This window comes from Streptomyces humicola, from assembly GCF_024436035.1.
Lineage (GTDB): Bacteria > Actinomycetota > Actinomycetes > Streptomycetales > Streptomycetaceae > Streptantibioticus_B > Streptantibioticus_B humicola.
This window is the reverse complement of sequence record NZ_JANFNG010000013.1, coordinates 55,707-112,642: the sequence shown is the minus strand read 5'-3', so window position 1 is coordinate 112,642 and position 56,936 is coordinate 55,707. Positions and strand designations below refer to the sequence as shown.

The 56,936-nt window shown below is 70.0% G+C and carries 53 protein-coding genes and 1 pseudogene (2 of these 54 cut by a window edge); 21 read left to right on the top strand and 33 right to left on the bottom strand.

What is annotated here, in order from left to right; genetic code table 11:
* Positions 1-177: the start of a hypothetical protein gene (locus NGB36_RS18155; RefSeq protein WP_255921364.1), read on the bottom strand. It extends 327 nt beyond the left edge of the window; 177 of the gene's 504 nt are visible here — the first part of the coding sequence; its start codon is at positions 175-177; its stop codon lies beyond the left edge, outside the window.
* 2 nt (positions 178-179) lie between these two features.
* Positions 180-1,466, bottom strand: a complete 1,287-nt coding sequence (locus NGB36_RS18150) for a molybdopterin-dependent oxidoreductase (protein ID WP_255921363.1) — start codon at positions 1,464-1,466, stop codon at positions 180-182.
* A gap of 361 nt (positions 1,467-1,827) precedes the next feature.
* Here NGB36_RS18150 and NGB36_RS18145 point away from each other — a divergent pair, with 361 nt between their 5' ends.
* Positions 1,828-2,271, top strand: a complete 444-nt coding sequence (locus tag NGB36_RS18145; protein WP_255921362.1) for a GtrA family protein — start codon at positions 1,828-1,830, stop codon at positions 2,269-2,271.
* Between the two features lie 381 nt (positions 2,272-2,652).
* Positions 2,653-5,463: a glycoside hydrolase family 3 C-terminal domain-containing protein gene (locus tag NGB36_RS18140; RefSeq protein WP_255921361.1), complete on the top strand. Its 2,811-nt coding sequence runs from the start codon at positions 2,653-2,655 to the stop codon at positions 5,461-5,463.
* Positions 5,464-6,001: 538 nt separating this feature from the next.
* Here NGB36_RS18140 and NGB36_RS18135 read toward each other — a convergent pair.
* Complete coding sequence (locus NGB36_RS18135; RefSeq protein ID WP_255921360.1) at positions 6,002-7,555, bottom strand: DUF8769 domain-containing protein; 1,554 nt, start codon at positions 7,553-7,555, stop codon at positions 6,002-6,004.
* Between the two features lie 357 nt (positions 7,556-7,912).
* On the opposite strand from NGB36_RS18135, the gene NGB36_RS18130 reads away from it, so the two are divergent.
* The gene (locus tag NGB36_RS18130; protein ID WP_255921359.1) at positions 7,913-8,482 is read left to right on the top strand and encodes a DinB family protein; all 570 of its coding nucleotides are present in this window, start codon (positions 7,913-7,915) and stop codon (positions 8,480-8,482) included.
* Between the two features lie 306 nt (positions 8,483-8,788).
* Here the strand turns inward: NGB36_RS18130 and NGB36_RS18125 are convergent, their stop codons facing one another.
* Entirely contained in the window at positions 8,789-9,565 is a 777-nt protein-coding gene (locus NGB36_RS18125) for an SDR family NAD(P)-dependent oxidoreductase (protein ID WP_255921358.1), read from the bottom strand.
* Positions 9,566-9,793: 228 nt separating this feature from the next.
* On the opposite strand from NGB36_RS18125, the gene NGB36_RS18120 reads away from it, so the two are divergent.
* Positions 9,794-10,480, top strand: coding sequence for a TetR/AcrR family transcriptional regulator (locus tag NGB36_RS18120; protein WP_255921357.1), 687 nt, complete (start codon positions 9,794-9,796; stop codon positions 10,478-10,480).
* Here the strand turns inward: NGB36_RS18120 and NGB36_RS18115 are convergent.
* Positions 10,419-10,670, bottom strand: a pseudogene (locus NGB36_RS18115) (hypothetical protein); the annotation flags it as partial. The gene NGB36_RS18120 and the pseudogene NGB36_RS18115 overlap by 62 nt on opposite strands.
* A gap of 381 nt (positions 10,671-11,051) precedes the next feature.
* Here NGB36_RS18115 and NGB36_RS18110 point away from each other — a divergent pair.
* From NGB36_RS18110 to NGB36_RS18090, 5 genes are all read left to right on the top strand, one after another.
* A complete protein-coding gene (locus NGB36_RS18110) occupies positions 11,052-11,195 on the top strand; it encodes a hypothetical protein (protein ID WP_255921406.1) in 144 nt (47 codons plus the stop codon).
* Between the two features lie 4 nt (positions 11,196-11,199).
* Complete coding sequence (helR, locus tag NGB36_RS18105; protein ID WP_255921356.1) at positions 11,200-13,347, top strand: RNA polymerase recycling motor ATPase HelR; 2,148 nt, start codon at positions 11,200-11,202, stop codon at positions 13,345-13,347.
* Positions 13,348-13,827: 480 nt separating this feature from the next.
* Positions 13,828-14,385 carry a Dyp-type peroxidase domain-containing protein gene (locus NGB36_RS18100; RefSeq protein ID WP_255921355.1) on the top strand — a complete coding sequence of 186 codons (558 nt, stop codon included), beginning with the start codon at positions 13,828-13,830 and terminating at the stop codon, positions 14,383-14,385.
* Entirely contained in the window at positions 14,366-15,181 is an 816-nt protein-coding gene (locus NGB36_RS18095) for a family 1 encapsulin nanocompartment shell protein (protein ID WP_255921354.1), read from the top strand. The genes NGB36_RS18100 and NGB36_RS18095 overlap by 20 nt, the downstream gene beginning before the upstream one ends.
* A gap of 27 nt (positions 15,182-15,208) precedes the next feature.
* The gene (locus NGB36_RS18090; protein WP_255921353.1) at positions 15,209-15,502 is read left to right on the top strand and encodes a hypothetical protein; all 294 of its coding nucleotides are present in this window, start codon (positions 15,209-15,211) and stop codon (positions 15,500-15,502) included.
* Positions 15,503-15,562: 60 nt separating this feature from the next.
* Here the strand turns inward: NGB36_RS18090 and NGB36_RS18085 are convergent, their stop codons facing one another.
* Positions 15,563-16,285, bottom strand: coding sequence for a DUF1275 family protein (locus NGB36_RS18085; protein ID WP_255921352.1), 723 nt, complete (start codon positions 16,283-16,285; stop codon positions 15,563-15,565).
* Between the two features lie 599 nt (positions 16,286-16,884).
* Between NGB36_RS18085 and NGB36_RS18080 the strand changes: the two genes are divergently transcribed.
* Entirely contained in the window at positions 16,885-18,699 is a 1,815-nt protein-coding gene (locus NGB36_RS18080; protein WP_255921351.1) for an APC family permease, read from the top strand.
* A 74-nt stretch (positions 18,700-18,773) separates the two neighbouring features.
* On the opposite strand, the gene NGB36_RS18075 is transcribed toward NGB36_RS18080, so the two are convergent.
* The 3 genes from NGB36_RS18075 to NGB36_RS18065 are packed head-to-tail and all read right to left on the bottom strand — an operon-like array spanning position 18,774 to position 21,094.
* Entirely contained in the window at positions 18,774-19,943 is a 1,170-nt protein-coding gene (locus NGB36_RS18075) for an MBL fold metallo-hydrolase (protein WP_255921350.1), read from the bottom strand.
* A 14-nt stretch (positions 19,944-19,957) separates the two neighbouring features.
* On the bottom strand, positions 19,958-20,404 hold the full coding sequence (locus NGB36_RS18070) for a PPOX class F420-dependent oxidoreductase (protein WP_255921349.1): 447 nt from the start codon (positions 20,402-20,404) through the stop codon (positions 19,958-19,960).
* 39 nt (positions 20,405-20,443) lie between these two features.
* Positions 20,444-21,094, bottom strand: a complete 651-nt coding sequence (locus NGB36_RS18065; protein WP_255921348.1) for an alpha-ketoglutarate-dependent dioxygenase AlkB family protein — start codon at positions 21,092-21,094, stop codon at positions 20,444-20,446.
* Between the two features lie 197 nt (positions 21,095-21,291).
* Here NGB36_RS18065 and NGB36_RS18060 point away from each other — a divergent pair, with 197 nt between their 5' ends.
* Together NGB36_RS18060 and NGB36_RS18055 are read left to right on the top strand one after the other, a co-directional pair.
* Positions 21,292-22,134 carry a 2,3,4,5-tetrahydropyridine-2,6-dicarboxylate N-succinyltransferase gene (locus NGB36_RS18060; protein WP_255921347.1) on the top strand — a complete coding sequence of 281 codons (843 nt, stop codon included), beginning with the start codon at positions 21,292-21,294 and terminating at the stop codon, positions 22,132-22,134.
* A 155-nt stretch (positions 22,135-22,289) separates the two neighbouring features.
* On the top strand, positions 22,290-23,501 hold the full coding sequence (locus tag NGB36_RS18055; RefSeq protein WP_255921346.1) for an acyl-CoA dehydrogenase family protein: 1,212 nt from the start codon (positions 22,290-22,292) through the stop codon (positions 23,499-23,501).
* Between the two features lie 12 nt (positions 23,502-23,513).
* On the opposite strand, the gene NGB36_RS18050 is transcribed toward NGB36_RS18055, so the two are convergent.
* Together NGB36_RS18050 and NGB36_RS18045 are read right to left on the bottom strand one after the other, a co-directional pair.
* Positions 23,514-24,296, bottom strand: a complete 783-nt coding sequence (locus NGB36_RS18050; RefSeq protein WP_255921345.1) for a polysaccharide deacetylase family protein — start codon at positions 24,294-24,296, stop codon at positions 23,514-23,516.
* Between the two features lie 62 nt (positions 24,297-24,358).
* Positions 24,359-25,762: a glycosyltransferase family protein gene (locus tag NGB36_RS18045; protein ID WP_255921344.1), complete on the bottom strand. Its 1,404-nt coding sequence runs from the start codon at positions 25,760-25,762 to the stop codon at positions 24,359-24,361.
* A gap of 289 nt (positions 25,763-26,051) precedes the next feature.
* Between NGB36_RS18045 and NGB36_RS18040 the strand changes: the two genes are divergently transcribed.
* A complete protein-coding gene (locus tag NGB36_RS18040) occupies positions 26,052-26,444 on the top strand; it encodes a BlaI/MecI/CopY family transcriptional regulator (RefSeq protein WP_255921343.1) in 393 nt (130 codons plus the stop codon).
* A gap of 196 nt (positions 26,445-26,640) precedes the next feature.
* Positions 26,641-27,561, top strand: coding sequence for an undecaprenyl-diphosphate phosphatase (locus NGB36_RS18035; protein ID WP_255921342.1), 921 nt, complete (start codon positions 26,641-26,643; stop codon positions 27,559-27,561).
* Positions 27,562-27,594: 33 nt separating this feature from the next.
* On the opposite strand, the gene NGB36_RS18030 is transcribed toward NGB36_RS18035, so the two are convergent.
* Complete coding sequence (locus tag NGB36_RS18030) at positions 27,595-27,777, bottom strand: tail-anchor membrane protein (protein WP_255921341.1); 183 nt, start codon at positions 27,775-27,777, stop codon at positions 27,595-27,597.
* Between the two features lie 129 nt (positions 27,778-27,906).
* Positions 27,907-28,332, bottom strand: a complete 426-nt coding sequence (locus NGB36_RS18025; RefSeq protein WP_255921340.1) for an OsmC family protein — start codon at positions 28,330-28,332, stop codon at positions 27,907-27,909.
* 196 nt (positions 28,333-28,528) lie between these two features.
* Between NGB36_RS18025 and NGB36_RS18020 the strand changes: the two genes are divergently transcribed.
* Positions 28,529-29,326 carry a trypsin-like serine peptidase gene (locus tag NGB36_RS18020; RefSeq protein ID WP_255921339.1) on the top strand — a complete coding sequence of 266 codons (798 nt, stop codon included), beginning with the start codon at positions 28,529-28,531 and terminating at the stop codon, positions 29,324-29,326.
* A 53-nt stretch (positions 29,327-29,379) separates the two neighbouring features.
* On the opposite strand, the gene NGB36_RS18015 is transcribed toward NGB36_RS18020, so the two are convergent.
* The 3 genes from NGB36_RS18015 to NGB36_RS18005 form a co-directional block, all read right to left on the bottom strand.
* Positions 29,380-30,195 carry an SAM-dependent methyltransferase gene (locus NGB36_RS18015; protein WP_255921338.1) on the bottom strand — a complete coding sequence of 272 codons (816 nt, stop codon included), beginning with the start codon at positions 30,193-30,195 and terminating at the stop codon, positions 29,380-29,382.
* Between the two features lie 78 nt (positions 30,196-30,273).
* A complete protein-coding gene (locus NGB36_RS18010) occupies positions 30,274-30,528 on the bottom strand; it encodes a DUF397 domain-containing protein (protein WP_255921337.1) in 255 nt (84 codons plus the stop codon).
* A 3-nt stretch (positions 30,529-30,531) separates the two neighbouring features.
* Positions 30,532-31,398 carry a Sco1979 family transcriptional regulator gene (locus NGB36_RS18005; RefSeq protein WP_255921336.1) on the bottom strand — a complete coding sequence of 289 codons (867 nt, stop codon included), beginning with the start codon at positions 31,396-31,398 and terminating at the stop codon, positions 30,532-30,534.
* 140 nt (positions 31,399-31,538) lie between these two features.
* On the opposite strand from NGB36_RS18005, the gene NGB36_RS18000 reads away from it, so the two are divergent.
* Entirely contained in the window at positions 31,539-31,976 is a 438-nt protein-coding gene (locus NGB36_RS18000; protein ID WP_308288871.1) for an ATP-binding protein, read from the top strand.
* 48 nt (positions 31,977-32,024) lie between these two features.
* On the opposite strand, the gene NGB36_RS17995 is transcribed toward NGB36_RS18000, so the two are convergent.
* Positions 32,025-32,792, bottom strand: a complete 768-nt coding sequence (locus NGB36_RS17995; RefSeq protein WP_255921399.1) for an SGNH/GDSL hydrolase family protein — start codon at positions 32,790-32,792, stop codon at positions 32,025-32,027.
* A 185-nt stretch (positions 32,793-32,977) separates the two neighbouring features.
* On the opposite strand from NGB36_RS17995, the gene NGB36_RS17990 reads away from it, so the two are divergent.
* Both NGB36_RS17990 and NGB36_RS17985 read left to right on the top strand, forming a co-directional pair.
* The gene (locus NGB36_RS17990) at positions 32,978-33,805 is read left to right on the top strand and encodes a tyrosine-protein phosphatase (RefSeq protein ID WP_255921334.1); all 828 of its coding nucleotides are present in this window, start codon (positions 32,978-32,980) and stop codon (positions 33,803-33,805) included.
* Between the two features lie 9 nt (positions 33,806-33,814).
* Positions 33,815-35,851, top strand: coding sequence for a M3 family metallopeptidase (locus tag NGB36_RS17985; protein ID WP_255921333.1), 2,037 nt, complete (start codon positions 33,815-33,817; stop codon positions 35,849-35,851).
* Between the two features lie 9 nt (positions 35,852-35,860).
* Here the strand turns inward: NGB36_RS17985 and NGB36_RS17980 are convergent, their stop codons facing one another.
* From NGB36_RS17980 to NGB36_RS17910, 15 genes are all read right to left on the bottom strand, one after another.
* Positions 35,861-37,267, bottom strand: a complete 1,407-nt coding sequence (locus tag NGB36_RS17980; protein WP_255921332.1) for an aspartate aminotransferase family protein — start codon at positions 37,265-37,267, stop codon at positions 35,861-35,863.
* On the bottom strand, positions 37,254-39,188 hold the full coding sequence (dxs, locus tag NGB36_RS17975; protein WP_255921331.1) for a 1-deoxy-D-xylulose-5-phosphate synthase: 1,935 nt from the start codon (positions 39,186-39,188) through the stop codon (positions 37,254-37,256). The genes NGB36_RS17980 and dxs overlap by 14 nt, the downstream gene beginning before the upstream one ends.
* Positions 39,189-39,270: 82 nt before the next feature.
* Entirely contained in the window at positions 39,271-40,299 is a 1,029-nt protein-coding gene (gene hpnH / locus NGB36_RS17970) for an adenosyl-hopene transferase HpnH (RefSeq protein WP_255921330.1), read from the bottom strand.
* 5 nt (positions 40,300-40,304) lie between these two features.
* The gene (locus tag NGB36_RS17965; RefSeq protein WP_255921329.1) at positions 40,305-40,946 is read right to left on the bottom strand and encodes a phosphorylase family protein; all 642 of its coding nucleotides are present in this window, start codon (positions 40,944-40,946) and stop codon (positions 40,305-40,307) included.
* A 91-nt stretch (positions 40,947-41,037) separates the two neighbouring features.
* On the bottom strand, positions 41,038-43,059 hold the full coding sequence (gene shc, locus NGB36_RS17960; RefSeq protein WP_255921328.1) for a squalene--hopene cyclase: 2,022 nt from the start codon (positions 43,057-43,059) through the stop codon (positions 41,038-41,040).
* Between the two features lie 155 nt (positions 43,060-43,214).
* Positions 43,215-44,315, bottom strand: coding sequence for a polyprenyl synthetase family protein (locus tag NGB36_RS17955; RefSeq protein WP_255921327.1), 1,101 nt, complete (start codon positions 44,313-44,315; stop codon positions 43,215-43,217).
* Entirely contained in the window at positions 44,312-45,832 is a 1,521-nt protein-coding gene (gene hpnE, locus NGB36_RS17950; protein WP_255921326.1) for a hydroxysqualene dehydroxylase HpnE, read from the bottom strand. Before hpnE ends, NGB36_RS17955 begins: the two co-directional genes overlap by 4 nt.
* 97 nt (positions 45,833-45,929) lie before the next feature.
* The gene (hpnD, locus tag NGB36_RS17945; protein ID WP_255921325.1) at positions 45,930-46,880 is read right to left on the bottom strand and encodes a presqualene diphosphate synthase HpnD; all 951 of its coding nucleotides are present in this window, start codon (positions 46,878-46,880) and stop codon (positions 45,930-45,932) included.
* The gene (gene hpnC / locus NGB36_RS17940; protein WP_255921324.1) at positions 46,877-47,782 is read right to left on the bottom strand and encodes a squalene synthase HpnC; all 906 of its coding nucleotides are present in this window, start codon (positions 47,780-47,782) and stop codon (positions 46,877-46,879) included. Before hpnC ends, hpnD begins: the two co-directional genes overlap by 4 nt.
* Before the next feature lie 408 nt (positions 47,783-48,190).
* The gene (locus tag NGB36_RS17935; RefSeq protein WP_255921323.1) at positions 48,191-49,003 is read right to left on the bottom strand and encodes an ABC transporter ATP-binding protein; all 813 of its coding nucleotides are present in this window, start codon (positions 49,001-49,003) and stop codon (positions 48,191-48,193) included.
* Positions 48,996-49,925, bottom strand: coding sequence for an ABC transporter permease (locus NGB36_RS17930; protein WP_255921322.1), 930 nt, complete (start codon positions 49,923-49,925; stop codon positions 48,996-48,998). The genes NGB36_RS17935 and NGB36_RS17930 overlap by 8 nt, the downstream gene beginning before the upstream one ends.
* A 77-nt stretch (positions 49,926-50,002) precedes the next feature.
* Positions 50,003-50,875, bottom strand: coding sequence for a glycosyltransferase family 2 protein (locus NGB36_RS17925; RefSeq protein WP_255921398.1), 873 nt, complete (start codon positions 50,873-50,875; stop codon positions 50,003-50,005).
* Between the two features lie 74 nt (positions 50,876-50,949).
* Entirely contained in the window at positions 50,950-51,735 is a 786-nt protein-coding gene (locus tag NGB36_RS17920) for a CDP-alcohol phosphatidyltransferase family protein (RefSeq protein ID WP_255921321.1), read from the bottom strand.
* Positions 51,713-52,774, bottom strand: a complete 1,062-nt coding sequence (locus NGB36_RS17915) for an iron-containing alcohol dehydrogenase family protein (RefSeq protein ID WP_255921320.1) — start codon at positions 52,772-52,774, stop codon at positions 51,713-51,715. Before NGB36_RS17915 ends, NGB36_RS17920 begins: the two co-directional genes overlap by 23 nt.
* A complete protein-coding gene (locus tag NGB36_RS17910; RefSeq protein WP_255921319.1) occupies positions 52,762-53,511 on the bottom strand; it encodes a phosphocholine cytidylyltransferase family protein in 750 nt (249 codons plus the stop codon). Before NGB36_RS17910 ends, NGB36_RS17915 begins: the two co-directional genes overlap by 13 nt.
* A gap of 449 nt (positions 53,512-53,960) precedes the next feature.
* Between NGB36_RS17910 and NGB36_RS17905 the strand changes: the two genes are divergently transcribed.
* The gene (locus NGB36_RS17905) at positions 53,961-54,911 is read left to right on the top strand and encodes a cation diffusion facilitator family transporter (RefSeq protein ID WP_255921318.1); all 951 of its coding nucleotides are present in this window, start codon (positions 53,961-53,963) and stop codon (positions 54,909-54,911) included.
* A gap of 102 nt (positions 54,912-55,013) precedes the next feature.
* Positions 55,014-55,628: an isopentenyl-diphosphate Delta-isomerase gene (gene idi / locus NGB36_RS17900; RefSeq protein ID WP_255921317.1), complete on the top strand. Its 615-nt coding sequence runs from the start codon at positions 55,014-55,016 to the stop codon at positions 55,626-55,628.
* Between the two features lie 29 nt (positions 55,629-55,657).
* Here the strand turns inward: idi and NGB36_RS17895 are convergent, their stop codons facing one another.
* A complete protein-coding gene (locus tag NGB36_RS17895) occupies positions 55,658-56,089 on the bottom strand; it encodes an ATP-binding protein (protein ID WP_255921316.1) in 432 nt (143 codons plus the stop codon).
* A 558-nt stretch (positions 56,090-56,647) separates the two neighbouring features.
* Here NGB36_RS17895 and NGB36_RS17890 point away from each other — a divergent pair.
* Positions 56,648-56,936, top strand: the 5' end (the start) of a protein-coding gene (locus NGB36_RS17890) for an enoyl-CoA hydratase/isomerase family protein (protein ID WP_255921315.1). It continues 500 nt past the right edge of the window; the window shows 289 of its 789 coding nt (coding positions 1-289); it begins with the start codon at positions 56,648-56,650; its stop codon lies beyond the right edge, outside the window.

Sequence of the window (56,936 nt, the reverse complement as noted above, 5' to 3'; positions counted from 1 at the left end):
GTACAGGGGCAGCAGGATCAAGTCGTGCAGGATCGCCGCGCCGACGAACCAGATCGCCACGTCGAGCGGGCGGAGGGCGAACAGGCGCACCAGGGCGTAGCCGGTGAGGGCGAACGAGCAGATCAGGACGAGAAGGTGCAGCGGACCGGAGCCGTACCAGCGGACGAAGCGTGCCATGGTCACGTCCTGAAGGTGAGCCGGTGCACCCACTTGGTGTTGTTCACGCCGGGGTTGGCCGGGACGATGATGCGGGCCGGGTAGCCGTGGTCGAGCGAGAGGTCCGCGCCGTTGACGCGCAGAGCTAGCAGCGATCGGGGGTCGTGGATCTGGTTGCCCCGCAGCACGACCGAGCTGTAGGGGCCGGGTGGTTGGACCGATTCCACCAGGACGCTTCCGGCGTCGGGCAGTCCGGCCATGGCGCCGAGGTCGGCCAGCCGCAGGCCGCTCCAATGCTGGTCAGGGGTGGACCATCCCTCCACGCAAGCGATCGGCAGTACGGCGGCGTGCTGGCGCATCGCGAGGAGCTGCTCGCGGGTGAGGACCAGCGTCGGCCCGTTGCCATGGACCTCCAGCCGCCAGTTCGGCCCGACATGCGCCGGCAGCACGCCGACGGACGCCGCCGTCTTGTTGATCTGGAACCCGTTCGGGCCGCTGCCCGGGTCGCGGTTGTGCGGCGCGAGAAGGGCCGTGCTCCGCAGCCAACCGCCGATGCTCTGTCCCGCGGTGACCACGAGGAGGAGCACGGAGCCCGCCCCCACCACGCCCACCGCGCCACGACGGGTCATCGTCGGCGGCGCGGGTGCAATCGGCACCAAGCCGTCGGGATCGGCCGGCTCGGGCCGGGTATGGGCGAGGTCGGTGCGCAGTTCGGTGGCCAGGCTGCGGGAACGAAGGGCACGCGTCATCCGGCCGAGCCTGAGGCATACGTGGACGACGAAGGCGGCGATGAACACCCAGGCGCCGTAGAAATGCAGGGTGTAGAAGGAGCCCGGGAACACGTAGTACAGCTGGACGTTGAGGATGCCGGTCACGAACTCGAAGATGACCCCGCCGACCAGCATCAGCAGGGACAGCCGCTCCAGCCCGTGGGCGACGGTGCGGACCGGCAGCCACTCGAACAGCTTCGGGATCACCGACCACAACTTGGCCAGCAGCACGGGCACGAGGACCACGCCGAGCGTCACGTGCACACCCTGGGTCAGCCGGTACAGCCAGTACGGATGGGTGGGCCAGTCGAAGAGGTAGAAGCCCAGCAGGCCTTTGTCCGGCGTCTGGTCGTTGAGCGGACCCAGATCGGGGTTGTATGCGGCGTACGAGAGCATCCCGGTGACGAAGAGCACCGGGATGCCGACCAGCAGCAGCAGGCCGAACACCGACGTCAACCAGGGCCCGCGGATCGGACTGCGCCAGAACCCGGGACGGAACGGCCCCGGAGGCGGAGGCGTCCGGCCGATCCGCTGCGCCATGGCCCGGATGCGAGCGGCGGCCCTGGCGGCCCGAGCCGCCATACCGGCGCGAATGCGCTCCAGACGCCGTCGCGCATGCCCGTCGTCCACTCCCGGGGGCTCGGACCCGCTGGGTGAACCCGAGCCCGGCGGCGGTCCGCCACTGTGCATCAGCCGTCTCCTCCGTCCCCGCGCCGCGCCTCGAAGGGGCGGCCGCCATGGCATGCTCAGTGCCGGGCAAGTGGACACCTACACGCTGGCACAGCTCTGGTCGGCTGTCCGCGTCCGGCATGCATGCGGGTGTCTGTCGCCAGCCGAACGGCCGAACCGGTGTTCCGCGCGGCTCGACGGGTCCCCCGCGGCGTGGCCTCATGATGGTGGGGTGCGACGTTTCCGCGCACGGCACAACGCCTCCGCCCGGCCCGGCCGCTCCGCGCTGACGAGCGAGGTCGGCTGGTTCGTCGTGATCGGCGTCGCCTCCACGGTGGGCCAGGCCCTGCTGTACTGGGTAATGAGGCACTGGTCGCCACCCGTGCTGGCCAATCTTGCCTCCCTCCTCGTCGTCACCGTCCTCAACACGGAGGCCAACCGCCGGCTGACCTTTCGCGGGTCTCCGGTCCGGGCCGTCCAGGCCCATCTGGCGGCGGGTGGTCTGTTCGTCCTGGCGTACGTGATCACCTCGGGTGCGGTCCTGCTCTTCCGTCACTACCGGCCCACGGCCTCACCGGCGGCCGAGACGCTGGTGCTGGCTCCCGCTTTCGCCCTCGTGACCGTGGTGCGCTTCATCGTCCTGCGGCTGGTCGTCTTCCGACGCCGCAACCGCTGAGGCCCTCGCGCCGCGTGCCCAGCATGCTGCTCGCGGCTCCCGAGAGGTGCCGCTTCATGATCCGCCTTCAACTCTTGTAGCTTGCGTGGCCGTCGGCTCAACTCGTGCCGGTTCCCCAACTCATCCAGAAGTACGAGTGAATGGCCGTAAGTAACCAATGCCCGATGTATTGACGTGCATCTGTCACGTAGTTAGTTTCAAGCAGCACGCGAGCAAGACCGGCTCCTGCATTCGGTTCATCAATGAACCGCCGTACCGGGGGGCGCCTGTGTCCATCACTGCTTGATCAAAGAAGCCCGCGCTGCTGCTCGACGGCCGCTCATCGCTCACCCCCGGTCCACCTCACCCATCCCCCCGTGCCCGAACCCGTCAGGAGGCATCGTGCGCCCATCCCCGATCCGGTCGTTGCCCAGACGAATACGGATCGCTACGGTCGCTCTGGCCACCGCATCCGTCTCGCTGCTCTCGACCTTCTCCGGCGCCCCGCCCGCGGCGGCAGCCTCCACTGGCTCGGCCGCGTGTCCCTGGGTCGGCTCCAGTGCCCCGATCCCGCAGCGGGTCAGCCAGGTGCTCGCGAAGATGTCGGTATCGCAGGAGGTGACTCTGCTCACCGGCGCGTCGGGGTCGAGCTACGTCGGCTTCACTCCAGCCATCGGCTCGCTGTGCATTCCCGCGCTCAATCTGGAGGACGGCCCGGCGGGCGTCGGCGACGGCATGACCGGCGTCACGCAACTGCCCGCCCCGGTGGATGTCGCTGCGAGCTGGGACACCTCCGCCGAGCAGCGCTACGGCCAGGTGATCGGCTCCGAGCAGATGTCCAAAGGCAGCACGATCGACCTCGGTCCGACCATCAACATCGTGCGCGACCCCCGCTGGGGACGCGCTTTTGAGTCCGTCGGCGAGGACCCGTACCTCAACGGCACCCTCGGCGCGGCCGACATCCAGGGGGTGCAGTCCACCGGGAACCTGGCGCAGGTCAAGCATCTGGCCGTCTACAACCAGGAGACGAACCGCAACACCCCCTCGGACAACGCGATCGTCAGCAGCCGTGCCCTGCAGGAGATTTACCTGCCCGCCTTCCAGGACGCCGTACAGCAGGGCGCCGCATCCTCGGTGATGTGCTCCTACAGCACGATCAACGGCACCGCGGCCTGCCAGAACCCGACGATCCTGACCTCGACGCTGCGTCAGCAGTTCGGCTTCACCGGCTTCGTCACCTCCGACTGGGGCGCGACCCACGCCACCGCGGACTCGGCCAACGCCGGGTTGAACCAGGACATGCCGGGCAACGACGGGTTCTACGGCAGCGCCCTGGCGAGCGCGGTCTCTTCCGGTTCGGTCTCCAAGGCCACGCTGGACTCGCTCACCTCCCAGGTGCTGGCCGAGATGTTCGCCTTCGGCCTGTTCGACGAGGCACCCTCGGGCTCACCCGCACAGAACGCCACCAGCGCTGCCCACGTCACGGACGCCAGGCAACTGTCCGAGGAGGGCACGGTGCTGCTGAAGGACAGCGGCACCGTGCTTCCCCTCGGATCGTCCACCCAGTCGATCGCGGTCATCGGCGCCGACGCCTCGACCAGCCCGCAGACCGCCGGCGGCGGCAGCGCCGGCGTCAACTCCAGCGGCACCGTGACCCCGCTGCAGGGCATCACCGCGCGCGCCGGCAGCGGCACCAAGGTCAGCTACAACGACGGCTCAGACACCACCTCGGCCGCCTCCCTGGCCGCCTCGTCCTCCGTCGCAGTGGTCTTCGTCAGCGACTACGAATCAGAAGGCAGCGACCTGAGCAGCATCGACCTGCCCAGCTCGGAGAACTCCCTGATCTCCGCGGTCGCCGCCGCGAACCCGAACACGGTCGTAGTGCTCAACACCGGCTCCGCGGTCACCATGCCCTGGCTCTCCTCGGTCAAGGGCGCGCTCGAGGCCTGGTACCCCGGCCAGGAGGACGGCAACGCGATCGCCTCGGTCCTGTTCGGCGACGTCGACCCGTCCGGGCACCTGCCGGTCACCTTCCCCACCTCGCTCTCCCAGGTTCCCGCCCAGGGCGCCGCGCAGTGGCCCGGCCAGAACGGAACCGTGCAGTACTCCGAAGGGCTGAACGTCGGCTACCGCTGGTACGACAGCCAGGGCCTCATGCCGCTCTTCCCGTTCGGCTACGGTCTGTCCTACACCACCTTCTCCTTCAGCAACCTCTCCGTCAGTCCGCTGGTCAAGGGCGGCAGGGCCACCATCACGGCGACGGTGACGAACACCGGGTCCCGCGAGGGCGCCGACGTCGCGCAGCTCTACGTCACCGCCCCGGCCGCGTCCGGCGAGCCGCCCAAACAGCTTGAGGGCTTCACCCGGGTCGACCTGCAACCCGGCCAGAGCAAGACCGTCGACTTCCCGCTGACCCAGCGCAACTTGCAGTACTGGGACTCCAGTGCCAACGGCTGGGCGACCAGTACCGGCACCTACACAATCTCGGTCGGGGACTCCGAACGCGACCTCCCGCTGACCGGCACCCTCGCCGTCACCTCCGCGCAGCTCGGCCCGACCGTCTCCGTCACCAACCCGGGCCCGCAGGAGGGCATCGCCGGCACCGCGGTCTCCCTCCCGGTCAGCACGAAAGACACCACCGGCGGGCAGACCCTCACCTACTCGGCCACCGGGCTGCCCGCCGGAACCTCGATCTCGCCGACCACCGGCGCCATCACCGGAACACCCACCACGGCCGGGACCAGCACGGTGGCCGTCACCGCGCGGGACCGCTCCGGCGCGTTCGACACGACCAGCTTCACCTGGACCGTCGCGCCGTCCGGCTCCGGCGTGCCGACCACCCCGCTGACCAACGCCAACGGCAAGTGCCTGGACCTGGCCGACGACAACAACACCAACAGCACACGGGTGCAGATCTACACCTGCAACGGCACCAACGGCCAGCAGTGGACCCAGGAGCCCGACGGCACCGTCCGCGCGGACGGCAAGTGCCTGGACGTCGCCGGCGGCGGCACCGCCGACGGCACCAGGGTGCAGATCTACGACTGCAACGGCACCGGCGCGCAGGTCTGGCAACCCCAATCCAACGGCGCCCTGGTGAACCCGCAGTCGGGCAAGTGCCTGGACGACACCAATTGGTCCACCACCGACGGCGCCCAGACCCAGATCTGGGACTGCACCGGCCAGGCCAACCAGCAGTGGACCCTGCCCTGACCCAGTGACCGCGCGGTCCCGCACCCCCGACCGCGGGACCGCGCGCCAGGGGTCGGCTCTCCATCCCTTCCTGCTTCTCAAGGTCGGCGAAGACATCTCATGTCGTCGAATGCCAACCACACGCAGGTGTATCCGCTTGCTCGTCGAAGCTGGTCCACTCGCGCACGATCCATCCGCCGGCGTCAGGCTGGTTGCCGTGCAGCACGACCGCGAGCGGCACCTGTCGGTCATCCGACCGGTCATCCGAGGCTGCGTGTGGCAGCCGGATCGTGAAGCTGCGCTCCCTTCAACGGTCCGGGAGCTGGGGGATCGCCGCTTCGAAGGTCGTGTCCCGGCCGACGCGCTGCCTCAAGGAGATGGAGGCGCGCGTGCTGTCCAGGCCCACGTGGATGGCGACGGTGACGTCGACGTCGGGGCGCAGAAGGGCTTGGACGCAACCCGTCCGGGTGTCCAGGCCAGCTCGGTGACGGTGACCCGGCACCGGGTACGGACGCCGCGCAGTGTCCCCCGGGCGGCGTTCCGTGCGGTCTCCTTGCCGTCAGTCGTGGGGGGCGAAGCGGAGGATCAAGTACAGCGGGCTGCTGGTGTCCGCGGTGGCCGGCGAGACCGTGATCCGCAGACGGCCGCCGGAATCGGTGCTGGTGACCCGCAGGTGCTGTTCCGCGCTGAGCCGTACCGTCATGCCGGGCAGCTGCCAGTGGTCCGGGGTGAGTTGCTCTGCGTGAGGCGTGTAGGCCTCGAAGGTGAGGCTGGTCCGCTCGCCATCGGCGTGGAGCGGGGCGAGCCGTAGGACGCCTGAGGTGTCGACGTCGGCGTCCACGGCCGTGCCCGCCGCCGCGCGCAGCCAGTACACGTCGTCGCCCGTACCCGGGGCGGCCCAGTGGACGGTCACCGGGCAGTACTGCTCTCCCGCGCGGCTCTTCGTACCGCCGGCGTCCTGCGCCCCGATCATGTGACGGGGCCCCAGCCACGAGGTCGCGGTCCTGCGCGGGGCTTCCTCGATGACCGTCGTCACGTGGTGTGGTCCGGTCAAGGCGTTGAGCCGGGCGACAGCGCCGACCGGTGGCATGGCGCCGAGCAGAGCGAAGCAGGGGGCGAAGCACCAGTCGTGTGCCTGTGGACCCGCGCAGGGTCCTGCAGGTGGCAGGGGGGCGCGTTCGCTGCCGGTCACCAGCGCGATCCACAGGCCGGTCAGGGCCGGGTACCGCCGCATATCCATGCCGTAGGTACGGTCGTACGGTCCGACGATGGTGCGCAGGTCCGGGTGATACCGGTCTGCGATCTGGTGCCACAGCTGCTGTTCCATCTGCACACCGAGGCGCCGCAGCGCCTGTGACGGTGCGCAGGCGCGCCACAGGGCGAGGGCGAAGAGGTCCACTCCGTAGTAGGTGGGCGCGTTGAACTCAGGAAAGGTCGATGTGCGGACCCATAGATCGTGTACCTGGCGGGCCAGTCGCTCACCGGCGGTGCGCAGCTGGTGGTTGGTCTGTCGGTGTCCGGCGGCGTCGAACAGGTAGGCGCCCATCAGAGCGATGTTGGTGTAGCTCGGCGCGACCGCCCGGATCAGCGCCCCCTCAGCAGCGAGGGCGAGGGCACGATCGATCCGGTCGATCGCGGAAGCCGGCAGCGAAGGCTCGAACTCGTGCAGGATGAGCAGAAGCGCGCAGCCGATGAACTCGCGCCAGTTCGGGTCGTAGTCGCACCATTCCTCGGCGGTGGGGCCGGGTTCCGGCTCGTCAGGATAATGGCGCCAGGTGCCGTGATGGACGGCGCCGGATCTGTCGAACTGGTGGTCGAGGACGGTCTCCAGTGCCTGCAGGGCTCGCTCAAGGTCTCCCGGAGCACCGCGGGTGAGCAACCCGAGGGCGTACCAGGAGGTCTCGCGGACCATGTGCGACCAGTCCGGATAACTGACCGGTGCGCGCAGCAGATGCACCTTGGGGTCCCAGAGGGTGTCCATCCACGTCGTCGTGGAAGTGATGAGGTGCCGGGCGGTGGAGGACATGCGCCGGCGCAGAGCGCCAGGAAGCGGATCCACCATGCCACCCGCGCTCTCCTCCCGCATGGACCTCTCGCGTCGCTCCACTTCCATGCACCTTCCTGGGGTTGCGGTGCGTGTACGGCTGACGGTGACCGTGGGCTTACCGCGGCAGTGCGTACCGATGCTCCTCGATACGCTCCGACTCCAGACGCTATCGGCGATCAGGATTCGGTAGCGGTAGGACAACGAGTCGGCGGGTGCGAGGGTGAACTCCTCGTGGAAGGCCCGGGGGAAGCCGACCGTGGGCGTGGGCTGGGTGTGGACGAACGGCCGACGACGGTTGGCGTGCCTTGTGAGCAGGCGAGCCCGTGCGGCTCGATTCTTTTGCCATTGAGGTCAGAAACTGACCGCTGTTGCCCCTAGCGTGCTCCTTGCCCGGCGGAACAGGAACTACGGAAGGCAGCGACCATGAGCGAGACCGTGACCGTCAACGAGCTTGCCACCCACGACCTGGCCGACGCGCCGGCCACCACCGGCGAGCGCGCCGACCTCCTGGAGGTGCTCGCCAAGCACCGGCACTTCCTGCGCTTCACCACCCGCGACCTCACCGACGAGCAGGCCGGGCGTCCGACCACTGCCAGCGAGCTGTGCCTGGGCGGCCTGATCAAGCACGTCGCGGCGGCCGAGCGGAACTGGGTGCGGTTCATCCTGGACGGCCCATCGGCGATGGGCGACTTCACCAGCATGACGGAGGCCGATTGGGCCCGGCGGGCCGACGAGTTCCGGATGCTGCCCGGCGAGACGCTGGCCGGTGTGCTGGCCGACTACGCCGAGGTCGCGCGCCTGACCGATGAGTTGGTCGCCGGCCTGCCCGATCTGGACGCCCCCCAGCCGCTACCCAAGGCCCCGTGGTTCGAGCCTGGCGCGCGCTGGTCGGCCCGCCGGGTGCTGATGCACATCATCGCCGAGACCGCCCAGCACGCAGGCCATGCCGATATCATCCGCGAGTCCCTGGACGGCGCCAAGAGCATGGGCTGACCCGGTGCGGTGAGGACGTGCGGTGAGGACGTATCGTCGCAGCACGGCCGGGCTTGGGGCCGTCGGTTGGCCGTCCGAGGCGAATCAACGATGACAGGCGTTGACAACCGACCATCGAATCAGCGCGGGTCAGGATACATGCGCCAGGGAAGGGGTCGGGCACCCGGCAGATCCCCGCGCAGGCCCGCCTGCAACCGGCTCTGAGCCGCATGGATCTGAAGGACAGCAGTCCGCCCCCACGGGAGGGCGGACTGCCAAGCCCACGGGCGACGAGCGGTGCCGGCGGGTTCGATGCCCAGGGGTGGGCTAGAACATCCCGCCATCGACCTGGAGGGTGCGGCCGGTCATGTAGGCCGCGTCGTCGGAGGCGAGGAAGGCGTACCCGGCGGCCACCTCGGACGGCTCCGCGAGCCGCTTGAGGGCGACCTGGACGTTGAGCCACTCGGTCAGTGAGATCTTGCCGACCTGCTCCGGGTGCTGATAGCTGGCTCCGTACTCGGCGGCCATGTCGGTGGCCGTACCGCCGGGGGCGATCGCGTTGATGGTGATCCCCTTCTGCCCGAGTTCCGCGGACAGGTTCAGCACCATCGACTCCACCGCTCCCTTGCTCGCGGCGTACAGGGTATGGGCGAAGATCGCCCGCGAGGCGCTGACGGAGGACGTCAGTACGATCCGGCCGCCTTCCCGCATGTGGGCGGCGGCATGCTGGGCGGCGAACAGCTGCCCGCGGGTGTTGACGGCGAAGACGCGGTCGAAGTCGGCTGGGGTGATCTTGTCCAGGGCGTCGAAGTGCTCGATACCGGCGCAGGACGCGAGGGCGTCCAGGCGTCCGAACTCGGCCACCGCTCGCGCGATCATCGCGGCCGTCTGTTCCGGGTCGGCGACGTCGGCCTGTACGGCGATCGCCCTGCTGCCGTTGCCCGTGAGTTCGGCGACGAGTGCGTCCGCCGCCTCCTTGTTGCCCCTGTAGCCGATCGCCACGGAGGCACCCTCGGCGGCCAGTCGCCTTGCGACGGCGGCGCCTATACCCCGGCTGCCGCCGGTGACCACTGCCGCCTTGCCTTCGAAACGTGCGCTCTGCACGGCTGCCACCACTTCTCTTCTCTCGCGATACGTAGGGGCGCCCGAGGCGAAGGGCCGAAGCGGGCGTCACAGACATCCGCCGCGCCCAAGGCGTCCCCCGAGTACCCCCGATCCGACGTCTTCAGCGTACCCCAACCGCAGGAAATCCTGCACTTAATGCCCAAGGCGGCCACCACTGACGTAGCCTCGACGCGTCCACCAGCACAGACGACGGAGGAAGGCCCCACGGTGACTCGCAGCGCATCCCGAGACGGCGCACCGCGATTGCGGGCAGACGCCGCACGCAACCGCACCCAGATCTTGGCCGCCGCCCGCTCTGCCTTCCGGGAATTGGGCACCGCCGCCCCGCTCGACGAGATCGCCCGCCGCGCGGGGGTCAACATCGCCACGCTCTACCGGCGCTTCCCCGACCGCGACGCCCTCATCCGGCAGGTCGTCATCGACGGCTTCACCCTTGTACTCCAGACCGCTCACGACGCGCTGCAGACCGCATCCCAGGACCCACTGGCCGCCATCGAGGTGATGATGCTGCGCCTGGTCGACCAGCGGGACATGCTCGTCCTACCCCTGATCGGCGGTCCCGTCACCGACGACCCCGAAGCGTTCACACTCCAACGCCAGATCGCAGCCGTCCTGGAAGACATACTGGCCGTCGCCCGCGCCCAGGGTGCAGTCCGTCCCGACGTCACAGCAGTGGACCTGATCACCACCGGAGCGCTCGCCTGCCGTCCCCTGCCCTACCTCCCCGCCGAGCAAGCCACCACCCTCGCCGCTCGCCACCTGCACATCTTCCTCGACGGCCTACGCCCTCACGCCGCCCGGCCGCTCCCCCCGCCCCCCACGCACGAAGACCTCACCGCTCACCTGCACACCACCGAAACCACGGATCGAGGACCCGGCCCCACCGAGGTCTGAACCAGGCCATGGCCCGCGGCGTGCCCGCGCTGCCCGGCGGGAGGCGTCGGCCTGGGACAGCTGCAGCGCCGGCGGCGAAGTTCACAGGTGGCCGGGGGCCGGACGTGCCCGGGATCGCCAGTACGTGTGGCCCGCGGTGCAGCGTCCATGCCAGCCGTACCTGAGCGGGTGTCGCGCCGTGTGCGCGAGGCAGCTGGCGCTGACGAGTTTCAGCAGGTGGGAGATGGCGACCTCGGGACGGACAACACCTGCCGCTCGGGCACGTTCAATGGCGGGCGCTCTCGACGACGTTCGAGCCAGCCTTGCTGAAGAGGGTGAGAGCTTCTTGTTCCGCGGCTGCAAGTAGGGCCAGGGGAGACTCTCCTGGACCGACGAAACCGCCGTACGTGGCGCGTCGCCGCATCGCGAAGGGCGTGTCCATCCAGCCGCGGACGATGAAGGTAAATGAAAGTACCCCCCACCCCTTGCCACTCTCAACCTATAGCGCACCGGGGGGCTTACGGCAAGACCCGGGTCGTGCCGCAGAATCGCTGGCCGAGGCCAGAACCTGCGGAAATGGCAGATTCACGAAGTGCGTGCGCTGTTGTCGGTTCATAGGTCGTGCGGTGACGTCGAGCCGGTGGTGGGACTCGCGCTGCGGTTGCGCGAACTCGGCGCCGAGGTGCGGGTGTGCGCGCCGCCGGACTTCGCGGGAGCGACCGCAGATCGGAGCTGATGAGATGAACCCCCTGACCACCAACGCGTTTGATTTTCCCGACCACCTATTCCCCAAGGCCGAGCCGAGGCTGATCGCCGGCGACGAGCAGCACTTCGCGGCCATCGCGGAGAGCCTCGAGCAGGCGATCGCCGAACTGTCCGACCGCCTCGACGCCGAGCTCAAGGCGCCCGGCGGCATTGGCCGGCAGGCGATGGACCGGGACATGGAGATCCACCGGCTGACCGGTCGCCTGCGCGCCTTGCGTCGCTTCGGTTTGGACCTGTGCCTCGGGCACATCGTCAGCGCAGACAACCCTGAGCCCGTGTACATCGGACGACTTGGCCTCACCGACAGCGCGGGTCGTCGGCTGCTGCTCGACTGGCGCTCCCCCGCGGCTGAGCCGTTCTTCGCGGCGACCCACGCCAACCCGATGGGTCTGGCAAGCCGCCGCAGGTATCGCTGGACCCGCGGCCGGATCAGCGACTACTGGGACGAAGTGTTCACCGCTGACGGTCTTGAAGGGCACGCCGCGCTCGACGACCAGTCTGCCTTCATCGCCAGCCTGGGCAGCAACCGGTCGACCCGAATGCGAGACGTGCTCGCCACCATCCAGGCCGACCAGGACGCCATCATCCGGGCGGGATCCCACGGCGCTCTCGTCGTCGACGGCGGTCCGGGTACGGGGAAGACCGTCGTCGCTCTGCACCGCTCCGCCTACCTCCTCTACTCCGACCCTCGCCTCGGTCACCGTCGGGGCGGCGTGCTGTTCGTCGGTCCGCACCAGCCCTACCTGGCCTACGTCGCCGACGTCCTCCCCAGCCTCGGAGAGGAGGGCGTGCAGACCTGCACCCTGCGAGACCTCGTCGCCGAGGGAGCCGGAGCAGCGATCGAGACCGACCCGAACGTGGCCCTCCTGAAGTCATCCGCGAACATGGTGAAGGCGATCGAGACGGCCGTCAGGTTCTACGAAGAGCCGCCCACCGAGGGGATGACGGTCACGACCGACTGGTCCGACATCTGGCTGAGCGCCGACGATTGGGCCCAGGCGTTCGAAGCACCAGAACCAGGTATTCCGCACAACGAAGCGCGTGACCAGATCTGGGAGGAGCTGCTCACGATCCTGATGGACAAGCACGACGGCGACGTCTCGCCTGACCTGTTCCGCAGGTCGCTGCTGCACAACAAAGAGCTGATCAGGACCCTCAACCGCGCGTGGCCGCTGCTCGAAGCGGCTGACCTCGTCGCAGACCTGTGGTCGGTACCCGCCTACCTGCGGATGTGCGCTCCCTGGCTCAGCCCCGATGACGTTCGGAAGCTGCAACGCCAGGACGCCCAGGCTTGGACGGTGTCCGACCTGCCGCTCCTGGACGCAGCACGGCAGCGGCTCGGCGACCCGGAGACGTCGCGACGAAAGCGTCGGCTGGGCGCCGCTGTCGCCGCCGAACGCGAGCGCATGGTCAACGTCATCGACAACCTGCTCGAGGCCGATGACGATGGTGAAGGTGCGGTGACGATGCTGCGCGGACAGGACCTGCAGGACAGCCTGATCGACGAGACCGCACTGCCCAGCACCGACCCGGAACCTCTCGCCGGCCCGTTCGCGCACATCGTCGTGGACGAGGCTCAGGAACTGACCGACGCAGAGTGGCACATGCTGCTGCTCCGCTGCCCGTCCCGGAGCTTCACCATTGTCGGGGACCGCGCCCAGGCCAGGCACGGGTTCACAGAGTCGTGGCAGGAACGGCTCGAGCGGATCGGGCTCGACCGGATCAACGTGGCCTCCCTGAGCATCAACTACCGGACGCCGGAAGAGGTCATGGCGGAAGCCGAGCTGGTCATCCGAGCCGCGCTCCCGGACGCCAATGTGCCGACCTCCATCCGCAGCAGCGACGTCCCCGTCGTTCACGGATCTGTTCCGGATCTGGACTCGATCCTCGACACCTGGCTCCTCGCGCACGCCGACGGGATCGCCTGCGTCATCGGCGATCCCACGTTCCGGGCGACATCCCGCATCCGGTCGCTGACCCCGGAGCTGTCGAAGGGGTTGGAGTTCGACCTGGTCGTCCTCATCGACCCACAGGCGTTCGGCGAGGGCATCGAAGGAGCGGTCGACCGCTATGTCGCGATGACCCGAGCCACCCAGCAACTCGTGATCCTCACGAGCTCCTGACGTCGGCCCAAGGCAACGCGATCAACGCCCGACGATCATGAGGACCACCACCGAAGGAGTCTGTCTGGGCTTCGCGGTCCGCGCCGGGCTGAGTCGGGCACGGATGACGATCCGGGGGTGGCGAGGTCGACGACCCGGCCGAGTGTGAGCAGGCTCTCGGGCGTTGCGGCGCGCTAGGCGAGGACCGTGGGCTCGGGACCGCGCCACTCTGGTCACTGACCGTGTTTCGAGCATCGCCGCCGTCACAGGCCCGCGGTCGTCACGCACCTGGGCCCGGTGCGCCGGCAGGCGCGGTGGCAGGTGCCGCAATGCCCGCCTTATCCTGTAAGGGCGTTTCCAGCAAGGTCCCTCCACCCCGGTCGGCTGACGCATCTGCACAGTCCCGGTGCGGAACGCCCCGGCGACAGGTGCTGACGACATCGGCTGCACCACGTGCCCCGCTCGCGACGACTGTGAAGACGACTGTGAAGGGGTATGGCGATGGCCGGACCCTCCCTCGGGCCGACTCCGCAGCCGGTGCTGACCCCGCTGACGACCGCGGCGGTCTTCCTGGTAGTGACCGTCGATGCGGGCGGCGAGCCGGTCGCACGGGAGTTGCTCTCTGACCTGCCCGGGTTGCAGAGGGCTGTCGGTTTCCGGGCGCCGAACGGGGCGCTCAGCTGCGTCGCCGGCATCGGGTCATTCGGCAGTGCCGGGCGCGGCGAGTTCGGCACGTACTTCATCGGCTATGCCCGCACCCCCGCGGTGACTGAGACGATGCTGGAGCGCATGTTCCTCGGTGAACCTCCGGCCGCGCACGACCGGATCTTGGACTTCTCCACCGCAGTGACCGGCATGCTGTTCTTCGTACCGGCCGCCGATTTCCTGGAGGACCTCCCCGATCCGCCCGGCGCGGACGCCGCGATCGCGATCGCGATCGCGGGCACGGGCACGGGCACGGGCAGGACGGCACCCGGTCCGCACGCTCCGCACCCGGACGATTCCCTGCGGATCGGCGACATGAAGAGGAGCACCGCCGATGAACAACCTCCACCGTGAACTGGCGCCCATCTCCTCAGCCGCCTGGGCCGACTTGGAGGACGAGGCGCGACGCACCTTCAGGCGCCACGTGGCCGCTCGACGGATCGTCGACGTGCCCGACCCGACCGGTTTCGAACTGTCCGCCGTCGCCACCGGTCATCTGGACGCCGTCGACGCTCCGGCGGAGGGGGTCATCGCCCACACCCGCCGCTCGCAGCCGATCGTCGAGCTGTGCGTTCCGTTCACCCTCGACCGCCGACAGGTCGACGACGTTGCACGCGGAGCCAAGGACGCGGACTGGCAGCCGGTGAAGGACGCCGCCAGGAGGATCGCGTTCGCCGAGGACCGCATGGTGTTCGAAGGGTATGCCGCCGCAGGCATCGCCGGCATACGCAAGAGCTCCTCGAACCCCGCGCTGAGCCTGCCCGCCGATGTGCGCGACTACCCCAACGCCATCAGCCAGGCCGTGACCGCGCTGCGGCTGGCGGGTGTCGGCGGAGCCTACACGCTCGCCCTCAGCGCCGACGCCTTCACCGCCGTCAGCGAGACGTCCGACCACGGCTACCCGATTCACAAGCACATAGCCCGGCTTCTGGACGGCGAGATCATCTGGGCGCCGGCCATCGACGGGGCGTTCCTGCTCTCCACCCGGGGCGGCGACTTCGAACTGCGCATCGGGCAAGACCTGTCCATCGGCTACTTGTCGCACGACGACACCGGCATCCTCCTCTACTTCGAAGAGACGCTCACCTTCCTCATGTACACGAGTGAAGCCGTGGTGACGCTGACGGCAGCACCGCCGTCCGCCGCCTGACGACCACCGCAGCCGGAGGTGATGGAAGTGAAGGTCGGCGTTGTCGGCGTGGGCGCGGTGGGAGCCGCGGCGGTGCTGTCCTTGGTCGAACGCGGGGGAATGTGCCGTCAGATCGTGGTGATCGACAACACCCATCGCGCCGCGGGCGTTGCTGCCGACATGCGCTATGCCGCGCCGCTGTTCCCGGGCGCCGGTGGCGTCCAGCAGATGCACGAGCCCGCCATGACCGCGGACGAGCGCGAGGCGCTGACCCGCAGCGCCGCCGTCCTGCGCGACGCGGCCGAGCAGGCCATCGCGACCGGCACAACCGGCACAACGTGAGCGGTCGTGCCGAGGCCCTTCGACCCGTCACATCAGCTGCCCGCAAAGGCAGCAGCCCTGCTAACCCTCGGACGGACCGTCCGGCGCCGACCGTGGTACCAGGAGCGGCCCCGCAGCGATCAGCATGGCGGCCGTGACGAGCGCGAAGGGGAGCACGCCGGCCCACGTTGGTGCGGCCCGGCGCAAAGTCATGGCCGCCGCAGCACCAGCAATCAGTGCCCCCAGCCTGGCCGGCACCCACCCATCGGGCCGCGCCGAGGCGCTGCCCAGGCCGCGCACGATGTACGTGGCAAGCGTGCCCGTCAGGTACGTCGTGGGGGCGGCGGCCCGGCCGGCCGCGACCATCGCCGCCGCCTGTCCGCCCATCGCCGCCGCCGCCCCGCACTGCAACGCATCCCTGGCCATCTCACCGGGCGCGCCGCCCGAGGCGGCCCAAACTCCCGCGCCCACCGCCAGCAGCACCGCCTCACCCGCCAGGCAGAACATCACGCGCGGCGGCCAGGTCACGCCGGATTCGGCTCGACCGTGGGTCACCCAGGCAACCACCGCCGCGCCCGCGCCGAACCCCGCCAGCGCCAGGAGCGCCGCGGCGACATCCGTACCGCGGGCCCGGCCGATCGCCATGCCCAGCAACGCCAGATTGCTCGTCATGACGCCGGCGAAGACATGGTCGAGCGCGGTGAACGAGATGGCCTCCACCGATCCGGACGCGGCCACCAGCACCACCACCGCGACACGCGTCACCGTCGCCGGGCCACCGCCCAACTCCCTACGAGGCTCCACCGCAGCCCCTTCCCATCGTCGGCCACCGAGCGTAATCGGTCGGATACTCGACCGGAGGCAGGACTGGGTGAAATGCGACGTTCGCACCGAGGACGTGGTGGCTGTGGCGGAACACGCCGTGGCGGTGCAGCGGACGCCCCAGTTCTGGGCGAGTTGGGCGACGATGGACAGGCCCGTGCTGCCGTCCCCGCCGTGCGAACCGCCGACCTGCGCGTGCGGCCGGTACTGAGACGCGGCCACAGGTCCGTGGCACCGTAGGGTCGGCGCTGGGACGTTCCACCGCCCTGCGCCGCTCCGACCATCAGTGGCACAACACGGCGTCGGCGAGCGCAGCACGCGATACAACCAGCAGGGATCGGCCCCGGCCGCACCGCCGCAGCTTCTCGGCCGACCGGAGTTGTCGGCCAGGAGAGCGAACAGCGGGCGATGGCAGCCTGCGGCGCGTCGATGTTGGTGGACGATTGCCGTACGCAACGGAGCTCTGCTGATGAGCTGCTGATGAACCGTTGAGGGACCTTTGAGGGAATGGGACGCTGCAGCGCCCGGCGCTCGGCGTGGGCGCGGCGCCGGGCGGCCGCGAGGGGCCAGGTGAGGGTGGAGTGACGTTCGGACTGGCTTCCAGGAAGACTCACCCGAAGGTTCCGCGGCTTCACGGCGAGGGCGGCAAGTCCCATCTGACCAGCATCGAGGGGCTGGCCGCCCTCTCGCTGGACGCACTGAGCTCGGTGGCGTACGGCCCCGAGGCGATCGTGGTCACGCTGGTGGCCGCCGGGTCAGGGGCCATCACCGCAGCGCTGCCCATCACGCTGGTCATTGCCGGGCTGCTCGGCGTGCTCGTCATCTCCTATTGCCAGGTGATCGCCGTTCACCCGGACGGCGGCGGCGCGTACGCGGTGGCGAAGAAGGATCTCGGCACACGGGTGAGCCTGCTGGCGGCGGCCAGCCTGGTGGTCGACTACACGCTCACCGTCGCGGTGAGTCTCGCCGCAGGCGCCGCCAGCCTCGCATCGGCCTTCCCCCCACTCGCCCATCACCTCCTGCTCATCTGCATGATCGGACTGGCCCTGCTGACCGCCGTGAACCTGCGTGGTGTCGCGGACAGCGCCCGGGCGCTGATGCTGCCGATGGTGCTCTTCGTCGTGAGCGTGCTCGGAGTCGTCATCGTGGGGCTGCTGCGCACCCACCCCGCCGCAGCGGTCGGCACGAACCAGTCCGTCCACGTCACGCAAGCGCTGAGCGTGCTGCTGGTGTTGAAGTCCTTCTCAGCGGGATGTTCCGCGCTGACCGGGGTGGAGGCCATCGCCAACGCCGTGCCGATGTTCCGCACGCCGCGCGTCAAGCGAGCGCAGGCCACCGAACTGATGCTTGGCATGCTGCTCGGCGTCATGCTGATCGGGCTGTCGGTGCTGATCCGCCGTTACCATGTGGCTCCGCGCGGCGGCGTGACGCTCCTGGCCCAGCTGACCGCGGCCGCCTACGGCACCGGCTGGGCGTACTACGCCACCAACCTCCTCGTCACCCTGGTACTCGGCCTCGCCGCCAACACCAGCTTCGGCGGCCTGCCGGTGCTGATGAGCCTGCTCGCCAAGGACCACCGCCTGCCGCATCTGCTCGCGCTGCGTGCGGAACGGCCGGTGCACCGCTATGGCGTCGTCGCCCTGGCCCTGCTGTCCCTCGCGCTGCTGATCGCCGTCGGCGGCGACACCCAGCGGCTGATCCCGCTGTTCGCGATCGGGGTATTCATCGGATTCACCATCAGCCAGGTCGGACTCGTGCGGCACTGGACGAAGCTGCGCCCCGATGGGTGGGTGGTGCGAGCGGTGATCAACGGCACCGGGGCCATGCTCAGCGCCGTCGCGGGCATCGTCCTGCTTGCCACTAAATTCCTCGCCGGAGCCTGGGTCGTCGTCCTCGCGGTTCCGCTGATGATGCTGCTGTTCGCCCGGATCGAGCGCTACTACACCGCCGTCGGCGCCGAGCTCATGCTCGGCCGCATTCCACCACCACCATCCGAAACCACCAGCCTGGTGATCGTTCCCCTGGGCGAGGTGAGCAAGGTCGCCGAACGTGCGATCACCGCTGCGCGCTCCCTGAGTGGCGAGGTCGTCGTGGTGGCGGTCCACTCCGACCCGGCCAAGGCCGATGCCATGCGCGCCGCTTGGGAGCAGTGGAACCCCGGCGTACGGCTCGACATCATCGACAGCCCCCATCACTCGCTGATCCACCCGGTCGTCGACTACGTCGAGCGGGCCGCCCGCGACAACAGGCAGGTCGCGGTGCTCATCCCGCAGGTTGAACCCCGGCACCGCCGCTACCGGATCCTGCAGAACCAGCGGGGCATTCTCCTCGCCACCGTTCTGAGCGCCCGCTGCGACGTCATCGTCTGCCTGCTCCCGTACCACCTGAGCCTGTGATCGACACCGTGCGGCGCGGCGATGGGGGGCGTCCACCCACCGCGCCATGGTCGCGAGATCGTTCATGCCCGGCGTCAGCGCTCACCCGCGAGGTCGAGATCGCGCCGGGCGGCCGGTGCGGCATCCGGCGTCGTGGAGCGGCGCCACGGGTGGGCGATAGGCACGGATACCGCTCGCCACCAAGCGTCTGCGGGGAGCTTCCCAGAAGGCTCGAAGGGTTCGCCGGGCCGGGGGAACGCCACCGCTTGTCCGGCCTCCTCGGCTGCATCCTTCGTCCACTCGCCGGGCTCGGCCCAGGGATGCGGGGCAAGGTTGAAGGTGCCCCAGTGAATCGGCACCATCACACCGTGCGGCTTGTGTCCTTGCAGGTCACGGTGGGCTTGGACTCCCTGCGGTGGCGTCATGTGAATGTCCGGCCAGAAGTCGCTGTACGCGCCGATCTGGATCATCGTGGCGTCGAACGGACCGTGCCGCTCGCCGATCTCCGCGAAGCCGGGGAAGTAGCCGGTGTCGCCACTGTGGTAGATGCGGTGGCCGGGCCCGGCGACCACCCACGATGCCCACAATGTCCGCTGCCTGTTCCTGATCGCGCGCCCGCAGAAGTGGCGTGCCGGGGTCGCGGTGAGGGTGAGGCCCTCGATCTGCACCGTTTCGTTCCAGTCGAGCTCCGCCATCCGGTCCGCCGGCACGCCCCAGCGCTCCAAGTGCGCCCCGACGCCGAGCGGCACGGCGAACACGGTGCCGGTGCGGACGAGTCGGCGGATCGTCGGGAGGTCGAGGTGGTCGTAGTGGTCGTGCGAGATGACCACCGCGTCGAGCGGTCCCAGGTCGCCGAGGGCGCCCAGCGGTAGCGGCGTCGGATGCACGCGGCGCGGTCCGGCGAAGGAGAACGGGGAACATCGTTCGCCCCACACCGGGTCGAACAGCACTCGCCGCCCGTCGATCTCGGCGAGCACGCTGGAGTGACCCATCCAGGTCAGCCGCAGCCCGGTGGCGGGCGGTTCGGCGAGCTCGGCGGCGGTCAGCTGGTGCACCGGGGGCGCTGCGGCAGGCCGTCTGCGCATCCGGTCGGACTTGCGCAGTTGGGTACGGAGGAAGGCCCAGGCCGATCCGCGCGGCAGGGTCTCGACGGCGACGGGGTTGCGGAAAGCGCCGTCGGCGTAGTTCGGCGAGCGCTGGATGCGTGCCCGCCGCTCGCCCTCCGGCTCGGAGCCGAAGGCCCGGGGCCGCCACCTGCCGGTCATGGACCGCCGGCCCGTCATGAGCGCTGCCTCGGCTGGCCGTAGGCGCGCTCGACGTGCAGCCGCATGACGACGCGCCTGTCCCTGACCATCGCCGCGCGGTACTCGTGCCAGTCCGGGTGTTCACCGCGCATCGCGCGGTAGAGCTCGACGAGTTCGTCGACGGCCGCATCATGCGGTTCCGCGGCGACGGCCGACAGTTCGGCGGTGCCCTCCGCGACCGTCCACGACCAGCGGTCGGCGGTCGTGACGTGGTAGCCGGCGCGTGGGTCGCGTCGCAGATTGCGCGTCTTGGCACGATCATCGGTGACGGAGACGCGGATGATCCGTTCCTTGGGGTCGTATGCGTGGATGACGTTGGACAGCTGCGGTCGCCCATCGCTCTTGAGGGTGACAAGGACCCCGCCGTCCACTTCGGTGAGCAGCTGCAGCAGCGCATCCTGGCGCTCGTCGATTCCCGTCATGCCCGCTCAACGCACGGCCGGGACCAGGTGTTCCGCTCGTCACCCGTCCAGGCCACTCACCCTGAGGGTGATGTTCAGCCGTCCGGTCAGACCGAGCTCCGGCGGTGCCGTACCCGGGCGGGTGCGGGGCACTCCGTGATAGGCGAGACGGGAGGGCCCGCCGAAGACGAACAGGTCGCCGCTTCGCAGCTCGACATCGGTCCACGGACGAGTGCGGGTCTCGGTGTTCCCGAACCGGAAGACGCAGGTGTCGCCGAGGCTCAGCGACACCACCGGTGCGTCGGACCACTCGTCGCTGTCGCGGTGCAGGCCCATCGAGGCACCCGCGTCGTAGAAGTTGACGAGCGCGATGTCGTACGGCTCGGTGCTCGCCCGCCCGTAAGCTTCCGCCACAGCCTTGCGTGCGAGATCGCCGAGCCACGGCGGGAACGGTTTGACGGGCTCGCCCCCGCCGTCGGCGACGGTACGCGCGTACCCGTACGGGAACCAGTGCCAGCCCAGGCAGACCTGCCGCACCGACATCTCGCCGCCGTGTGGCATGCGCACCGTCCGCAGCCCGGCAGGCGGCCGGGCCCATGCACGGCATGCCGTCACCAGCTCGCGCTGGGCTGCGAGGTCGAGCCAGTCGGGCACATGGACGGCTCCGGTGGCAAGGTCCATGCTGCCGCGCGGAAACAGTTCGCCGTTCATCCTCTCCTCGTCTTCCCGCTCTCCTCGCCTCCCGGCGCATTAGTAGTCAAATATTCTACCATTTCTTCATTTTTGATGAATGCACCCGCCCTGGGTATGGTTGGCTGCCGCATTGCTCGTGATGGCCGGTCAGGAAAACAGGCGTTCCACGGCACGTGACGGCACGTCCAATGATTTCTGTCACAGAGAGGCGTGGAATGCCGCGCAGTGCCTCCGTCCCGGCACCCCTGCAATGTGAAATCGAAGAACTCTGGAAACGGCGAGCCGAGCTGACCGCGGATGATCCCGCCGCTCTCGCCGCCGTCAAAGAGGCGATAAACCTTCTGGACACCGGAGTGGCTCGGGTCGCCGAGCTCGTCGACGGCGACGTCGTGGTCCACGAATGGCTGAAGACAGCAATTCTTCTGCTGTACAAGCTGGCCCGCCCCTCGGAGAGCGGCTTCGGGCCGTTCGAGTGCGCGGACCGGATTCCGCTGAAGTCCGGAATCGCCGGCTCCGGCGTGCAGGTGTCGCCCGGCGCCGTCATCCGATGGGGCAGCTACCAGGCCCCGGGCGTCGTGGTGATGCCCAGTCATATCGGCATCGGCTCCTACGTCGGCGAAGGCACCTTGGTCGACTCGTGGGTCGGCATCGGCTCCTGCGCCCAGATCGGCCGAAACGTTCACCTCTCCGGCGGCGTGGGCATCGGCGGGATGATCGAGCCTCCGACCGCCAGGCCCGTGGTCATCGAGGACGGTGCCTTCGTCGGCGCCCGATCCATGATCTACAGCGGCGCCCGGGTCGGCGCGGGCGCGGTGCTCGGGGCGGGCGCGCTGCTCACCGACTCGATCCCCGTGATCGACGCCGCGACCGGCGCCGAGCTCGGCAGGGGCGAGGTCCCCGCGTGGACGGTCGCCGTTCCCGGCACCCGGCCCCGCGAGTTCGCCGGCGGCACCTTCGGCCTGCCGTGCGTTCTCGTGATCAAGCGCCTAGAACCCGGTCAGCGCCACGACAAGGCAATGCTCAACGACGTCCTGCGCGAAAAGGCGCCGCACATCTGAAAACGTGCGCCGGAAAGCGTGCGCCGGGCCATCAGATCCGGCGCCCCGTTCCGCCGCTGCGCGAGCGGCACGCCGCCAGGCGCGAACCGCCCGGCCCTCCGTCCTCTCGCGCTCTTCCGACAACTCCCGACACAATCGCTCAAGGAGTATCCGCCTTGTTCTGCCACGCAGTTGCCCCGCTTCTCGCGAAACACCGCGGACTCGAAGACCTGCATTCCCGGATCACGGCCTTCCTCGACAGCCGGCTGCCGACGCCGCTCACGGAGGACGATCCCCGACCCGACTGGCTGACGCTGCGCCGGGAAGCCGCGCAAGCCGGGCTCACCGGCCTGGACGTCGCGTCCTCGGGGGCACCCTGGCAGTCCGGGCGTGTCGCCCAGGGGCTCGCGATGTTCCTGGCCGGGCGACGGGACTGCGACGCACGCGAACTGTTCAGCTCGGGTCACGGCGCGATGGCTCTGCGCCACGGAACACCCGACGTCGTCCGTCAGGTCCGCGAACGCGTCGTCGTCGAGGGCCAGTTGGCCGGCGTCGCGTCCAGCGAGCCGCACTCCGGCTCCGACCTGGGCGGTCTGCGGACGGTGGCGCTCGACCATGGCGACCATCTCGTGCTCTCCGGCACGAAAGGTCTGATCAGCAGGGTCGAGGAGGCGACGGGCTTCGTCGTCTTCTGCAAGATCGTCGAGCCTGGCGCAGCGGAGACGCGCGACCTGCGCGAGGTGCCGCTCTCCGCGGTGTGGCTGCCCATGGACGCCACGGGCGTCCTGACCGAGACCACGGTCCCTTTGGGCATGAGGGGCTGGAGCTTCGGACACCTGCACCTCGTCGACGTACGCCTGGGCAAGGACTGCCTGCTCGCGGCCCCCGGTGACGGCCGCCGCATCTTCGACACGCACTTCTCCGCGTGGCGGGTGATGATGGCCCTGGTCTGCCTCGGCGCCGCCGACGCCGCGATCACGGAGTCCGCCGCACGTGCGCAGGCGCGGTCCGTCGGCCGCTCCTCGCTCGCCTCCATACCCTCCGTCGCCGCCAGACTGGGCGCCGCAGCGGCCGAGATCGAGGCGGCCACCGCGTGGTGCTTCTCCCTCCTCGAACGGATCGACCAGGACGACATCGACGTCCCCGGCTGTTCCGCCGCAAAGGCGTTCGCCACGGACGCCGCCTTCCGCGCCGTCGACCTCGCCCTCCAGTTGCACGGCAGCGAGGGCTACACCTCCCGCACCCCGATGGAGAAGCGGCTGCGCGACATCCGCGGACTGCGCATCGCGGACGGCCCGAACGACACCCTCTACAGCGTGCTGGCGCACTCGTTGATGACCCGCACCAGCGGGCGTACGGCGCAGTCCGGGGTGCTCACACCCCGCTGACCGCTCGGCCCCCTACCGGCGCTGCTCCGTACGGCCGCAGCACGCCGTCGCGGCCGTCGCGGTGAAGTGGTCGCGCAACGGGCCGACGTCGAGGCCGCGGCGGGCGCAGGTGTCGAGGAGCAGCGGAAGTGCTCCGAGGGTGGAGCGCCAGGCGCCCGGGGCCGATGTGCAGTCGGAGTCGTGGAGCAGGATGGTGCCGCCGCCTCGCAGATCGGCGGTGACCGTGCGGTGGACGGAGTGCGGCGTGGCCTTGCGGGTCCAGTCCTCGCCCCAGCACGTCCACAGCACTGGGGTGAGCCCGAGGCGGCGCGCGGAGACGTGCGCCGCCGTGCTCATCACGCCGTACGGAGGGCGGAAGAGCCGGGGCGGCTCTCCGATGATCTCGGCGACGCCGTCGCGCGCCCGGGCGAAGTCGTCGTAGGTGGCGCGCGGGCCGCGCAACACCAGCGGCCGGTGAAGCCAGCCGTGGATGCCGATCTCGTGCCCGGCGGCGGCCATCTCCTTCAGCAGCCCCGGCGATCTGCGGGCCATGGAACCGAGGACGAAGAAGGTGACACGGATCCCGTGGTCGTCCAGCACTTTGAGGAAGAACGGGGTGGACAGCGGGTCCGGGCCGTCGTCGAAAGTGAGCGCCACGTGGTCGGCGCGGCCGGCACCGGACAGGCCGGGCATGAGCCGGTTGCGCAGCGGACCCAAGGTGGAGACGACGGGGGCGGCGTGGACTGCGGCGAGGGCGGGCAGCGCCGCGCAGCCGGCCTTGAGTGCCGTGCGGGCCAGGCGGGCTGCTGCTGTCATAGGACGGTCCAAGGGGTGAGACGGCGGGTGGGCAGTGTGCGGGCGGCGGCCCGCCCGGGCGCTCAGCGGTCCAGGGCCGCGTGAATGAGGTTGTATCCACTGTGCGCCACCGCGGCCTCAGCCGCGTCGGGAACGAACCACCAGGTGGCGAAGAGTGTGGCGGCGATGCCGACGGCGGCGCCGAAGCGTGAGGGGCGGCGGACCTTGAGCGGCCGCACGGCTTCGGCCCCAGCTCCGGCCACGGCTCCGGCGAAGGCATGCGAAGGAGCCTCGTCCGGTGCCGTACGCGGTCCGGGGATCAGCCGCTTGACATCACCGGCGGCCGGTTCGGCGGCCGCGACCGTCCGTCGTTCCACCGTGCGGAGTACCGCCGCGACGGGACCTGCCGCGGGGTCGGCGGTGAACAGGTCGAGCGCTGCTTCGCGCTGGGCGTGGCCGCGCGGCCCGTCGAGCAGTTCGGTGAGGATGGGCTTGAGCTGTTCGGGGGTACGGATCCACACCGCGAGCCCGGCCTCGTCGAGCGCGGCGGCGTTGGTGCGGCCGTGGCCGGGGATACAGCCGTAAGAGGCGACCGGCAGGCCGCTGGCGAAGGCTTCCAGCGAGCTGAGGCCACCGGCGTTCTGAACGAGGACGTCGGAGGCGTGCATCAGGCCGGGCATGTCGTCGACCCAGCCGAAGGCGTGCTCGATGCCGGAGGCGCGCAGCCGCTCGGCGAGGGCGGTGTTGCGGCCGCAGACGACGACGGGGACCGCGGCACCGGTGTCCCGGATCTCGAAGGCCGCCTGCTCCACGGGTCCGACGCCCCACGAACCCGCCACGAGCAGAGCGAGCGGCGCGCGCTCGGGCAGCCCGAAGCGGGCCCGTGCGGCTCGCCGCTCGTGTTCGGTGGCCGGGGTGAACCGGGGGTTGACGACGGGGCCGGTCTCGAGGACGCCGGCCGCACCGAGTGCACGCGCCTGACCGGCGGGGACCGCGTGCGCGGCGAGATGGACGTCGATGCCCGCCGCCACCCACAGCGGGTGCACGGAGAAGTCGGTGAGGTAGGTGAAGACGGGGACGTTCAGGCGACCGCTGCGGCGCAGCGCGCCGAGCACCTGGCTGGCGCCGAAGTAGGTGGAGACGACGGCGCGGGTGTCCGCGGGCAGCGCCCGCAGGGTGCGCCGTTCGGCGGTGCGCAGCACGGCGCGGACGCCGGGGCCTACTTGACCGTGGCGCTCGGTGGAGGCGTAGATGCGCTGGTAGCCGGAGGGCACCAGGGTCAGCAGCCGGTGGTAGCCGGCGCAGACCGCCTTCCCGATGCGGGCGGGCAGCAGGTCGAGGAAGTCGTGCCGCTCGACGATGTGACCGGAATCACGCAAGCGGCGGGCAAGTTCCGCCGCGGCTCCGTCGTGGCCCGCGCCGACGCTCGCGGAGACGATCACGATGCGCCCCGGATCCGTGCCCGCTGGGCTGTCGAGGTACGACACGACCGACCTGCCTTCAGTTCCGTCGAGGGTATGCACTGCACCAATGCCTGGGTATATCCCTAGCCGGGTGCCGGCGCGACGCGGCCCGGTGCGGGCACGCGGAACTCTACATCGTGTAGTAGTTGATGTCGGCTCCCAGGCCGGATCGATCGGCTCAAGGGGGCCGGACTGCACCCGGTCCGGTGGAGGACCAGGTGCTGAAGAGCGTACAAGACCGGGTAAATTGCGGGTCTGATCGATCAGGTCGCTCGCCCGGAGGCCCGGGAGGGGCGACGAGGAGGCAGGTGACGTGAGGGGCGGCGAGGACCACGCGACGCGCAGAAAGGGGCGCCGGGCGGCCGGGCAGCTCGAAGCCGGCGTGCTGGCGGCGCTCTGGGCGGCCGACCGGCCGCTGACGGCCGCGCAGGTCAAGGACCAGCTCCCCGGCCACCTCGCGTACACCACGGTGCTGACGATCCTTTCGCGGCTGTACGACAAAAGGATGCTGACCCGTCATCGGGCGGGACGCGGCTATGCGTACACGCCGGTGGACGACGAGGCCACGCACACCGCCGACCAGATGCGGTCGCTGCTCGAACACGGTCCTGACCGCGCCGCCGTGCTGTCGCGTTTCGTCTCCGAACTCTCCGCGCAGGACGAGCGGTTGCTGCACCAGTTGCTGGCCGAGCACGAACAGCCCTGAACGGCTCCTGAACCGGCCGCTCATGAGCCACTGAACCGGCCGCAGGCGTCTCGCAGGTGAACGCACGAGGAGCGTCGGGTGAACAACGGTGCGAGGCTGTCTGATCGTCTACGCGCTGTAGTACGTTCTCCGTGCCCGGCGCTTTGCGGCGCACCTGTTCTGCGGGCCGCGACCCCCTCCGACGTGAAGGCCGTTGATGTCTGTCCTGACCTACCCCGAAGCCATCGGCGTCGGCCTGCTCCAAGGCGTCACCGAACTGTTCCCGGTCTCCAGCCTCGGTCACAGCATCCTCGTTCCCGCCCTGCTCGGCGGGCAGTGGAAGCGGGACCTGAACGTCTCCGCGGACGGGTCGCTTTACCTCAACGAACTGGTCGGCCTCCACCTCGCCACCGCGCTCGCACTGGTCGCGTACTTCTGGCGGGACTGGATACGGGTGATCCGCGGGCTGATCAGCTCCATAGCCCAGCGGCGCATCGCCACCGTCGACCAGCGGCTGGCGTGGCTGCTCGTCATGGCCACCATCCCCGTCGGCATCGCCGGAGTCGCGCTGGACAAGGTCTTCCGCACCATGCTCGGCCAGCCCGTTCCCACCTCCGTCTTCCTCGCCCTCAACGGCGTCGTGCTCTTCCTCACCGAACAGCTGCGGCGCGGCGGCACGGGCCGCAGGCGCGCCGGAGCCTCGGTCGCGCCCGGCGAGGAAGACCTCTCTGCGGACGAGCTCTCGGACCGGCGCATCACCCGGCTCTCCATCCCGCACGCGATGCTGATCGGCTCGGCCCAGATCCTCGCCTTGCTGCCGGGCATCAGCCGCTCCGGCTCGACCATCAGCGCGGGCATCTTCCGCGGCCTGAATCACGAGGACTCGGCGCGCTTCGCCTTCCTCCTCGCCACACCCGTCATCGGCGGCGCGGCCCTGCTCAAGCTGCCTCCGCTGCTGGGTCCTGCCGGCAACGGCCTGCGCGGGCCGCTGCTCGTCGGCAGCGTCGCCGCCTTCATCGCCGCCTACCTCGCGACGCGCTACCTGGTGCGGTACTTCGAGAACCGCACCCTGATCCCGTTCGCCGTCTACTGCACGCTGGCGGGGCTCGGCAGCCTGGTGTACTTCACCATCGGCTGACCGGCCCGCCCTCCACGGGACGGACGCGGGAGTTCAGTGGTCTATTTCCTTGCGGGTGACGCGGCGCAGCCGGGCACGCTGCGGCTTGTCGAGCAGCAGGTAGCCGCCGACCGGCACCCCCACGATGATCAGCAGGGCGGCCCACCACGGCAGCACCCACAGCAGCACGAGACCGACCGCCACACCCCCGCCGGTGTACCTGGCGCGCTTCGACATCGCTCAGCCCTCCATCCGCGGCCCAAGGAGGCCGCATCGCGGACTCATAGTCCGCCTGCCTGTAAGAACGCCGCCGGCGGCCGGTCAGTTCCCGCACGGCCCCGCCCCGGCCCCTCTTCGGAGCGGAGCTCAGGCCAGCGAGGCGGTGAGCGAGATCTGTGTCCCCGAGAGCGCCCGGCTGACCGGGCAGTTTGCCTTGGCGTCCTCGGCCGCCTTGATGAATCCGGGCTCGTCCAGCCCCGGCACCTCGCCCCTGACCGTGAGGTGGATGCCCGTGATTCCGGTGCCCGGCTGGAAGGTGACGTCGGCCCGCGTGTCGAGGCGTGTCGGCGGCGTACCCGCCTGGGCCAGCCCGTGCGAGAGGGCCATGGACAAGCAGCTGGAGTGCGCGGCGGCGATGAGCTCCTCGGGGCTGGTCCTGCCGTTCGGCTGCTCGGAGCGCGACGCCCAGGTCACGGGATATTCACCCACCCCGGAGGAGTCGAGGGTGACGGTGCCGCGTCCTTCGAGCAGGTTGCCGTTCCAGACGGTGTGCGCAGTACGTGTCGTGGCCACGATGAGTCCTCTCCCGATGTCGCTGCGTATCGGATGTCCATACCGATCATCCGCCACGCATCGCGGATCTCGACGCATTGCGATGTCTGTGTGGAGAATCACTCGACTCTGAGAGCGTTCACAGCCGATTCTCATGGTCGGTGTCGATGATCGTCCAGCGAGGGCAATCCGCTCCCCGCACCGGCAGGAGGTCCGCATGGTCGAACATCCGTGGCGCAGACGCCTGCGGCTGGGGCGTGTCCTGACCCGTCGCTCCTGCCGGAACACTGCACTCGTTCTGTCCTGGCTGGTCATCGTGGCCATCAGCAGCACGGCGAGCGCCGCGGCACTGACCTCCTCGTCCGGTCTGGGGATCTCCCACACCATCCATGACACCAAGCCGTACGCGATGAACGGGGCGATCTTCCGTGGTTCCGTCTCCGGAGGCGACCACTTCTGCAGCGCCGGTGTCGTCGACAGCGAGGGCAAGGACCTCATCGTCACCGCGGCGCACTGCGTCAGCGGCGGGACCACCGGCCTGTACTTCGTCCCCGGCTACCACGACGGGCAGGCCCCGTACGGGGAGTGGTCGCTCGGCCGGACGACGACCGACACCCGCTGGGACAGCGATCAGGACCAGGACCTGGACGTCGCCTTCGTCTCCGTCCAGCCGTTGGACGGCCGCGAGATCCAGGACGTCGTCGGCGGATACAAGCTCGGTGTCGACCAGAGCATGACGCAGATGGTCCGGATCACCGGCTATCCGGGCGACGCCGACGCGCCGATCACCTGCGCCAACCGCACCACCGCCTACGACGGCCACCAACTGCGCATCGACTGCACGGCATACACCGGCGGCACCAGCGGCAGCCCCTGGGTGACCGGCCACGGCGAGGTCATCGGCGTCATCGGCGGCTACCAGGAAGGCGGGAACACCCCGGATATCTCCTACAGCCCGTACTTCGACGAGGACGTGCAGTCGCTCTACGCGCAGGCGGTCGCCGCGGGCCCGTGATGCCACGCCCGTGATGCCCCGTCCCGGCCGGGTTCTGCCCCCCTCACCGCAGGTCAGCGCTTGCGGCCGACTCCGGCGTATCCGCCGATCCGCGGCGCCGCATCCGGGTCCTCGACGGCTCCGTCCGGTCCGTCCGGGCGCCAGTAGGGGATCTGGACCAGTCCGGGCTCGACCAGGTCGAACCCGTCGAAGAAGGGCGCGATCCGGTCGCGGCTGCGCATCGACAGGGCGGCGGTGGCGTTCGCGTACACCGCCGACACCTGGGGCAGGCCGTCCGGGTGGAAATCGGCGGTGCCGTGCGAGAGCACGAGGTAACTGCCGCTCGGCAGCGCATCGGTCAGCGTCGTGACGATCCCGGCCGGATCGTCCTCGTCGCTGACGAAGTGCAGGACGGCGACGAGAAGCAGGGCCACGGGCCGGCCGAAGTCGATCAGGTCGCGGATCGTCGGGTGCCCGAGGACGGTCTCGGGCTCGCGGACGTCCGCGAGAAAGAAGCCGGTGCCCGGGGTGTTGGTCAGCCGTGCGTCGGCGTGCGTGGCGACGATCGGGTCGTTGTCGACGTACGCCACGCAGGCCCCCGGCGACACCTTGCGGGCCACCTCATGGGTGTTGGGCGAGGTCGGGATGCCCGTGCCGATGTCGATGATCTGGTCGATGCCCTGGTTCGCCACGAAGCGCACGGCGCGGTGGAGGAAGCTGCGGTTGGCGCGGGCGCCGGCCCGGGCCTCCGGCACCGCCTCGATGACCTTCTCAGCGGCTATACGGTCGGCTTCGTAGTTGTCCCAGCCGCCGAGGTAGTAGTCGTACATCCGGGCCGGGTGCGGCCTGCTGGTGTCGATCTGCTCGGCCGAGAAGCCCTGCTCGGTCATGGCCGGCTCCGTTCGTTGATGGTCGCGTGCGTGGTCGCGTGGTCGAGTGGGAAGTCGAGTAGGAAGGAGAGTGCGGGATCAGGAGAGCAGGAAGTCGGCCTGGCCGTCCTTCGCGCCCTGGATGAACGACGCCATCTCGTGGTTGCTGTAGATCAGCGCGGGCCCCTCCGGGTCCGTCGACTGGCGCAGCGCGACGCGCCCGTCCCCGAGCTTCATCACTTCGACACAGCTGCCGCCGTTGCCACCGCTCCACGGCTTGTGCCAGCCCTCCGCACCGAGGTGTTTGGCAGGCATGCCGTTGTATATGCGGTCCCCGTTGTGCATGCGGTCCATGGGTCAGATCTCCTTGCGAATGCCACCAAGAACGGCCTTGGTGCTCCGGGTTGGCGGAGCCTGGGCGCACATCCGGTCCAAGGCCTCGAGAAACGTCGATACGTCGCCGCGTTGGTCGAGGTACACGGCACCGACCAGGCTCTCCACGCAGACGACGTCGGGGATCTCCCGGATCCCGAACCGGAAGATGTGGAACGGCCCGTACATCAGCGGGTGGGGTCCGGCGGCGAACGGCATGAGCTGGAGCCGGACGTTCGGCATGTCGCAGGCCTCGATCAGCCGGTCCACCTGGCGTCGCATGATGTCGCGACCGCCGATGGTGCGGCGCAGCACGGTCTCGTCCATCACCGCCCACAGCATCGGGGCGGCATCGCGTGTGATCAACGCCTGGCGTTCCCTGCGCAGCGCCACTCCGCGTTCGATCTCCTCGTCGGAGGCGTGCGCCAGTCCGGAGCGGAGCACGGCGCGGGCATAGTCCTCGGTCTGCAGCAGTCCGGGCACGTAGTGCGGTTCGTAGGCGCGGATCAGGTTGGCCTCGCCTTCGAGGCTGACGAAGGCGCTGAACCACTCGGGGAGGACGTCGCGGTAGCGGTGCCACCAGCCGGGGCGGTTGGCCTCGCGGGCGAGCGCCAGGAAGCCCTCGACCTCGTCCGGGTCGGTGATGCCGTAGGTGTGCAGCAGCTTCTCGACGTACGGGATCTTCAGGCCGACCTCGGCCTTCTCCATCCTGCGGATCGTGGCGTGCGTGACGTCGAGCGCCTCGGCGGCCTGCTCGTAGCTGAGTCGTGCCTTTTCGCGCAGGTCGTGCAGGCGTTTGCCGAGCACCACCCGCAGAACGGTCGGAGCACCCGACGACCGGGCTTCGGTCACGCCCACCCCTTCCAACTTCCCCTGAATGCTTGCAGTCTGTCATGACGTCAGCACCGGCATCCGACAGCCTGACTTTACGATTCTGCAAATTACAGAACGCATCTTGCCATTGGTTGAACGCGGCGAGCATAGTTGCGCATGTGGCTTCCTCCTACGACGCTCTCCGTTTAGAGCGCCCGTCCCACAGGGACGTCTTTCACCTGCCTGCGCTCGGCGCACAGGTGGCCGAGGCACGGAGGCGGCTTCGAACCCTGCTGAACGACTGGGGCGTCGACGAGGACATGTGCAGCGATGCGGGGCTTGTGCTCTCCGAGCTGTTCACCAATGCCGTCCGCCACAGCGACAGCGAGAAGATCGTGTGCGGGCTGCGGCTCACCCCTGAGGCACTGCGGCTCGAAGTGGCCGACGAGGGACGGGGAGCGACAGAGCCGCGCACCCGCGAGGCGACCGCGGACGAGGAGGGCGGGCGCGGCCTACTGCTCGTCGGCGCGCTCGCGCGGGCATGGGGGGTGCTTCCCTGCACGGACGGCAGGGGGCGCGTCGTGTGGGCGGTGCTGGGGCGCGGCACGGCCCCGTGACGGCGCCCCGTGCCCTCAGCTCGTCAAGGGCCGGTCACAAAGGGCCGGTCACAGCGGACGCAGGTCGGGCCGCTTCGCGGTGATGTGATCTCCGCTCGACTCTCCGCGCAGCCTGCGCCCGATCCACGGCACGAAGTGCTCACGCGCCCACTGGAGGTTCTCCCGCCGAAGCTCCGCACGGGATCGCCGGGGCTGCGGCGGCCACGGCTCGTCCGGGTCACCGGCCACGTCGAGGCCGAGCACCTGCCCGGCGCGCAGCGCCACCCTGCGGTGCCCCTCTGGCGACAGGTGCAGCCGGTCGGCGCTCCACGCGCGGCGGTCCTGGACCGAACGCAGCGACCACAGGTCGAGCACCGCGCAGCCGTGCCGGTCGGCGATGGCCCGCAGATGAGCGTTGTACGTGGCGATCTTGCCGCGCAGGTGGCGCAGCACGGGCACGCCGCGGGTGTCGAAGCCGGTGCACACCATGACGGCACCGGCCGCGGCGGTCAGACGCACGACGGCGGCCTCGAACCGCTCGGCGACATCGTCCGGATCACTGCCGGGGCGCAGGATGTCGTTGCCGCCCGCGCAGAAGGTCACGAGGTCCGGGGCGAGCTCGATCGCGCGCGGCACCTGCTCGTCGACGACTCGGTCGAGCAGGCGCCCCCGCACGGCGAGGTTGGCGTAGCGGAAGCCGGGGCGGCCGTCGGCGAGGAGCGCGGCGAATCGGTCGGCCCAGCCGATGAAGCTCCCGTCGGGGCCGGGGTCCCCGACGCCCTCGGAGAAACTGTCGCCGATCGCACCGTACGACCTGATGGCGGCCGCCGGCCCGATGCCTGCCGTGGAGGACGCGGAGTCAGTGCAGTCGTTCTTCACATCAGCCACGCGAGACATCCTTCACCTCACCACGTGATCTACGCCACCGTAACCAAGGGTTGACGAAGCGTGATTCTTCCCACGCTTGTCGTATCGTCTGCACAGACCCCTCATCCCTCACTGACGTCGTCCGAGGAGCCCCGGTGACCCAGCACACGCCGCAGACCGCGACGCCCCGCCCCGAGCCCGACCTGGCGGGCGTGCGCAACTTCCGCGACGTGGGCGGACTGCCCGCGGTCGACGGGCGCCGGCTGCACCACGGGCGGCTGTACCGCAGCGGCCACCTCGCGCACGCGACCAAGGACGACGCCTCCTTCCTCGCCTCCCTCGGCCTGCACACGATCTTCGACTTCCGCAACGCCACGGACATCGCCCTGGAGGGGCCGGACGTCGACCTGCCCGGAGTGCGGAATGTGAACATGCCGCTCTCCGACCCCGCCGCGGGCGCGGACTTCTGGGCCACGGTCAGGGACGGCGACCTGGCGGCGCTGCGCAGCGCCCTCGGGGACGGCAAGGGCACCGCCCGTATGGTGGCCGCCTATCGCGCGCTGATCCGGGAACGCACCGCCGAGCACGGGCGGCTGCTGCGGCTGCTCGCCGAGGAGGAGTCCGTCCCCGTGCTACTGCACTGCGCGGCGGGCAAGGACCGCGCCGGGACCTCGATAGCCGTGATCCTGCTCGCCCTCGGAGTCGACCGGGAGGCGATCGAGGCGGACTACCTGCTCAGCAATGACGCGCACCGCCGCTACCGCATCAAGCGCGGCGCGGACGCCGACCCGATCGCCGTGCCCGAGGTGATGGAGTTGCTGAGCCCGCTCTTCGAAGCGCGCACGGAGTATCTCGCCGCCGCCTTCGCCACCATCGACGAGTTGTGGGGCTCGACCGACCACTACCTCACCGAGGGCCTCGGCCTCACGGCCAGGCACCGCGAGCGTCTGCACGCTCTACTGCTGGAGGACGGCGAGGGTTAAAGTTCGCGGATGACCGCGAACGGGAACCCTTTCTTCACCGAGAGCACGCTCCCCTACAAGCTGCCGCCCTTCGCGGGGATCCGCGAGGAGCACTACGGCCCCGCCCTCGACCGCGGCATGGCCGACCAGCTCTCCGAGATCGCCGCCATCACGGCCTGCGACGAGCCGCCGACCTTCGACAACACGGTGCTCGCACTGGAAGGCAGCGGCCCCCTGCTGCGCCGCGTGGAATGGGTGTTCTTCAACAAGGCACAAGCGGATGCCACGCCGGAGATCCAGGAGATGGAGGCGCGCTACCGCCCGCTGCTTGCGGCGCACCGTGACGCGATCCTGCTCGACCGTGCGCTCTTCGCGCGGATCGACGTGCTGTACGAACGGCGGGCGGAGCTCGGGCTCGACCCGGAGTCGCTGCGGCTCCTTGAGCGCCGTCACACTGATTTCGTGCGCGCGGGGGCGCGGCTCTCCCCCGCCGAGCAGGAGCAGCTGCGTGTGCTCAACGCCGAACTGGCCGAGCTGTCCACCACGTTCCAGCAGAATCTCTTCGCCGATACCAAGGCCGCTGCGCTCGTCGCCGACAGCGCCGAGGAACTCGCCGGGCTCTCCCCGGACGCACTTGCCGCTGCCGCCACCAATGCCACCGAGCTCGGCCACGACGGCAAGTACGTGCTCAGTCTGAAGCTCTTCACCAACCAGCCCGAGCTCGCCTCGCTCGGCGGCCGCGCCGTGCGCGAGCGCCTGTTCCGTGCCTCGACCACCCGTGGCCTGCGCAGCAATGGCGAACTCGTCGTGAAGATAGCGCGGTTGCGTGCCCAGCGGGCTGCGCTGCTCGGATATCCCAGCCACGCCGCCTACGTCGTCGACGATATGACCGCAGGCGCGGTGGAGGCCGTCGAGGACCTGCTGGCCCGGCTCGTGCCCGCGGCGGTCGCCAACGCCGAGCGCGAGGCCGACGAGCTGCGCGCCGAGCTGCCGGAGGGCAGCACGCTGGAGCCGTGGGACTGGTCGTACTACGCCGAGAAGGTGCGGGCGGCCACGCTCGACATCGACGCGGCCGCCCTGCGCCCTTATTTCGAACTCGGCCGGGTGCTCACCGACGGGGTCTTCTTCGCGGCCGGAAAGGTGTACGGGCTGCGCTTCACCGAGCGCGAGGATCTGGTCGGCTACCACCCGGACGTCCGGGTCTTCGAGGTCACCCAGGAGGACGGCTCGCCGCTCGGTCTCTTCCTCGGTGACTTCTACGCCCGCTCGTCCAAGCGTGGCGGCGCCTGGATGAACGAACTGGTCACGCAGTCACGGCTGTTCGACGAGCGGCCAGTGGTGGTGAACAATCTCAACATCGCCAAGCCGCCTGCGGGGGAGCCGACCCTGCTCACCTTCGACGAGGTCCGGACGCTCTTCCACGAGTTCGGCCACGCGCTGCACGGCCTGCTCTCCGACGTCCGGTATCCCTCCTTCTCGGGTACGAACGTGCCGCGTGACGTCGTGGAATTCCCCTCTCAGGTCAACGAGATGTGGATGGTGTGGCCCGAGGTGATGGCCAACTACGCCCGCCACCACAGGACGGGCGAGCCGCTGCCCGCCGAGCTCGTCGACCGCATCCAGGAGGCCAGGCGCTTCGGAGAAGGCTTCCGTACGGTCGAGTACCTCGCCGCCACGGTGCTCGACTGGGCATGGCACACGATCGGCGCAGGGACCGATCCGGGCGACACGGAGGAGTTCGAGGCCGCCGCGCTGAAGGCGGCCGGGATCGATCTGCCCGCCATTCCGCCGCGTTACCGCAGCACCTACTTCGCGCACGCGTTCTCGTTCGACTACAGCGCGGGCTACTACTCCTACATCTGGAGCGAGGTGCTCGACGCCGATGCGGTCGACTGGTTCACGGAGAACGGCGGCATGCGGCGGGCCAACGGCGACACCTTCCGCGGCATCCTGCTCTCGCGGGGCGGCAGCGTGGACATGATGGAGGCGTTCCGGGAGCTGCGCGGCCGGGATCCGCGGATCGAGCCGCTGCTCGAACGCCGCGGGCTCACCGGCCGCACCTCGTGATCCGTACGGTCAGCGGGTGGCGACCGCCTGCTTGATGAGCGTGCGGCCGAAGTCCCACATCAGGCCGCTGCCCTTGTGGGCGTCGTCCATGACGTCGGTGAAGGCGTCGACGAAACGGTCGACCTCCTTCTCCCCGATGATCAACGGAGGGATGAGCTTGATGACTTCGAGGTGATCGCCGGAGACCTGGGTGAGGATGCGGTGCCGCTGCAGCAGCGGGACGACGACCATCTGCGCGAACAGCCCCTTGCGGGCGGCCTGCAGCATCGTCCAACCGCCCCGCAGCTTCAGTGACTTGGGGCGTCCGAATTCGATGCCGATCATCAGCCCCCGGCCGCGCACCTCGTGGAGCAGCTCGTATTTGTCGACGAGCTCGGCAAGCCGCCCGCGCAGCAGATCACCCGTTGTGCGGGCGTTCTCGACGATCTTCTCGTCCTCTATCACCGCGAGCGTGGCGAGTCCCGCCGCCATAGCCTGGGCGTTGGCGCCGAAGCTCGCCGAGTGCACCAGCACCCGGTCCATCGACGAGTAGACCTTCTTGAAGATCCAGTCCTTGCCGAGTGTGGCGCTGACCGGCACGTATCCGCCGGAGAGCGTCTTGGCCACGCACAACAGGTCCGGCTCGACACCCGCCTCGTGCTGATAGGCGAAGAAGTCGCCCGTTCTGCCCATGCCGGTCTGCACCTCGTCGGCGATGAGCAGCGCCCCGCGCCTGTGCAACACCTCCTGGGCGGCGCGCAGGAAACCGGGCGGTGTGGCGTGCACGCCCTTGCCCTGGACCGGCTCGACGACGAATCCGGCGACGTCGCCGCGCCTCACCTCCCGCTCCAGCGCATCCAGGTCGCCCATCTCGACCGCGGTGTCGGGCAGCAGCGGGGCGAATCCGTCCCGGAAGCCGTCCTCGCCGTTGACCGACAGCGATCCGGTGGTCAGGCCGTGGAAGGCGTGGGTGCAGTACAGGATGCGGGGGCGACCGGTGGCGTACCGGGCGAACTTCAGCGCCGTCTCGACCGCCTCGGTGCCGCTGTTGCCGAAGAAGACCCGGTCGAGGTGGGGGGTGTAGGCCAGGAGCCGCTCGGCGAGCAGTCCGGGCAGCGGCGGGCAGTCGAAGCGGGTGAGGTCGGCGAGGCCGGCGTCGAGCACGTCGTGCATCGCCTTGCGTACGACGGGATGGTGGCGCCCGAGGCCCATCACCCCGAAGCCGGCGAGCATGTCGAGGTAGTCGTTGCCCTCGGCGTCCCAGAAGTACGCGCCCTCGGCCCGCTCGTAGACCTTGTCGAAGCCAATGGTGTGCAGCATGCGCGGCAGTTGGTGGTTGAGGTACTTGGTATGCAGGTCGTAGCGTTCGGCGCCGCGCTCGGCAAGCAGCCTGCCGAGGTCGAACCCCTGCGCTCCGGCGGCTTCAGCCTCGGCCATCTGCCCCGACCTCCTCGGTCCGCATCGCGTCCTCACGTACCTCGAGCACAGGGCCGGTACGAGCCAGGGTCGCCCCGATCCGGCCGGCGATCTCCGCGGGCGTGAGCCCGAGGTCGGCCAGGACCTCGCTGCGCTTGGCGTGCGGGAGGAACTGGGCCGGGATGCCGAAGTCCCGCAATGGGACGTCGACTTCGGCGTCGCGCAGCGCCTGGGCCACGGCGGCGCCGACGCCGCCGGTGCACCCGTTGTCCTCGACCACCGCGACCATGCGGTGCGCGGCGGCGAGCGAGGGCAGCGCCTCGTCGACGGGCTTGACCCAGCGCGGGTCGACGACCGTCACGCCGATGCCGCGCTCACGCAGCAGCGCCGCCGCGGCCAGACACGTCCCCGCCAGCGCGCCGACCGAGACCAGCAGTACGTCGGGGCACTCCCCACGGTGCAGGACGTCCATCCCGCCGACCCGGTCGAGCGCGGGCAGCGGCTCGCCGACCGACTCCTTCGGGAAGCGGATGACGGTCGGCGCGTCGTCGACCTCGACGGCCTCGCGCAGTTGGGCGCGCAGCTGGTCGGCGTCGCGGGGTGCGGCGATCCTGAGGCCCGGGACCACCTGCAGGATCGACATGTCCCACATGCCGTTGTGCGAGGCACCATCGCTGCCGGTGATCCCCGCCCGGTCAAGGACGAAGGTGACGCCGCACTTGTGCAGGGCGACATCCATCAGCACCTGGTCGAAGGCACGGTTGAGGAAGGTGGCGTAGACGGCGACCACCGGGTGCAGCCCGCCGGTGGCCAGCCCCGCGGCGGAGACCGCCGCGTGCTGCTCGGCGATGCCGACGTCGAAGACGCGGCAGGGGAAGGTGTCGGCGAACTTCTGCAGGCCGACAGGCTGCAGCATGGCCGCGGTGATCGCCACGATGTCGGGACGCTCGCGGCCGAGCTTGACCATCTCCTCGCCGAAGACCGACGTCCATGACCGTCCCGCAGAGGGCGACAACGGTTCGCAGGTGAGCGGGTCCATGGCGCCGACGGTGTGGAAGCGGTCTGCCTCGTCCTGCTCGGCGGCGGCGTAGCCACGGCCCTTCTCGGTCAGGCAGTGGACCAGGACGGGGCCGTGGAAGCGCTTGGCACGGCGCAGCGCGGACTCGACGGCGGCGACGTCGTGGCCGTCGATCGGACCGACGTACTTCAGGCCCAGGTCCTCGAACATGCCCTGCGGGGCGAAGGCGTCCTTGAACCCCTTCTTGGCACCGTGCAGCGAGTCGTAGAGCGGCTGGCCGATGACCGGGGTGCGCTGGAGCAGTTCCTTGCCCCAGGCCAGCACATGCTCGTAGCCGTCGGTGGTGCGCAGGGTCGCCAGGTGGTTGGCGAGGCCGCCGATGGTCGGTGCGTAGGAGCGCTCGTTGTCGTTGACGACGATGACCAGCGGGCGGTCCTTGGCCGCGGCGATGTTGTTGAGCGCCTCCCAGGCCATGCCCCCGGTCAGCGCACCGTCACCGATCACGGCGACGACGTGGTCGGTCCGGCCCAGCACCTCGTTGGCCTTCGCCAGGCCGTCCGCCCAGCCCAGCACGGTCGAGGCATGCGAGTTCTCGATCACATCGTGCTCGGACTCGGCCCGCGACGGGTAACCCGACAGTCCCCCCTTGCCGCGCAGCTTGGAGAAGTCCTGGCGGCCCGTCAGGAGCTTGTGGACGTACGACTGGTGGCCGGTGTCCCACAGGATGCGGTCGGCCGGCGAGTCGAAGACGCGGTGCAGCGCGATGGTGAGCTCCACGACGCCGAGGTTCGGCCCCAGATGGCCGCCCGTCCTGGCCACCGCCTGGATGAGGAAGTGCCGGATCTCGCCTGCGAGCTCGTCGAGCCGCTCGGCGTCCAGCGCCTTGACGTCGTGCGGACCTCGGATGCTCTCCAACAACGACACGTGGGGCCTCCTTTCCCTGCTCCCTGCTCCCTGCTTCTCCCCCCGGCGGGGCCGCGCTGATCCGGCCGACCGGACTGCGGTGTCACTTGCCCCGGTTGCCGACGACCGTCTCGCGGGCCGCGCGCAACGACTCCGTGAGCGAGCCCATCGTGGCGAAGACGGCGGTGGGCTCGTAGCCGCAGTGCGCCATGCAGTTGGCGCAGCGCGGGTCCTTGCCGCGGCCGTACTTGTCCCAGTCGGTCTCCTCGATGAGTTCCTTGTAGGTGGGCACGTACCCGTCGCTCATCAGATAGCAGGGCCGCTGCCAGCCGAAGAGCGAGTAGTTGGGGATGGCCCACGCGGTGCACTGGAAGTCGACCTTGCCCTCAAGGAAGTCGAGGAACAGCGCGCTGTGGTTGAGCCGCCAGCGTGCCCGGTTGCCGCCCGCGAAGGCCTTCTTGAACAGCTCGCGGGTCTGCTCCACGCCGAGGAAGTGTTCCTGGTCGGGGGCCTTTTCGTAGGCGTAGGCGGGCGAGATCATCATCTCGTCCACCTTCAGGTCGTCATTGAGATAGTTGAGCACCTCGATGATGGTCTGCGGGGTGTCGGTGTTGAAGAACGTCGAGTTGGTGGTGACCCGGAAGCCGCGCGCCTTGGCCTCCTTGATCGCCTCCACGGCCTCGTCGAACACGCCCTCCTTCGCCACTGACTCGTCGTGCCGCTCGCGCAGCCCGTCGATGTGCACGGTGAAGGCGAAATAGCGCGAAGGGGTGAACTGGTCGAGCTTCTTGCGCAGCAGCATGGCGTTGGTGCAGAGGAAGACGTATTTCCGCTTCGCCACCAGCTGGCGGACGATCTCGCCGATCTGCGGGTGCATCAACGGTTCGCCACCTGCGATGGACACCATCGGCGCGCCCGACTCCAGAACGGCGCCGACCGCCTGGGCCACGGGCATGCGCTGCTTCAGCACCCCGGCCGGGTGCTGGATCTTCCCGCAGCCCTCACACTTGAGATTGCAGGCGAACAAGGGTTCGAGCTCCACGATCAGCGGGAACTTCTCGCGCCTGCGAAGCATTTTCTGTTCAAAGAGGTAGGTCCCGACCCGGACGGTCTGACGAAGCGGCATGGCCATCTAGCTCACCTCCAGGGGAGCGCAATAGAGCGGTGCCATTCAAGAAAGGCAGGAAGAACTGACCTCAGCACGCGGAACGCGGTAATACCGGTGCGAAGGGTTGCGACACGCAGCAGTTCGTACTCAGGGGTGTCGACGACGACACGGACGGCCGCCACCGGACGGGGGCCGTCCGCCAGCGCCGCACGCCGGACGGCGGCCGTCTCCATGTCGACCGCGACGGCTCCGGCGGCGCGCAACCGGAAACGTTCCGCCCCGCGCACGACGTGGTCCGAATGGGCGATCGGCCCGGTGTGGACGCGCCGGCCCAGCAGGGTGAGCGCGTCGACGAGTGTCTCGCGGGCCGGCCCGCGCTCGTCGAGCACGACGTCGCCGGGGCGCAGCGCCGGGGCAAGCCCGGCGCAGAAGCCGGTGGCGAGCACGGCCGCCTCCCGCAGGCGGGGATCGCCGCGCAGCGCCCGGGCGACGGCGCGCTCCGCCGCCCGGGCGCCCATGCCGGTGCGCAGCAGCGCGACAGGCCCAGCCGCACCTGACCGGTCGCCGCCGCGCAGCGCGAGGCGCTCGATGCCCAGCGCGCACACGATGAGCAGCGGCCGTCCCTCCCGGCCCGGCCGGACGGCGCCCTTGACCGCGGTTGCGGGATCCATCGGATCCACCGGATCCACGGCGCCCGCCGCGGCAGTGGCTGATGTTTCTATCCGGGGCCGTACGGCCGGTACGGCGGGTGGTTTCGCCATGTCAGGCGGCCTCTCTGGGCCGGTACCCGGCTTCGAGGGCGGGGTGCTCACCGTGGACGTAGCGGCCGAGCGCGGTGAGGGGGAAGACCATCCGGTACAGGTGGTAGTTGATGGAGAAGTCCCAGGGGAAGCCCGTGCCGGTGAAGTACGGCTCGTCCCAGGAGCCGTCGTCGGCCTGCGTCTCGGCGAGCCAGCGCACACCGCGCTCGACGGCCTGCCCCTCCCTCTCCCCTGCCGCCAGCAGCGCCAGCAGCGCCCACGCGGTCTGCGAGGCCGTCGAGGCACCGCGGCCGACCCAGCTGGTGTCGGGGTAGGAGCGCAGGTCCTCGCCCCAGCCGCCGTCGGCGTTCTGCACACTCTCCAGCCACCTGACGGCACGGCGGATCGCGGGGTGGGAGGCCGGGATACCGGCGGCGATCAGGGCCGGCACGACGGAGCCGGTGCCGTAGATGTAGTTGACGCCCCAGCGCCCGAACCACGAGCCGTTCGGCTCCTGTTCCGCGAGCAGCCATTCGACGCCGCGCCGGGTGCGCGGGTCGTGCTCCTTACCGACCGCGGCGAGCATCTCCACGACGTGCGCGGTGACGTCGGCCGACGGCGGGTCGATGACCTCGCCGAAGTCGCAGAAGGGCAGCCGGTTGGGGAACTGGCTGGTGTTGTCGACGTCGAAGGCGCCCCAGGCGCCGTTCCTGGACTGCATGCCGAGGTTCCACTGCACGCCGCGCTGCACGGCGGAGGCGATGCGGTCGGGCTCGGGGTGGGCGACACGCTTGAGGGCGAGGATCACCTCGGCGGTGTCGTCGATGTCCGGGTAGTTGTCGTTGTGGAACTCGAACGCCCAGCCGCCTGCGGGCAGGCGGGGGCGGCGCACCGTCCAGTCACCGCGCCGGGAGATTTGCTCGGCGGCCATCCACTCGGCGGCCTTGACCAGCGCCGGGTGGTCGGGGCGTACGCCGGCGTCGGCGAGCGCGATGATGGCGAGACAGGTGTCCCACACCGGGGACTGGCATGCCTCGATCATGCGGCTGCCGTCCTCGTACCAGACCGCGAAGCGGTCGAGCGATTCGAGACCGGCGCGCATCACAGGGTGGTCGAGGTCATAGCCGAGCAGGTGCAGGGCGATGATCGAGTAGACGGCGGGGGGCTGGATGCCGCCCCAGCAGCCGTCGTTCTCCTGACGCTCGATGATCCACCGCGCGCAGGTGTTCAGTGCGCCCCGACGCAGCGGGCGCAGGCTCACCTTGCGGTAGGCGTGCAGCGCCCGGTCCAGGCGCTGGAAGACGCCGTCCCAGGTGGTGAGGGGGGCGGGCCGGGACGATGGGTTCGGCAGTGCGGGGTCGGTGTGCAGCTCATCCAGGGTGAAGGGCGCGCGCCGCACCGGCCGGTAGGCGCTGACGACGGTCAGCGGCACGATGGTCTGCCGGGCCCAGCAGCCGAACGAGTAGATGTTGAGCGGGAACCACTTGGGCAGGTGGATGAGCTCCGGCGGCAGCTCCGGCAGGTCCTCCCACTTCCACCAGCCGAACAGGGCGAGCCAGATGCGGGTGAAGACGCGGGAGGAGGCGATGCCACCCTCCTTGCGCACCCAGGCGGAGGCGGCCTCCATGTGCGGCGCCTCCGGCTCGTCCCCGGCCAGTCGCAGCGCCACGTATGCCTCGATGGTGGTGGACAGCTCGCCCGGCCCGCCGTAGAAGGTGGCCCAGGTGCCGTCCTCGCGCTGCTGGGAGCGGATCCAGCGGGCCGCCGCCTGGGTCGTCCTGTCGTCCAGGATGCCGAGGAACTGACGGAGCAGCAGGTCCTCGGCGTCCATGGTGACATTCGTCTCCAGATCGCCCTTCCACCAACCGTCGGAATGCTGGGATGCCAGCAAATGGGTGACGGCGCGTTCGGTCGCCCGGGCCGCGACCTGTTCGACCGTCTCCGCCGGCGCGTCCCTGGCGGTCGCCGGAATGGGTGAACCGGTGGTGGCCGAGGCGGCACGAGGCGGCAGAGCCTCCGCGCTTCCGTCGGTCGTCGCTGTCATGGCTTCCCCTTCTGCAGTGTGGCGCTGCGCTGGTGGGGCTTCCGTCGGCCGTCGGCTGAGCGTCGTCCGGTCGGCGACTTCGATGGTGGTGCCGGGTGGTGCTGGTGCCGATACGTCAGTTACATCAGTTGCGTCGGATAAACCAGATGTAGCGTTCACTTTTCTCGTACCACGACGAAGTCGGCGAGTGCGAGCAGATTTCGTCTCGTCTCCTCCGGCATGTAGACCCCGTTCAGTGCTTCGAGTGCGGTGGCGTGCTGGCGGCGGGCCTCCTGCGAGGTCCACTCGCGGCCGCCCGCCTCTTCGATCAACGCGGCACGGTTGGCGAATTCTTCCTCACTGAACTCGCCGATTTCGGTGTTCTTGGCGTCTGCGGCGAGGAGTTCACCCAGTCGCTCGGCAGCGGGACCCTCCGCCGCGAGTGCGGCGACCACAGGGAGGGACTTCTTGCGCTGCCGCAGGTCGCTCCAGGTCTGCTTGCCGGTGACGGACGGCTCTCCCCAGATGCCGAGCAGGTCGTCGACCGCCTGGAAGGCGAGACCCAGGTGGTAGCCATACCGTTCGAGGGCGTCGGCGGTCGCATCGTCGGCGCCGCCGAGCACCGCTCCGATGGAACAGGCGCACGCGATCAGCGCACCGGTCTTGTTGCCCTCCATCTCCAGGCACTCCTCGACGGTGACCCGCTCGCGGTGCTCGAAGGAGATGTCCTGGGCCTGACCGTCGATCAGCTTGCGGGTGGCGACGGTGAGCCGTTGGGTGGCCCGGCCGCCGTCGGTGGTGCCCTGTTCGAGCAGCAGCTCGTTGGCGAGCGCGAAGAGGGCGTCGCCGACGAGGATCGCCTGGGCGGGTCCGTGCACCTTCCAGACGGTGTCGCGGTGGCGGCGCTGCTCGTCGCCGTCCATCAGATCGTCGTGGAGGAGCGAGAAGTTGTGCACGAGTTCCACGGCGACCGCGCCGGGGATGCCGACCTCGGGCTCCGCCCCCGCGACCTCGGCGGAGAGCAGGGCGAGTGCGGGGCGTACGGCCTTGCCGCCGCTGCCGTCGGCGGGGCGTCCGGTGGCGTCGATCCAGCCGAAGTGGTAGGCGGCGACGGTGTTCATCGGGGGCGCGAGCCGGTCCACCGCGGCGCGCAGCACCGGGGTGGTCATGGTCCGCCCACGCTCCAGCAGCGCCGCGACGCTCCTTCTCGCATCCGACGCGGTGACCTGCTCGTTGGCGGGGCTCACGTTCTCTCCTCTGCTTCGGGTGTTGCTCATGCGGCACCTTCTTCATTCGCTTCTCCGCCCGCGCGGCGCAGAGGTGCAGGTGTCGTATCGGGATCCGGCCGGTGGCCGCTCGGGGGTCGCTCATGCGACTCCAGCGCCGATTGGCCGTGGTCGGGGTGGACAGGGCGGCCGAGTCGGCTGAGTGCCTCCCGTGCGGCACTCAGACCGCTGCGCACGGCGCCCTCCATGGTCGCGGGCCATCCGGTGGCGGTCCACGCGCCGGCCAGGTAGAGGCCGGGCGCCCGGGTGCGTGCCGGCGGGCGCAGCCGGCCGACTCCGGGAGCGGGTGCGAAGGTGGCGGTGCGCTCCCGGGTCACGAAGAAGTCGCGTACGCCCGCGCCCCGCGCGGGTGACAGCAGTCGTTCGAGTTCGGGCAGGTAGCGGGCGCGCAGCGCGGAGACCGGCTCGTCGATCTCCTCGTGCGCCGCGGACTGCGACAGCGCGAGGTACTGGCCGCCGCCGGTCAGGCCCGAGTGCTCGGTGCGGTCGAAGACCCACTGCACCGGGCTGCTGAGTGCGGCGAAGAAGGGCCGGCGCAGCACGGGCCGGTCGTAGACCACATGGATGTTGAGGATCGGCGCGGTGCCGATCTTCAGCAGCGCCGCGGGGTCCTCCAGCGCACCGTCGGGCAGCAGCCCATGGGCCTCCCGGTGCGGTACGGCGAGGACGACGGCGTCCGTATCGAGCTGTTCCTCGGCTCCCGGTCCGGTGTGCAGGCCGACCTGCCAGCGGCCGTCGGGCGCGGGGCGCACTTCGCCCACGCGGCCGCGCAGCACGGTTCGCACGCCGGCCGCGTCGAGCGCGGCGCGCGCCTTGCCGTCGTGCAGCTCGCCGAGGGGGACGCGGGCCCAGCCGATGTCGGCCGCTCCAGGATGGGAGAGCAGCCCGGTCTTGAAGACCATGGCGGCCAGGCCCAGTGACGCCTCCTCAGCGGTGGCGTTGAGGGTGGCGATGCCGATCAGGTCCCACAGCGCCTCGACGGCGCGCCGCGACTGGCCCTGGCCACGCAGCCAGTCGGCGAGTGTGGTGTCGTCGAGCGCCGGGTCCTCCGGGTCGAGCCCGCGCAGTGCGAGCGCGGCTCGGCCGGCCCTGACGCGTTCGACGGGGTTCAGATGCGGGTAACCGGTGAGCGAGGCGGCGAGGTGCAGCGGCACCGGCAGGGACTGGCGGCGCAGCCGCCCGAGACGGCCGGTACCGGCGTCGAGCACCGGCACGTCGAGCCGTTCCTGGAGAGTGACGAGGTCGGAGGCGCCGATCCTGTCCAGGAACCACTGGTATGCGGTGCAGCAGCGCAGGAAGACGTGTTGGCCGTTGTCGACCGTCAAGTCCCCGCAGGCGCCGTCGCGTTGGAAGGAGAAGGCGGCACCGCCGAGCCGGGGCCGTCCTTCGACGAGGGTGACGCGCACACCGGAGTCGGCGAGGGTGAGGGCCGCGGTGATGCCCGCGAGCCCCCCGCCGACGACCACCGCGGCCGCCGCTCCGGGACGGCCCGTGCGATCGCTGCTCATGCTCCCTCACCTCCGGCCGTGCCCTGATCGTCACGCCGTTGCGACGTCAGGGACGCAACGGCACGCGCCCGGGTTGCCTGCACCGTGTCTGCGTCCATCACACCCGTCCCCTCGCCGCCAGGCGGGCGTCGAAGCCGGTGAGCCCGCGCAGGGCGACGTACGCCTTCTCCCGGCCCGGCAGCGAGACCCGGCCGCGCAGCACCGCCTCGGGGTCAGCGGCGATCCGTTCCAGCAGACGCCGGTAGATGCCGGCCATCGCCGCGACGCAGGCTCCGCTGCGCCGGTCGAGCATCGGCAGCAGCCGGTACCCTTCCGCGAACAGCCCGCGGGCGCGTTTGACTTCGAAGAGCACCAGGCCGGTGAAGTCGGATCCGGCGGGCGGCACGGGCCCCGAGAACCCCTCCGCGCAGCCGAACTTGGCGAGATCGTCGGAGGGCAGATAGGTGCGGCCGTTGGCCGCGTCCTCGCGAAGATCCCGCAGGATGTTGGTGAGTTGGAGCGCGAGCCCGAGCGTGTCGGCGTACTCCGGCGCGCGGTCGGCCTCGGCGCGCCCCGGGCCCGCGGGCGTCATGGTGCCGAAGATGCCCAGCGAGAGCCGTCCGATGGCGCCCGCCACGCAGCGGCAGTACTGGGCGAGGTCCTCCCACCTCTCGTACGTCTCGCCGCGTACGTCCATCAGGACGCCGTCGATGAGCTCGTCGAGGCCGCCGAGCGGGATGGGGAACCGGCGCGCGGCGTCGGAGAGCGCGACCGCGACCGGGTCGGTGTCGTCCTCGGCGACCGCTCCGTCGCGGACGCGGCCGAGCACCGCCCGGGCCTCCTCCAGCCTGGCCTGCTTGGCGTCGGCGTCGAGCGAGCCGTCACCGATGTCGTCGACGCGCCGCGAGAAGGCGTACAGCGCCGACATCGCCTGGCGCTTGTCGGTCGGCAGCAGTCTGATGCCGTACGCGAAGTTACGGGCCTGCTGCCCGGTCACGGTCTCGCAGTAACGGTACGCAGCGAGCACCGGCGCGGACGTGTGCGCGGAACCGTCCACGGTCCGGCTCACCCCTCTCTTCGCAATGTGAACCCCACCTCGCGCAGCAGTCCGAGCTTGGTGGCCTTCGGCGGCCCGGGGAGTACGTCGTACCCGGCGGCCGCGATCGCCGCGAGCGCGGCACGCCCGCCGCCGACGAATCCGGCGAGCAGGAGCTTCAGCCTGCCGTGGACGCTACCCACCAGGGGGGTGCCTTCATTCAACAGATCCCGCGCGCGTTCCGCTTCGAATTTCACCAGCGCGCGCAACCGTGCGCCCCCCGTCGGGGCGGCCAGGTCGGACTCCGTGACGCCGAACCTGGCCATGTCCTCCTCGGGCAGATAGACGCGGTCGCGGTCGCGGAGGTCCTCTGCGACGTCCTGGAGGTGTTCGACGATCTGCAGCGCCGTGCAGATCGCGTCGGAGCGGCGGATCCGCTCGGGGGTCTCGGTGCCGGTGACGGCGAGCACCAGGCGGCCCACCGGGTTGGCGGACAGCTCGCAGTACGCGGCCAGGTCGTCGTACCGGGCGTAGCGGCGGATCTTCTGGTCCTGGCGGTTCGCCTCGATGAGGCCGAGAAACGGCTCGGGGGTGAGGCGGCACCGGCGCACGGTCGGCTGCAGCATCCGCAGGATCGGGTGGCTCGGTCCCGTCGCCGGAGTCGACTGGTCGGACGCGGCGTCGAAGACCCGCCGCAGGTCGGCCTCGAAGGCGTCGAGCATGGCGAGCCGGTCGTCGGCGGAGTCCGCGGGCACGCCGAGCCATGCCGCATCCTGGCCGCCGGGCTGCAGGTCGCCGTCACCGATGTCGTCGACGAGCCTGGCGTAGCCGTACACGGCCATGAGGTCGGCGCGCCAGGCGCGGGGCAGGAAGAAGGGGGCGACAGGGAAGTTTTCCCGGGCGGCTTTGTCGAGCACCGCTCGGGACCCTGCCACGTCCCCCGCGGTCACCACCGGCTGCCCGGCGAGCCGGTGGCGGTCGCGCCTCGGAGCTGGACATTTCCAGTAGTCATGGCCGCCACATCCCCCGTTCTACACCGATCCTCATGATCTTCCCATTTCGGACACGCCGCACCCCGAACCGCCTCCGCCGCGGCGGCAGCCGCACCGACCTAGCGTACGCCGTACAGCAAGCCGTCGCGCGTCCGGGTGACACACCGCGGTCATCTGATGACGCGAACGCCGCGGATGGCGTGAACCTTCCCCGCAGACAAGAGAGTTCATCCTTTTCGCACAGTTGATACACATGATCCACATCACACGATCGGCCCCCGCCGACCGGAACGCCGACGGGGGCCGAGAAACGTCGCTGAGAGGCGCCGAGCAGAGGCGCGGAGAAGCCGGTTACTTGCCGCCGGTGTGCTCCTCGTACGCTGCGAGCACCTCTTCGGTCGGACCGTCCATCAGCAGATCGCCCTTCTCCAGCCACAGCACCCGCTCGCAGGTGTCCCGGATCGAGTTGTTGTTGTGGCTGACCAGGAAGACCGTACCGGCCTCCTCACGCAGCTCGCGGATCCGCTCCTCCGACCGCTTCTGGAACCTGCGGTCACCGGTGGCCAGCGCCTCGTCGATCATCAGCACCTCGTGCTGCTTCGCCGCCGCGATGGAGAACCGCAGCCGGGCGGCCATACCCGAGGAGTACGTGCGCATGGGCAGCGAGATGAAGTCGCCCTTCTCCTGGATCCCGGAGAAGTCCACGATCGACTGGTACTTCTCGTAGATCTCCTCCTTACCCATGCCCATCGCCAGACCGCCGAGGATCACATTGCGCTCACCGGTCAGGTCGTTCATCAGTGCCGCGTTGACGCCGAGCAGCGACGGCTGGCCATCGGTGTAGATCTTGCCCTTCTCGGCCGGCAGCAGACCGGCGATCGCCCGCAGGATCGTCGACTTCCCCGAACCGTTGGAACCGATGATCCCGATCGCCTCACCGCGGTATGCGACGAAGCTCACCCCGCGCACCGCGTGCACCTCGCGGACGTTCGGCGAGGTCTTGCGCTGCACGATCCGGCTCAGCGCCGCCGTCGCACTGCCCTTGCCGCTTCCCGCGCCATGGACCCGGTAGACGATGTGCACATCGTCCACAATGACCGTCGGCACCCGTTCGCCGTCCGCGTTGGTGGTCCGCGCCGCAGCGGCGCCGCTCTGCTCAGCCACGGCCGTACCTCTCCTCAGCCTTCCAGAAGAACACGAATCCGCCGATGCCTGCGATCGCCGACCATGCCAACGCCGCGAACCATACGTGGTGCGGCAGTTGGGACGAGGTGAAGCTGCTCATCAGCGAGTACCTCATCAGATCGATGTACACGGCCGCCGGATTCAGCTCCAGCATCACCCCGAAAACACCGGGCAGGTGCGACTTGACCGTCGTGATGGAGTACATGACGCCGGACAGGTACATCCAGGTCCGCAACAGGAACGGCATCAACTGGGCGACATCGGTCACCTCGCTGCCGATACGCGCCACGAACATCGCACAGCCGATGTTGAACACGCACTGCAGCAGCAGCGCCGGGATGATCAGCAGCCACCCCATACCCACGGTCTCGCCCGTCATCAGCACGATCGAGACCAGCACGATCAGTGAATACAGCAGCTGCTGCAGCTGGATCAGCGTGATCGAGATCGGCAGGCATGCCCGGGGGAAGTGCAGCGCTCGGATCAGTCCCAGGTTGTCCGAGATCGCCCGCGTGCCCGCCAGGATCGCAGACTGCGTGAAGTTGAAGACGAAGACACCGATGACCAGGTATGCGATGTAGTTGTCGATGCCGCGCTTACTGTTCATCAGCACGCCGAAGATCAGGTAGTACACCGCCGCGTTCAGCATCGGCGTCAGCACGTTCCAGATCTGGCCCAGCCGCGCGTTGGTGTACTGCGCGGTCAACCGCGCCACCGAGTACGCGACGATGAAGTGCCGCCGGCCCCACAGCTGTCGTACGTAGTCCGGCAACGGCGGCCGGGCGCCACTGACCGAGAGACCGTGCTTGGCCGCCAGCTCGGCCGGGGACAGGCCGTCACCCGGCAACGGCGCCGGCCTGGTGCTGACGGCGACCGCGCTCTGATGCGTGGTATCGCTCACAGTTGACACTTTCGTCCTCTTGGTGCGGGGCCGGGGCGGGATCCCGGCCTGCGCCCGATGGTCTCAGATCGAGCTTGTCAGATGATCGGGGGTCGGCCCAGTCGGGTCAGCCGCCAAACCGTACGCCACTTCATCGGACGGCGTGGGCCACAGGGGGTGGTCCAGCCCTCCTTGAACCCTCCCAGCCATGCCCTCAGGGCCGGCCGTGACGGGCGGCGGACCAGGGTGAGCACGATCCACGTGCCCAGATACAGCGGGACGAGCGGAGCCGGCAGGTTGCGCCGGGCCAGCCAGACGCGGTTTCTCGCCACCATACGGTGGTAGACGGCGTGCCGGCTGGGCGCGGTTGCGGGATGCTCGAGCACCATGTCGGATCTGTAGTCGACCGACCACCCGGCGTCAAGAGCCCGCCAGGCCAGGTCCGTCTCCTCGTGGGCGTAGAAGAACTCGCCGGGCAGGCCGCCGACCTGCTGGAAGACGGCGGTCCGGACCGCGCTGGCGCCGCCGAGGAAGGTTGTCACGCGCGAGGAGCGCATCGGGTCCGACGCGCGCAGCCTGGGGACGTGGCGGCGCTGCGTGGTGCCGGTGACGGGGTCGGTGATGCGGAAGCTGATGATGCCGAGGCGCGGGTCGGCGGCGAAGGCGTCGCGGACCAGCTCCGCGGTGTCGTCGCTCGGCAGCAGACCGTCGTCGTCGAGGAAGAGCAGCGCATCGACCTCGCTGCCGCCGGGCCCGAACGCCTCGATGCCGACGTTGCGGCCGGCGGGGATGCCGAGGTTCTCGGGCAGCTCGACGGTACGGATCCCCTCGGGGAGCTCCGGCAGCGGCGACCCGTTGCCCACCACGACGATCTCCACCGCCTCGCCGCGCTGCTTGGCGACCGAGTCGAGCAGGGTACGCAGCTCGGCGGGACGGTTGCCCATGGTGAGCACCACGGCGCCGAGCTTCATCGTCCGCGCATCCACCGTCGTCGCCGCCTTCGCCTCCTTCGCCGCCTTCACCGCCTTCACCGCCTTCACCGCCTTCACCGCAGCCTGCTCGATGCGAGGATGCTGATGAGGTGGAGCAGGGTCTGCACCACCGCGATCGCGGCGAGGACGCCGACCGCGATCCGGGCAAAGAACAGCCCGCCGTGGACGGTGTCGGCGATGCCCGCGGCGAGGATGACCAGCGAGGCCTCGACCCCGCCGACCAGTCGGTGGAACTTGAGCGCGGCGGCCGCCCTGCGGGCGAGCGCGAGCCCGGAGGACCGCGGCACCGACGCCTCGTCCTTCACCGCGGGAAGTCCGCTGCGCGACCGTGCGACGTCCACCAGATCGGTCTCGGCCTTGATCAGGATCGCGCCGAGCGCGGCGAGCGTGCCGATGAACGCGTACCCCCACTGGGTCGTCGCGCCCGCCCTGTGGAATATGTCGGCGGCACGGACGCCGAAGCCGACGAGCAGCGCCGCCTCCGATAGGTAGTGGCCGATGCGGTCGAGGTAGACCCCGGTGATCGACGTCTTCTTCGTCCAGCGCGCCAACTCGCCGTCCACGCAGTCCAGCAGCAGGTACAGCTGTATCAGCAGGGCGCCGAGCACGGCGCCCGCGAGGCCCGGAACGAGCAGCACCGCGCCCGCCGCCACTCCGGCGACGATCATCAGTCCGGTGAACTGGTTCGGCGACAGGCGGGTGTTGACCAGCAGCCGGGTGCACCGCAGCGAGATCTCCCGCATGTAGTAACGCCCGGCCCAGTGTTCACCGCTGCGCCGGTCCTTCAGCCCCGAGGGGTGAACGACCGGCCGCAGTTCAGCTACCGATGGCTTTGACATAGTCCGCGTACGCATCCCTGATCGCGTCGGTGTCGAGGTCCAGGTGCTCCAGGATCGTGTAGCGCCCGGGGCGAGTCTGCGGAGCGTACGCCACTACGCTGAGGAACTCCTGCTCGGTGAAGCCGATGTCGCTCGGCAGGACCGGCAGTGCATGGCGTCGCAGCACCTCGGCGATGGTGCCCGCCTCCTCCACGGCTCCGCGCAGGAACATCGCGAACGCGGCGCCGAGGCCCGCTCCTTCACCGTGCGACGGCGCGCGCCGGGGGTGGAGCAGGTCGAAGGCGTGGAGAATCTCGTGGCAGGCACCGGAGGCCGGGCGGCTGTCACCGCTGACCGACATGGCGATGCCGGAGAGCACCAACGCCTCGGCGAGGGTGACGAGGAAGTCGTCGTCGCCGGTGCCTCCCGGGTGCCGCAGCACCGATTCGCCGGCGGTACGGGCCATCGCGGCGGCCAGGCCGTCGACCCGTTCTCCGGTCTCCCGGTGGGAGAGCTCCCAGTCGGCGATCGCCGAGATGTTGGAGATCGCGTCGCCGATCCCCGAGCGGACGAAGCGCTGCGGGGCCTGACGGATCACCGTGAGGTCGATGACCACGGCGATGGGCGCCGGGACGCCGTAGGAGCCGCGGCCGTTGTCGTTGTCCAGGGTTGCGACCGGCGAGCAGATGCCGTCGTGCGACAGGTTCGTCGCGACAGCGACCAGCGGCAGACCGACACGTGCGGCGGCGTACTTGGCCGCGTCGATGATCTTTCCGCCGCCGAGGGCGACCACCGCTTCGTACCGCTTGCCGCGCATCGAGTCCGCCAGCTTGACGGCGGCGTCGATGCTTCCGCCCCCCACCTCGAACCAGTCCGCGCCGGGCAGTGCCGGGGCCAGCCGGGCGCGCAGCGCCGCCCCGGAGCCGTTGCTGATGGCGAAGGCCAGCTTGCCCGAGCTGGAGATCCTCTGGTCGGCGAGGAGGCCTGCCAGGTCGTCCAGGGCGCCGGACCTGATGTCGACGACGACCGGGGATGGGATGAGCCGGGTCAGTACTGGCACGCGATCTCCCGGGCGCGGTTGAGGTCGTCGTGGTTGTCGATCTCCACCCAGCTGACGGTGCCGATGGCGGCGGTGTCGACCTGGAAACCGCGGTCGACGAGCTCCTGGTAGCCGTCCTCGTAGTACAGCTGCGGATCGCGCTCGTACGTGGCCTTCAGCGCGTCGGCGAGCGGTGCCGCCGCCGTGGGCTCGATGAGGGTGACGCCGATGTACTCGCCGCTCGCCGCGGCCGGGTCCATCAGCTTGGTGATGCGGCGCACGCCCTTGGCGGGATCGGCGACGACCTTCATCTCCTCGTCGGCGAGGGTCTTGACCGTGTCGAGCGCGAGGATGATCTGCTGTCCGTTGCCGCGGGCGTCGAGGAGGCTGCGCTCGACGGAGACCGGGTGGACGGTGTCGCCGTTGGCGAGGATGACGCCCTCGGCGATGACGTCACGGGCGCACCACAGCGAGTAGGCGTTGTTCCACTCCTCGGCCTTGTCGTTGTGGACGAGGTGCAGCTTGACGCCGTACTTCTTCTCCAGCGCCGCCTGGCGCTCGACGACGGCCTCGGAGCGGTATCCCACGACGATGGCGGCGTCCTTCAGACCGACCTCGGCGAAGTTCCCCAGCGTCAGGTCGAGGACCGTGGTGGTGCCCTCTCCCGCCGGGTCCACCGGCACCAGCGCCTTCGGCAGGGTGTCGGTGTAGGGGCGAAGACGCCGTCCGGCGCCGGCCGCCAGCACGAGGCCGATCATATGTGGGTTCTCCTGTTTCGTCGTGTACCACGGGTGCGCCCCCTCGGATCCGGGAAACCGGATGCTCGCAGGAGCACCGCCGGCGCCGGAGGCCGGCGAGGGCCGCCGGCGCTGGGAGAGCGAGGGCCCGCGGGGCCGCACCGGTGCCGCCGGGCACCGTGTCGTAGTGATGGTAGGCGACGGCCGAGGCTATCGGATTTGCGGATTCCGGACAGCCTGCGGACGTCCGCAGGTCACCGCACCGTCACCGTACCGTCGCCGCTTCGGCCGGGCGCCCCCGCATCGGCGCAGGTCATCGACGATGACAACGGTCATCAGTAGCGAGTTGCCCACAGCCGGTGAGCGGTGTTCCACTGGGCCGAGCCGGCGTGCGCCGGGCAGATGACGCATCTCGGACCGAACGCATCCGGGACCAGGAGCCGACCAAGGGCTCGGAAGGGGCATGGCCAATGGGGGCAGGGCACGGGCACGGTCACGGGCATGCGCACGGCCCGGATCCGGACGCGAAGGGCACGGCCGCCGGCGCGTACCGCGGGCAGCTGCGGATCACGCTGGGCATCACCCTGACCGTGCTGCTCGTGGAGATCGCGGGCGCCGCCGTCACCGGCTCTCTCGCGCTGCTCGCCGACGCGGGTCACATGGCGACCGACGCGATCGGCGTCTCCATGGCCCTGCTGGCGATCCACTTCGCCAACCGTCCGGCGAGCGAGCGCCGTACGTACGGGTACGCGCGCGCCGAGATCCTCGCTGCCGTCCTCAACTGCGTGCTGCTGCTGGGAGTCGGCGGCTACATCCTCGTCGAAGCCGTCGAGCGGCTGATCACCCCGGCCGAGGTGCCGGGCGGGGTGACGGTGATCTTCGGCTCGGTCGGCGTCGTCGCCAACGTGGTCTCGCTTTCGCTGCTGATGCGCGGACAGCGCGAGTCCCTCAACGTGCGCGGGGCCTTCCTGGAAGTGCTCTCCGACGCGCTCGGTTCGCTCGCCGTCGTGGTCGCGGCGGTGGTGATCATGGCGACCGGCTGGCGGCGGGCCGACCCTGTCGCCTCGCTGCTGATCGGGGTGATGATCGTCCCCCGGACGGTCAAACTGCTGCGTGAGGCGCTGGACGTGCTGCTGGAGGCCGCGCCGAAGGGCGTCGACATGGTGGAGGTACGGGCCCACATCCTGGCGCTGCCGGGCGTGCAGGGCCTGCACGACCTGCATGTGTGGACCATCACCTCGGGGCTGCCGGTGCTGTCGGCACACGTCGTGGTGGCGCCCGACGTGCTGGACGCGGTGGGGCACGAGAAGCTGCTGCACGATCTGCAAGGCTGTCTGGGATCCCACTTCGACGTGGAGCACTGCACCTTCCAGCTGGAGCCGGGCGGCCACCAGGCGCACGAGACCAGGCTGTGCCACTGACCCGATGCCGGGGCGCCGGGGCAACAGGCGGGTCCAACCGGCGGAATAGGTAGGTCGTGAGGCAGACTAAGGGCCGGTTTGTCACGACAGCGAAGGATGGCCATGCCGATCAGCCCAGCTTCCGGCCGCACCGCCGACACCTCGGCCCAAGAGCCCGCCTCCGCAGGCGGAACGGAACCCATCATGCTGGAGCTGGTCGATGAGAGCGGCGTGACGATCGGCACCGCCGAGAAGCTCTCCGCCCACCTGCCGCCGGGAAAGCTGCACCGCGCGTTCTCCGTTTTCCTCTTCGATGATGCCGGGCGGCTGCTGATGCAGCGTCGGGCGCTGGGCAAGTACCACTCCCCCGGCGTCTGGTCGAACACGTGCTGCGGGCACCCCTACCCCGGCGAGCAGCCCTTCGTGGCCGCCGCCCGCCGTACGGCGGAGGAGCTGGGTATTGCGCCCGTGCTGCTGCGGGAGGCCGGGACCGTGCGCTACAACCACCCCGACCCTGCCTCCGGCCTCGTCGAGCAGGAGTACAACCACCTGTTCGTGGGGGTAGTGCGGGCCGAGCCTCATCCCGATCCGGTGGAGGTGGCCGAGACCGCCTTCGTGACCCGGGAGGAGCTGGAGAAGCTCGGCGCCGACACCACGCTGTCGTCCTGGTTCTGGACCGTGCTCGACGCGGCGCTTCCGACGGTGCGGGAGCTGACCGGGCGCTCCGCCGGCTGGTAGCTGCCGGCGGCCTTAGGCCGTCCGGCCGGTCACACCAGCGGCGTCCTGCGGATCGGCAGGGCGGCCCAGATCACCTTGCCGCCCTCCGGGGTGACGTCGACGTCGCAGCGGCCGCCCGCCTCCAGGGTGACCGCCTTGACCAGCAGCAGACCGCGTCCGCCGGTCCGGGCGGCGTCGGCTTCCAGCGCCTTGGGCCGGTAGGGGTGGCCGTCGGCGACGGCGACCCTGACGAACGCGGAATCGGCCGCCACCTCGACGGTGATCTGCGGGGAGAGCACGGCCGCGTGCCGTACGGCGTTGGTGACCAGCTCGGAGACGATCAGCAGCAGGTCGTCGACGACATCCTGGCCCACCGGTACGCCCTGCCGCCGGAGCAGGTCGAGCACCGCGTGCCTGGCCTGCGGCACGGAGGACTCCAGAGCGGGTGCGGTGAAGCGCCATGTCCCCTCGTACGGGCACACCGTGGCCGCGCTGCTGGGCGTGCTCCGCCTCGACTCCGCTTCGGCCGAGTGTCCCTCCCCCGTTCCTCGGGCGGGACCCTCAACCTGCGCTGCATCTCGGCTGCGCCGCGCCGGGCCGCCGGCATCTGACCATGCGGCGCCCGCCGCCGGAACCGGGTCGGGCGGGACTCTCCCGCGGACCTCCATGACTGCACCCCGCCTCGCGTGATGTTCCCCGCAGCCCATCGCAGCGTCCCCGGCCGGGGACGCCCTGTGACCGCCTCACTCCCCATGAGTGTTGGGGCCACGGAGCCGTCACCAGCGCAGTGACCACAAGTCTGAACCTTTTGCCGCCAATTGGCCGATCAGGACCGTTCGGGCCAACGGGAGGAACGGTTCTGCGGGCTTCGTTCCACTTTCAATGGCGACTGCAACGGCGACCGCAACGGCCGCGCCGAGAGGCCGTGCGAGGCCGTGCGAGGCCGTGCGAGGCCGAGGGGCCGATCCCCGCCGCGCCCGTGCGGCTAGGATCCGGCCGACGCATGCATCCACGGCATGCCCTATGGCCAGGAGGAACGCATGGGTGAGGGCGAGCCCGGTCTGCTGCTGGACCAGGACGGCTCCACCGCCACCGCTACCGTCACGATCAGCCATCCGGCCAAGCGCAACGCCATGACCCTGGCGATGTGGCAGCAGCTGCCGAGGCTGCTGGAGCGGTTGGCCGACGACCCCGCGGTGCGGGTGGTGGTGCTGACCGGCGCGAACGGGACGTTCTGCGCGGGCGCAGACATCTCAGGGCTGCGCGAGGCCGAGACCTCGGCGCAGCAGGCCGCCGTCGCGGCGGAGGATGCACTCGCCGCGTTCCCCA

What these genes read in the sequence shown, in the direction of transcription:
- NGB36_RS18065 (WP_255921348.1), bottom strand. Translation starts at nt 21,094, where the DNA reads ATGAACGGCGAACTGTTTCCGCGCGGCAGCATGGACCTTGCCACCGGA.
- helR (WP_255921356.1), top strand. Translation starts at nt 11,200, where the DNA reads ATGAACCCCCTGACCACCAACGCGTTTGATTTTCCCGACCACCTATTC.
- NGB36_RS18100 (WP_255921355.1), top strand. Translation starts at nt 13,828, where the DNA reads ATGGCCGGACCCTCCCTCGGGCCGACTCCGCAGCCGGTGCTGACCCCG.
- NGB36_RS17905 (WP_255921318.1), top strand. Translation starts at nt 53,961, where the DNA reads ATGGGGGCAGGGCACGGGCACGGTCACGGGCATGCGCACGGCCCGGAT.
- NGB36_RS18035 (WP_255921342.1), top strand. Translation starts at nt 26,641, where the DNA reads ATGTCTGTCCTGACCTACCCCGAAGCCATCGGCGTCGGCCTGCTCCAA.
- NGB36_RS18030 (WP_255921341.1), bottom strand. Translation starts at nt 27,777, where the DNA reads ATGTCGAAGCGCGCCAGGTACACCGGCGGGGGTGTGGCGGTCGGTCTC.
- NGB36_RS18070 (WP_255921349.1), bottom strand. Translation starts at nt 20,404, where the DNA reads ATGACGGGAATCGACGAGCGCCAGGATGCGCTGCTGCAGCTGCTCACC.
- shc (WP_255921328.1), bottom strand. Translation starts at nt 43,059, where the DNA reads ATGACAGCGACGACCGACGGAAGCGCGGAGGCTCTGCCGCCTCGTGCC.
- NGB36_RS18150 (WP_255921363.1), bottom strand. Translation starts at nt 1,466, where the DNA reads ATGGCGCAGCGGATCGGCCGGACGCCTCCGCCTCCGGGGCCGTTCCGT.
- NGB36_RS17920 (WP_255921321.1), bottom strand. Translation starts at nt 51,735, where the DNA reads ATGTCAAAGCCATCGGTAGCTGAACTGCGGCCGGTCGTTCACCCCTCG.
- NGB36_RS18130 (WP_255921359.1), top strand. Translation starts at nt 7,913, where the DNA reads ATGAGCGAGACCGTGACCGTCAACGAGCTTGCCACCCACGACCTGGCC.
- NGB36_RS17955 (WP_255921327.1), bottom strand. Translation starts at nt 44,315, where the DNA reads ATGAGCAACACCCGAAGCAGAGGAGAGAACGTGAGCCCCGCCAACGAG.
- NGB36_RS18010 (WP_255921337.1), bottom strand. Translation starts at nt 30,528, where the DNA reads ATGGACCGCATGCACAACGGGGACCGCATATACAACGGCATGCCTGCC.
- NGB36_RS17980 (WP_255921332.1), bottom strand. Translation starts at nt 37,267, where the DNA reads ATGGCCGAGGCTGAAGCCGCCGGAGCGCAGGGGTTCGACCTCGGCAGG.
- NGB36_RS17965 (WP_255921329.1), bottom strand. Translation starts at nt 40,946, where the DNA reads ATGGATCCCGCAACCGCGGTCAAGGGCGCCGTCCGGCCGGGCCGGGAG.
- hpnE (WP_255921326.1), bottom strand. Translation starts at nt 45,832, where the DNA reads ATGAGCAGCGATCGCACGGGCCGTCCCGGAGCGGCGGCCGCGGTGGTC.
- NGB36_RS18075 (WP_255921350.1), bottom strand. Translation starts at nt 19,943, where the DNA reads ATGACCGGCAGGTGGCGGCCCCGGGCCTTCGGCTCCGAGCCGGAGGGC.
- NGB36_RS18095 (WP_255921354.1), top strand. Translation starts at nt 14,366, where the DNA reads ATGAACAACCTCCACCGTGAACTGGCGCCCATCTCCTCAGCCGCCTGG.
- NGB36_RS18060 (WP_255921347.1), top strand. Translation starts at nt 21,292, where the DNA reads ATGCCGCGCAGTGCCTCCGTCCCGGCACCCCTGCAATGTGAAATCGAA.
- NGB36_RS17985 (WP_255921333.1), top strand. Translation starts at nt 33,815, where the DNA reads ATGACCGCGAACGGGAACCCTTTCTTCACCGAGAGCACGCTCCCCTAC.
- NGB36_RS18135 (WP_255921360.1), bottom strand. Translation starts at nt 7,555, where the DNA reads ATGGAAGTGGAGCGACGCGAGAGGTCCATGCGGGAGGAGAGCGCGGGT.
- idi (WP_255921317.1), top strand. Translation starts at nt 55,014, where the DNA reads ATGCCGATCAGCCCAGCTTCCGGCCGCACCGCCGACACCTCGGCCCAA.
- NGB36_RS17910 (WP_255921319.1), bottom strand. Translation starts at nt 53,511, where the DNA reads ATGATCGGCCTCGTGCTGGCGGCCGGCGCCGGACGGCGTCTTCGCCCC.
- NGB36_RS18015 (WP_255921338.1), bottom strand. Translation starts at nt 30,195, where the DNA reads ATGACCGAGCAGGGCTTCTCGGCCGAGCAGATCGACACCAGCAGGCCG.
- NGB36_RS18020 (WP_255921339.1), top strand. Translation starts at nt 28,529, where the DNA reads ATGGTCGAACATCCGTGGCGCAGACGCCTGCGGCTGGGGCGTGTCCTG.
- NGB36_RS18050 (WP_255921345.1), bottom strand. Translation starts at nt 24,296, where the DNA reads ATGACAGCAGCAGCCCGCCTGGCCCGCACGGCACTCAAGGCCGGCTGC.
- NGB36_RS17925 (WP_255921398.1), bottom strand. Translation starts at nt 50,875, where the DNA reads ATGAAGCTCGGCGCCGTGGTGCTCACCATGGGCAACCGTCCCGCCGAG.
- hpnH (WP_255921330.1), bottom strand. Translation starts at nt 40,299, where the DNA reads ATGGCCATGCCGCTTCGTCAGACCGTCCGGGTCGGGACCTACCTCTTT.